Raw genomic sequence first — 56711 nt, forward strand, 5'->3', positions numbered from 1 at the left:
GGATGCAGGAAAATCCATTGCTACTCACCCTGAAAACAGCGATCAAATCATTAGTCAACTTACCGATAAATTGAAATCTCACACTGAGACAATCAGCAAGTCGGTTAATCGCGATGATGTTAAAAATGCGTTAGCGCAAAACACCTCGATGACGCAAGAACAGGCGGATCAAGCGGTCAATAACTTTATTCAAGCTCGTGATAAAGCGGTACAGCAAGCGAATGAAAGTATCGACCAACTACAAACCAAGGTGAACCAAGCTAAAGCGCAATATGCTCAATTTAAGCAAGAGGCCAAACAGAAAGCCGATGCAGCGGCAAAAGCGGCAGCAAAAATCTCTTTATGGTCTTTCGTAGCCCTACTGCTAGGCGCGATTGTTAGTTCAGTCGCCGGAATGTGGGGCGTGAATACCCTACCTAACGGTAAACGAATTAAAGCCTAAGCCAATAGCCCTAATCTTAAGATTAGGGCTTTTTTGTCTCAACAATCCCTTCACCTTTTATATTCCCTTGCTGAAAAGTTAAGCGTGAAAATATCTGCTACTCGTTCAATTGGATCTTTATTCTGTGAATCCAACTTTTCATTCGGTGCAGGTTCAAAACATATCTGATTCAGCAATACGGTTCTCCTGTGGCAAAGCTGACATTTAAATCACTCTACTGAACCACTTTATCAACCGATAGTCCATCATGTTGGAGTTATAAAGGGGCTTGGGGAAGGCCGCTCAATGCTATTCTGCCGCCCCGTCTTTGATACCAAGCGCGAATTCTATCAAGCCCTGTAATGGCTCAAGACTTGTTACTCTTTTAAAATGCTAGAGAAGCCCCCAGCTTTTAACGTAAGCATTGATTTCACGAGGTGAAACGAGTATCAGCTTAGGTATAGTTGCCTGCTCAAAAAACATTCTATGACGAACATGGTTTTTAGGTGAATGATATAGAATATGTTTAATCATTTCCCATGTCACCGCCTCCCTTTGGGTAGTGAGACCACCGATTCTCGGTTTTGACGAATAGCATCGAGTTATATAGCGCAGCAATGCTGTGGAGGCGGGTATATCAATGAGTAGCAGTCCCGTGGCTCGTTCTAATCGAGAGGGTATACATTTGGAGTAATTTCCTTCTATTACCCAGCGTTCTTTACGAATAGCCTCTTCATGTAACTGAAAGAAATCCTCCGGTTCACGCGGCACCCACTTTGTATCAGGGAGATGATGTAGTTGATCAAGATGGATGAGCGGTAACGAATTTTTAACGGCTATTGCTTTTGCCAGTGTGGATTTTCCGCTGTTTGATGGCCCTATGATACAAATACGTTGACCAAGATCATTTAATGATAAAGACATATTCACTCACCGCCCCTTCACAAACGTAGAATATTTAACTAAAAAATACTTTTCAAAATTGGTACGCGACCGCCTAGCATATTTTCCCCACTACATAACGACGGCCAATATCGCTACATTTTTGCCAATTCATGTTTTCTGCCGAGGAATGGACCGATTGTTTCCATAAAACGATGGCCCTTTCTCAGTCACTGCCATATTGAACGACACGGGTGGTTATGGGTTATCGTGCCGTGCAATGCTTGGATCATCCCAGTAGTGATAAAGGTTAAGGCTGTCAGTACATAACGATATGGCATGGTGAGAACTCCTTCCTCAACCCCTAGTTAGCTCACCGAAGAGACTCAAACAATCCTCGGCACAGAATCTTATCCGTCATTTATAGCGCAGCGAATTCACTAGCCTATCCCAGATGTCTATCATCTGCGCTTCGCTATAACGTGTTACTTTATACTCACTGGTGAGTCCAATACTAATTTTTGGCTTATCCGGTGTCGCATCACGCTCATTCGCGTTAAAATCAAAATCATAGAACGTGTTCTTTTCATCTTTTCCCGTCCCACTACAAAATATATAACTGATTAAACAATAATTTTTTTATTAACTTAAAGGAAAGATTATTTTACATTCCCACTTACTTCATGGATATTCTTAAATCAAATTTTGAGGCTTGCTAGAGCAAAATCACCTCAAAAAAGGGACATTCATACTAGATGACTTAAAAAGCGTAAACCTATATACATATTTGGATATGAAAGCGGATGAGCGAAAATGTAAAATTTATGTTGCTAGCACTTGAAACTTCACGTCTAGCCTTACCTCAATGCAGACCAAACCCACCTGTAGGTTGCGTGATAGTCCATAAGGGCAATATGGTTTCTAAAGGTTTTACACAATCCCCTGGCCACCATCATGCAGAAATAGATGCCATCTCAAAACTAACCGTTCCGATTAGTGAGTGCGAAATATATGTCACGCTTGAGCCCTGCTCTTTCCAAGGTAGAACCCCCTCCTGTGCTCAAACACTTGCTAAAATTAAACCGCAACATGTCTATATTGCTCTCCAGGACCCTCATCCTAGAAATAGGGGCGCAGGACTTAATATTTTAAAAAATGCAGGTGTTAGCTATACGTTAGGAATCGGAAGACAAGAAGTAGAAAATTTTCTCTCGCCTTATTTTGTAACATCTTGAATAGAAATTTAAAGGCTTAACATACTGATTTTATTTGAGACTTCCTATCCCAAAATTTAACCTGCTCTAACATATGCCTGTTTTGAATGGGTGTGAGTCTTTAGTTGAATAAATCAGACTCCGAACAACGCAGCTGAACGTAAAAACGATGTCCATGAAGTTCTGCGCAGCCCGCAGGGAAAACTTGAATAGACGCTCAATGTCCAGAATAGTCGTGATGGCGAAATCAGAATAGTGCTGAGGTCGTCTCCATGATAAAGATGCTGCGAACTCATACCAGGCTTTAATCGCGTTATCGTCAAGCCAGAAAGTGATAGCGCCGCGATGAACAAGAGCTTTGTTGTAGGTATGTCAGTGGGTAATTCTATATTTCTGTTTTGTCACGGGACGAGCATTGGTGCCGAATGATTCATGATCTGATCCTTTAACTCAGCAAAAGTTAGATTTATTCATCTAATCCTCACTGTATTGAAAAAGGCACGAGGAAAATCAGATCTAATCTGGCCAGAGAATGCAGCCCCGACGTTTCATGCACAACGATCACTATCGGAGCGACTCTATCGCGAGCAGGGTATCAATACTCAAAAATTATTGGGACATAAAACATCAAAAATGACTGACCGTTATAACGACGATCGCGGTGAAGACTGGGTCACACTTTCACTAAAATCGGGGGAGTTTTGGGGAAGAATTTTGTTATCTGAAAATGCAGAGGCTGCTTGAATCCGCCTAAGAGTTTGTTTATATTTTGAACTCAATTCATAAAATCAAGGAAGGATATATGGATACGGTTGAAGAGTTAAATGGAACTTATTTCTATGCAGGAAAATCAAATCTAACCGCAGAGAAACTTTTATTTATAATTTTCTGCGAGAATACTGCAAGTCAATTCGGGATTGGTGTAACTGATTTTAGTGCTGTCATCGCCATTGTCTCAGGGAGAAACAACTTAGGCACAAGAGGGAAATTCGCCAATGCCACCAAAGGTACATCTTATGCCTCTATTGGAGCAAGAGCCGTATTCAGGAAAACAAAATTCCCCCTTGGCATTTCATTACCAACCTGGCTTGGCGGTTACTCACCTTGGACGGCTCGCCGTGTTATGGTTCGTAACATTGCACCATTTGTTGGTCGCTCAATACCTTTGTTGGGTGTGATTATTCTTGCTTCTGATCTGACACAAATTACCTACCGCACCCTACGTGACTACAACACCATAGCACGAAGCAAGGATAAGTTATGGTAAACAATATTGAGCAGAGAGTTTATGAGCTTGTACGACCTTATGCTGGTACGTATCTGTTCAACATAAAGAAGGTGGCGTTAACACCTGAAACTGATCTTGATACTGATCTGAGTATTGATGAACTTGAAGTCGAAGATCTGATGAATGATTTCTTCGAAAAGTTCAAGGTTGAACGGGGTAATTACAAGCTTGAAACCTACTACCCTACCAAACCTTTCTCATGGAATCCTCTCAAAAAAGCACCACCCATACCTGTACCTGACTTCACCATTGGTATGCTGATCGAATCAGCTAAAGCTGGGCGTTGGCTATACGATTAACAATGCCGGGGGCTCCCCGGCACTTCATCCACACGCTCTCCACGTAGAAAACCCCAGCGGACTGCCGAATGCATATCGCCGATACTCGAGTGTAAAATTATAAGGCATATAACCCTGTCGACATCCGCCATCATCGACCCCTGTACTATAGACAACCAGTACCCCGGCCACAGCTTCTGGATAGTTAAGCAACATAGTCGCGTTGCTGGTCACGTTCTGGAAATATTGGCCAGATTCGGTTATGCCATTCAGATCGGTTCCTGCGGGTAGCGTCTTGTCAGCCATAGGTACCGCACCGGTTTCATTCACCGTTAGCGCATCCTTCGTCACAAGTTGCCCAACCCCAGATTCTTCTGAGATTCAGCCTGTGCCTCTTTTGGCAAGACGAGCTGGGATTGTCAAACCCAACACGATCAGCACCAGTTTTAAAAAAATTCGCGAGCGATTGGGATTATCCTAGGACAAAGATTCGCCCCCTACTTTTCACGAAATTAGATCGCTATCGGAGCGAATATATAGGGAGCAAAAATCAACACTAAGGATTTATTAGGGCATAAAAACCAGCGCCAAACTGACCGAGATCATGACGATCGCGGTGAGGATTGGACCACTGTAGCGGTATAAATTGGGAGGGGTTTTGATAACTTATTTTGATAATATTTTGATAACCCTTAGCAGGCGAACAAAAAACGGGCCCCTTTCGGCGCCCGCTTCTCTTACTCGCTACAACTCAATGCTTAAATGTTGCTGATGATCGCATCACTAAAATCTCAGCATTTCAGTAACTTAGCGCCTTCCATCAGACGTTCGAAATCGTAAGTCACGGTCTTATTGGCGATGGCACCTTCCATTCCCTTAACGATAAAGTCCGCGGCGTCGAAGCCGCCCATGTGACGGAGCAGTATCTTTAAAAACTAAAGTTAATTTTTTGAATTTCATAGAAATTAACAAGTAAAAACATTTATGAAACTCACGCTAATTTACACTCAATAACGGCAATAAATCCACATAGTAAGCTTTAGTTTTGGGAAAGCATTTTGTTATATGAAATTGCAACGACTATTTGAATCTGTCCAGGAATTTTTTTATATTTTAAACTGAATTCATAAAATCAAGGAAGGATATATGGATACGGTTGAAGAGCTAAATGGTACATACTTCTACAATGGATTAATTAATCTGACACCTGGCGAACTATTTTTTTTCATATTTCTTGAACAAGCACAGAAGCAGCTAGGTGCAAGTGATATTATGGCATTAGCTCTTATCATCCTAGGTCAACCCACCCAAACTACAAGAAGGAAGCCCGCAGGAGCAACACCGGGAACATCAATCCTTAGTGAAAATCTTAGGCGTTGGTTGAAGTTTCGGGTTAATCGTTGGCCCACTTTGACAAATGAAAGTATTAAGGACTTACGGTTTAGTTATGTGAATAACTTAGGCGCTTTTGCAGGGCGTTGGATACCAATTCTTGGCATTGCCTTTGTGATGAATGACGTCTTGCAAATAGGATTTCGCACCGTCAGTGCATACAATCGGATTGCAAGAAAGGATGACCGTATATGGTGAGAGATATCGAAACAGCCGTCCTTCGCTGGTATGAGACGACCTACAATACTAAGCCACTTTTTGCCAAAACATCCCCAATATTGACACCGGAAACTAGCATAAATACGGGCAAGTATCCGTGGGCAAGGGAGACAGGCCACGAAATTATGCAGAGCTATTTTCAGCAATTTACTGTTGATAGTACTGGATTCAACTTTATTACATACTGGCCTTACGAAAAAGGCATACTGCCTAACTGGCTCCGTCCAGAATCACAAAAGGTCCCTGAAATATCAGCCAAACCTTTAACACTCGGTATGCTGATAGAATCAGCTAAAGCTGGGCGTTGGCTATACGATTAACAATGCCGGGGCTACCCGGCACTTCATCAATACGCTTTCCGCGCAGAAAACCCCTGCGGATCGCCGATACTCGAGTGTCGAATTATAAGGCATATGACCCTGTCGACATCCGCCATCATCGACCCCCGTACTATGGACAACCAGCACACCGGCCACAGCCTCTGGATAGTTAAGCAACAAAGTCGCGTTGTTGGTCACGTTCTGGAAATATTGGCCAGATGTGGTTATACCATTCTGATCGGTTCCTGCTGGTAGCGTCTTGTCAGCCATAGGTACCGCACCGGTTTCATTCGCCGTTAGCGCATCCTTCGTCACAAGTTCGCCCAACCCCAGATTCTTCTAAGATTCAGCCTGTGCCTCTTTTAGCAAGACGAGCTGGGATTGTCAAACCCAACACGATCAGCACTAGTTTTAAAAAAATTCGCGAGCTATCTGGATTATCCTGGGACAAAGGTTCGCCCCCTACTTTTCACGAAATTAGATCGCTATTGGAGTGAATATATAGGGAGCAAAAATCAACACTAAGGATTTATTAGGGCATAAAAACCAGCGCCAAACTGACCGATATCATAACGATCGGGGTAAAGATTGGGTCACTATTTCACTAAAATCGGGGTAGTTTTGGGGAAGAGTTTTGGGGAAGAATTTTTAGCAGTAAAAACGGGCACTTTTCAGTACCCGCTCTTATCAATCACGCAGCGTGACTCATTACATATTGCTGATGATCGCATCACCAAACTCTGAACATTTCAGTAACTTAGCGCCTTCCATCAGACGTTCGAAATCGTAAGTCACGGTCTTATTGGCGATTGCGCCTTCAACACCTTTAACGATTAAGTCCGCGGCTTCGAACCAGCCGAGGTGACGGAGCATCATCTCGGCAGAGAGGATCACTGAACCTGGGTTCACTTTATCTTGGCCAGCATACTTCGGTGCAGTACCGTGAGTGGCTTCAAACAGTGCGCACTCATCGCCAATATTGGCACCCGGCGCAATACCGATACCGCCTACTTGCGCAGCCAGTGCATCGGAGATGTAGTCACCATTCAAGTTCATACAAGCAATTACGTCATACTCTGCAGGACGTAACAGGATTTGTTGCAGGAATGCGTCAGCGATCACATCTTTAATGATGATCTCTTTGCCGGTTTTCGGGTTTTTCGCCTTCATCCATGGGCCGCCATCTAATAATTCGGCACCAAACTCTTCCTTAACTAGCTGGTAACCCCAATCTTTGAAAGCACCCTCGGTGAATTTCATGATGTTACCTTTATGAACCAGAGTCAGTGAATCACGGTCATTATCGATAACATATTGGAAAGCAGCGCGAACCAGACGTTTCGTCCCTTCTTCAGAACACGGCTTCACACCAATACCACATTGCTCTGGGAAACGGATTTTTTTCACGCCCATTTCGTTGCGTAAAAAGTTAATCACTTTATCGGCTTCTGCGCTGCCGGCTTTCCATTCAATACCTGCGTAGATATCTTCTGAGTTCTCACGAAAGATGACCATATCGGTATCTTCAGGGCGTTTCACCGGGCTTGGTGTACCAGTATAATAGCGAACTGGACGCAAACAGACATAAAGGTCCAACTCTTGACGCAGGGCAACGTTTAACGAGCGAATGCCACCGCCGACGGGTGTGGTTAATGGGCCTTTAATCGCGACGCGGTATTCTTTGATCAGGTCGAGAGTTTCTTGCGGTAACCAAACGTCTTTGCCATACACTTCTGTCGATTTTTCTCCAGTGAAAATTTCCATCCAGGAAATCTTACGCTCACCGTTGTAGGCTTTATTAACCGCCGCATCGACCACTTTTAACATCACAGGAGAGACATCAACGCCAATCCCATCCCCTTCGATATAAGGGATCACCGGGTTGTTGGGAACAGTTAATTTGCCTTGATTTAGCGTGATTTTCTGGCCTGATGCAGGAACAACTACTTTGCTTTCCATCAACCTCTCCTTCGAGCGTTTTTGTTAATGACTTGTAATGTGTCGGGGTATGTTACGCGAAATCATCCCTAATTTCCTAGAAAAAAATCATACCGATGCGTCGCAAAATTCTTTTTGGTGAAAGATAACCTATTGGCATGCCTAAAGTAATTAGTATCGTTATTCGGTCTAGTGACTCTTTACAGCACCTTTTTAGCCTTACACAATTGCACAACAAAAGAGTAACGTTAAACCTCTCTCGCGATAAGACCCCTGAAAACTTACTGCAATCTCCGCTAGACATCAACTGAAAGCCTCACGTGACAAAGGTTAACTTCTCAAGCGTCTAAGGTATACTGGCCAAAATAATGCGCCGGATAACGTGAATATGAAGCCACTCACTCGCCCACCACGCCGTAGAAAACCGGCTGCCCCCCGACACCGTCAGGGTCCTACAACTACTATTCTGTTTAATAAACCTTTTGATGTGCTCCCGCAATTTTCCGACGAAGCGGGTCGTGCCACGCTGAAAGATTATATCGCGGTACCCGATGTCTATGCCGCGGGTCGCTTAGATCGCGACAGCGAAGGACTGCTTGTGCTGACCAATGATGGAAAATTACAGGCCGAATTGACGCAACCGGGTAAACGCACACAGAAAATTTATTATGTCCAAGTGGAAGGCAACCCCAGTGACGAGCAACTCGCCCCCCTCAGAACGGGTGTCACCTTAAAAGATGGGCCGACCCTCCCTGCTGGGGTTGAACGTTGCGAGCCGCCGCATTGGCTGTGGCCGCGTACGCCCCCTATTCGTGAGCGTAAAGCAATTCCCACACAATGGTTGAAGATAACTTTATTTGAAGGACGTAATCGACAAGTCCGCCGGATGACCGCTCATATCGGCTTTCCTACACTACGCTTAATTCGCTATGCCATTGGTCCTTATCGACTTGAGGGGCTGACAACAGGTGAATGGCGTAAAATCGATAATAACCAAGCTTAAGGAGTCGGCTATGTTTACCCCCCATATTACCGTTGCCTGCGTCGTACATGCTGAAGGAAAACTGTTAGTCGTTGAAGAACGTGTAGACGGAAAAGTGACTTGGAATCAACCTGCGGGTCATCTCGAAGCAGAGGAAAGCTTGATTGCTGCGATGGAACGTGAACTGGTGGAAGAGACCGGACTTGCCTTATCGCCCGAGCACTTACTCGGTGTGCATCAATGGACAGCCAATGACGGAACGCCTTTCATTCGTTTCCTATTTTGTTGCGAGATCGAGAAGTGCCTCGATACCGCTCCGCAAGATAACGACATTGATTGTTGCCACTGGTTATCTGCAGCACAGATTATGGAATCCTCACAGCTACGTTCGCCCTTAGTCGCGGAAAGCATCAAACTTTGGCAGTCTGGCAACCGTTTCCCTTTAACGGCATTACACTGGTTTGAGCAATAATTCTTAATCCAAACCCAATAAAGAAGAAATAATTTCTATAAAATTTCGATTCTATAAAAATACTTTCTCCCAGGATCGCTTTTTCTCCTATAACAAGAAAATTCTTTCTCCGATAATCTCGATATAGTTTATGCCTCTACTTGCCGAGGTTATCAAGATGAATTCTGCCATCAAAACATTACTCTTTGTCATCGTCTCACTGACGTGGGGCACCACTTGGCTAGCAATGAAAATCGCGGGAACATCGATTCCACCCCTCTTTGCCACGGGCTTACGCTTCCTTTGTGCCGCCCCCCTGTTATTGCTTGCCCTGAAATTAAGTCGTTCTCCCCTGCTTTTTCCTCAGGGGCAGCGTACCTTTCAAGCAATGATTAGCCTCTTTTACTTTGCCATCCCTTTCACCTTAATGATTTATGGCGAACGTTGGGTGAGCTCGGGATTGGCATCGGTTATTTTCGCTATGATGCCGGTAGCCGTACTCTGCGCCTCGATTGTTCTACTGCGTGAAAAAACCAATTCTGTGCAATTATTGGGATTGACGATTGCGCTGGTCGCGTTGATTTCCGTCTTACTGCGCGAGTCACAAGGTGCGGCGTCCGGTCAGTTGCTGGGCAGTATCATGTTAGTCGCCGCGGTCGTTATTCATGCAGTAATGTATGCCTTATGCAAAAAGCGTTGCTGTTCAGTCTCGGTGCTTACCTTTAATGCTTTACCCTGTTTAATAGCGGGCTTGCTATTAACTGTCGTCGGTTGGTTTACGGAGCATCCGGTGATCGCTGACTTTTCGTCGCACTCACTTTTCGCAGTGGTCTATTTAGGTGCCTTTGCCGGGGTGTTTGGCATTATGTGTTATTTTATGCTGCAGAAGCGTGCAACAGCGTTTCAGGCCTCCATCGTCTTCCTAATCTTTCCGATTATCGCGTTAAGTCTGGAGAATATCCTCTACGGTCGCTCACTCTCGTTCGGTTCACTTTGCTTGATCTGCCCTTTAGCACTGGGGATATTGCTAACCTTATTCGGCAACCAGCTAAATCAACGGTTAAAAAGTAAGAGTCAATCGGCGCCATTGTCCTCTCAACTGGACGTTATCAACCGCCAACATCGCACATAGCGTGTAATTGAGCGCTGTATTACAGGTGCGATCCGCCTCGGTGCATGGTACACTGAGGCGTTCGTATTGATTGCCAACTTCAGTGAGTATTTATGTTTGACCAGAGTGCAAAAAAAGTCATCGTCGGTATGTCCGGGGGTGTAGATTCTTCCGTTTCAGCTTGGTTACTGATGCAACAAGGTTACCACGTTGAAGGCTTGTTCATGAAGAACTGGGAGGAAGATGATGGCGAAGAGTATTGTACTGCTGCTGAGGATCTCGCCGACGCTCAAGCCGTCTGTGACAAGTTAGGGATCAAACTGCATAAAATTAACTTTGCTGCAGAGTATTGGGATAACGTTTTTGAACTTTTCTTAGAAGAGTACAAATCAGGGCGTACCCCTAACCCCGATATTCTCTGCAACAAAGAGATCAAATTTAAAGCCTTCTTAGAATTTGCTGCCGAAGATCTGGGTGCGGACTATATCGCCACCGGTCACTATGTGCGCCGCAAAGATGTCGACGGTAAAAGCCAATTGCTGCGTGGCCTAGACGCCAACAAAGACCAAAGCTATTTTCTCTATACCTTAAGTCATCAACAAGTGGCTCAAAGCCTCTTCCCTGTGGGCGAATTAGAGAAACCCGAAGTGCGCCGTATCGCTGAAGAGCTCGATTTGGTGACAGCCCGTAAAAAAGACTCTACCGGTATTTGCTTTATTGGTGAGCGCAAATTTAAAGATTTCCTTGCTCGCTACCTTCCAGCACAACCAGGCCCGATCTTCAGTGTGGATGGCCAGGAGTTAGGTACTCACCAAGGCTTGATGTATCACACCCTGGGTCAACGTAAAGGACTCGGTATCGGTGGGCTCAAAGAGAGCAATGATGACCCTTGGTATGTGGTTGATAAAGATGTTGCCAATAACCAGCTTATCGTAGCGCAAGGGGGTGAGCACCCCCGTCTGATGTCCGTGGGGTTAATTGCGCAACAACTGCACTGGGTCGACCGAGTGACGTTAACAGAGCCGCTGCGGTGCACGGTTAAAACACGTTATCGTCAAACCGATATTCCTTGTCTTATCACGCCACTCGATGCCGAGCGTATTGAAGTGCAATTCGATGAACCTGTCGCCGCCGTGACACCCGGTCAGTCTGCGGTCTTTTATCTCGGTGAGTGCTGCTTAGGCGGCGGTGTGATTGAACAGCGTATACCTCTCCTGGATTCGGAAAACGCGTAGTGGCAAAAAAAAATATCTATGAGATGACCCTCGCCTTTGCGGGTATCTGTCAAGCTGCGCATCTGGCGCAGCAATTAGCGCGCCATGGTCGTTGCCCTGAAGAAGCCTACCACTGCTCACTACGCAGTCTCACCCAGTCGTTAGAGACTACTGACGGTACACTCGCTTTTTTTGGTGGCAACGAAGCTCAATTACGGTTCGGGTTAGAAACAGTGATCGCCGTGCTCAACACCCCCTCACAGAAAGGGGCACTGGCTGAGATAACACGTTACAGCCTTGGGATGATAGGCTTAGAACGAAAAGTTGCGAAAAATCATCAGGCACTCAGTGACCTCGAACAACGTTTACGACAGCTTGATCGTCAGTTACAACATTTTGGGATTGATTCGTCGACCCTCGCCTCCGCCACAGCCAGTATTTATACTGACATCGTTAGCCCCCTCGGGCCCCGTATCCAAATAACGGGTGAGCAAGCCATTCTCCAGAACTCTTTAGTACAAAGCCGAGTGCGGGCAGTATTATTGACGGGTGTGAGATCAGCAATGTTATGGCAACAACTTGGTGGCGGACGACTACAGCTACTGTTTTCTCGCGGTAAGCTGGTCGATATGGCAAAATTAATTTTATCTGGCTTGCCACACGCTGACGCGTAGTGGCAGCAATTTTTATTTTTACTCAGGAGTTTACTGATGGAATTATCCTCACTCACCGCGGTCTCCCCTATCGACGGTCGCTACGGTGACAAAGTCAGCCCATTACGCGCTATCTTCAGCGAATTTGGATTATTAAAATTTCGCGTTGAAGTCGAAGTGCGTTGGCTACAAAAACTTTCATCAGTGACCCAAATCGCTGAAGTTCCTTCATTTAGCCCTGACGCAAACGCTTACCTTGATAAAATTGTCGCAGAATTCTCAGTTGAGGATGCGCAAACTATCAAAACTATTGAGCGGACTACTAATCACGATGTTAAAGCCGTCGAATACTTCCTAAAAGAGAAAGTCGCGGCGATCCCTGAATTACATGCCGTGACTGAATTCATTCACTTTGCCTGCACTTCAGAAGATATCAATAACCTGTCTCACGCATTAATGCTTGAGACCGCGCGCCAACACGTAATCTTACCTGAGTGGCGTAAAGTGCTTAGCGCGGTGGAAGCTCTGGCGGCAGAGTACCGCGACATTCCTTTACTCTCCCGTACCCATGGTCAACCGGCTACCCCATCGACCTTAGGGAAAGAGATGGCTAACGTCGCTTATCGTTTAGCCCGCCAAGTGACTCAGCTAGAACAGTGCGAGATCCTCGGTAAAATCAATGGTGCCGTCGGTAACTACAATGCGCACATCGCCGCCTATCCTGAAGTGGATTGGCATCAAGTCAGTGAAGAGTTTGTGACGGCATTAGGCATTCGTTGGAACCCCTATACCACGCAAATCGAGCCACACGATTATATTGCCGAGCTATTTGATTGTATCGCCCGCTTTAATACCATTATTATCGACTTTGACCGGGATATTTGGGGCTATATCGCGCTGAATCATTTCCGTCAGAAAACCATCGCGGGCGAAATCGGTTCGTCGACTATGCCACACAAAGTGAACCCAATCGATTTCGAAAACTCTGAAGGTAACTTAGGTCTGGCCAATGCCGTTCTGCAACACTTAGCCACTAAACTCCCTGTTTCACGTTGGCAGCGCGATCTGACTGACTCCACCGTATTGCGTAACTTAGGCGTAGGACTGGGATACGCGCTGATCGCTTATCAATCTACTCTGAAAGGGATCTCGAAATTAGAAGTCAATCAAGAGAAGCTGTTAGCAGAACTCGACCAGAACTGGGAAGTCTTGGCTGAACCTATTCAAACGGTGATGCGCCGCTACGGCATTGAGAAACCTTATGAAAAACTAAAAGAGCTGACGCGCGGTAAGCGTATCGATGCACAAGGTATGCAGCAATTTATCGATAACTTAGCCCTACCTGAAGCAGAAAAAGTTCGGCTAAAAGCGATGACCCCGGCTAACTATTTAGGCCGTGCGATCCAACTAACTGATGAATTAAAATAATCGGTCGGGGACTTAACCTGCCTCTATTCACTATGTTAAGTCCCCGTTTAGATCCTGAGTGGTACTCTAAGGCGTTATAGAATACAAAGAGGATGTGCAGATGCGCGTTTTAGTGGTCGAAGATAATCCGTTATTACGGCACCATTTATCAGTACAGCTTCGCGAAATGGGCCATCAAGTCGATGCGGCAGAAGATGCCAACGAAGCAGACTATTTCTTGAATGAATATGCCCCAGATGTTGCCCTCGTTGATCTCGGCCTCCCTGACGAAGACGGTATGGGCCTCATCCAGCGCTGGCGCGCGCAAGAAATCAAACAACCTATATTAGTGCTCACCGCACGTGAAGGCTGGCAATCGAAAGTGGCTGCGCTACAAGCCGGTGCCGATGATTACGTGACAAAACCTTTCCATATCGAAGAAGTTGCCGCACGACTGCAAGCCTTATTACGCCGCACTGCTGGCCACGCTTCACAAGTGATCCACTATGCGCCCTTCCTTATTGATCTCTCAAGGAAAGAGCTGACGATTGACCAACACGCCATCAAACTCACTACCTTCGAGTATACCATCGTCGAGACGCTGATCATTAACGCTGGCCGAGTGATCAGTAAAGAATCGTTGATGTTGCAGCTTTATCCCGATGCCGATCTGCGCGAAGGACACACGATTGATGTGCTGATGGGCCGCTTACGGAAAAAAATTCAACAACATTATCCTAATGAAGTGATCACCACCTTAAGAGGTCTGGGATACCGTTTCGATGCCCCATAGCACCATGGCTTCACCACGGCGCAAAAAGTTTACGATTTCGCCTCTCTCGTTACGAGGCCGCTTTTTACTCGCAGCCTCGGCGCTGATTCTGATCATCTCACTCTGTTACGGTGTGGTGGCAGTAGTGGGCTATGTAATCAGTTTCGATAAAAATACCTATCAAGTAATGCGTGGGGAAAGTAACCTTTTCTTCACCCTCGCCCAGTGGCGTGATAATAAAATCGTCATTGATCGCCCCGATAACTTAAAGCTTAACTTCCCGACGCTTGTCTATATCTATGATGAACATGGGCGTTTACTGTGGCAGTTACGTGATGTCCCTGAAATACGACGCAGCATCTCAAAAAGCTGGCTACAGACGAATAATTTCTACGAAATCGATGCCAGTAATAAGGTCAGTATTGCGGCAATCGGTAATAACCGTAAAGCACAGCAAAAAATTGCCGAACTGGGTAGTGATGACACCTTCACTCACTCGGTCGCCGTGAGCCGTTACGATGCCACCGCGACCCTACCGGCCCTGACCATTGTCGTCATTGACTCGATTCCTCAAGAACTGCAACACAGCGAATTGGTCTGGTCGTGGTTTAACTATGTTTTAGCCGCCAACTTTTTATTGGTGATCCCATTACTCTGGCTTGCCGCCCGTTGGAGCCTTAAACCCATTGGCCAACTGTCGGCAGAGTTAAAAGCTTTAGAATCAGGACAACGTGAATCGTTGGGTGACTCGCCTCCACAAGAGCTGAAAGGCTTGGTCAGCAACCTAAATCTATTGTTAAAAAGCGAACGTAAACGCAGTAGCCGTTATCACACCACGCTTTCTGACCTCACTCACAGCCTCAAGACACCCTTGGCGGTGCTGCAAAGTACTCTGCGTTCACTACGTGGGGCGAAGCCGATACAAATCGAAGAAGCTGAGCCTTTAATGCTCGAACAAATTAGTCGTATATCCCAACAGGTGGGTTACTACCTACACCGCGCCAGTTTACAAGCTGAAAATAATCTGCTGAATCGAGAGATACACGCTGTCGCCCCACTGATTGATGGACTTTGCTCCGCGCTAAATAAGGTTTATCAAAATAAAGGGGTCGATATTACCGTTGATCTTTCGCCGGAACTGACCTTCACCGGTAATCGTGACGACCTGATCGAGGTAATGGGTAATGTCCTCGATAATGCCTGTAAATACTGCTTAGAGTTTATCCATATCAGTGCGATTCAAAATGACACCACACTAACATTGTTTATCGATGATGACGGTCCCGGTATTCCTGCTACGCGGCGTGAGATGATTTTCCAGCGAGGGCATCGTGTCGATACGCTTCGCCCGGGTCAAGGCATTGGTCTCTCTTTAGCTCGTGAAATTGTCGATAACTACGCGGGTGAAATACGCGTATCACGCAGCCATTGGGGAGGCGCGCGCATGGAGATCGTTTTTGCCAATCAGATGATTTGATTTCCTGTCTCATTCTCCGTGCCACACTGATATACTCTCGCCAGTTTTCTCACTCTTTGAGGGTATTATGTCTTTCGAACTCGCCATTGACTGGCCTACGTTTCTTGCAACCTATTGGCAGAAAAAACCAGTCGTCATCCGCCAAGCGTTCCGCGATTTTCAGGATCCCATCAGTCCCGACGAATTAGCTGGGTTGGCGATGGAAAACGAAGTGGATAGCCGATTAGTCAGTCAAACTGCCGCTGGCTGGCAAGTTGCCCACGGACCCTTTACCGATTTCGACCATCTTACTGAAAGTCATTGGTCATTGCTGGTTCAAGCCGTCGATCACTGGCATCCCGCAGCGGCGGAATTGATGCAGCCGTTCCGCGCCCTTTCTGATTGGCGCATGGATGACTTGATGATCTCGTTTTCAGTCCCCGATGGTGGCGTGGGTCCACATTTAGACCAATATGATGTGTTTATCATCCAAGGCGCGGGCCGGCGTCGTTGGCGAGTCGGTAATAATGATGTGGTGGCTCAGCATTCGCCCCACCCCGATTTACTGCAAGTGGCACCTTTTGACGCTATTATCGATGAAGTGCTAGAACCGGGTGATCTGGTTTATATTCCACCGGGGTTCCCGCATGAAGGTTATTCGTTAGAAAATTCACTTAACTATTCGGTCGGCTTTCGCGCGCCCTCGGGTAAAGAGCTACTCAGTGGTTTTGCAGATTATGTGCTCGCGCAAGAACTAGGCAGTCGTCGCTATCAAGATCCCACGTTGCGCTTGCGGGACAATGCTGCATTGGTATTACCCGATGAAGCAGACAGCTTACGCGAAATGATGACTGGGCTGCTGAATTCAGAGGATTTCACCCCTTGGTTAGGCGAATTTCTTTCGCAGTCTCGCCACGAACTGGATATCGCGCCTCCACAGCCCGCTTATCAAGAAGATGAAGTACGCGATGCCCTAGAGGAAGGTACACCGTTACAGCGTATTGGTGGATTAAAGGTGTTGCAGTTAGCATCACACACCTTTATTAATGGCGAGCGTTTCAGTAGCCCCGATCCCCGCTTCTTAAGCGTGTTAGCGGGAACATCTGTCATTGAGGCAGCACAATTACACCCCCTCATTGAGGAGACTACTGTATTAACCCAGCTGACTGGATTGATTAATGCAGGCTATTGGCTTTTTGCCGAAGAAGAAGACGCGTAAACGTCACAGGGCAGTCGAGATTGACTGCCCTACTTTCCACTAGCGCTGGCTCAGAAACATTTCCACCCAGGCGGGGAGTGTTTGCGAGGCTGGACCATAATGGCCTTCGATAAACTCTTCTTTTGACGCGGTGGGTTCAAGATTAAACTCAATGGTTTCCGCGCATTGAAGTTTCGCTTCATGGACAAACCCGGCAGCAGGATAGACTTGGCCGGAAGTCCCGACTGCGATAAAAATATCGCACTCGGCAATCGCTTGATAAATTCCTTCCATCTGCAGCGGCATTTCACCAAACCATACTACATGGGGTCGCAACGGCGCAGGGAATTGACAACAGGTACAGCGATCGGTCGGTTGCAGATCATCAAGCCAAGTGATCACTTGTTGGCTTTGCGTGCAGCGTGCTTTGAGGAGCTCACCATGCATATGGATAACGTTTACACTGCTTGCTCGCTCATGCAGGTTATCAATATTCTGTGTGACAACCAGTAGATTATCACCCAATACAGTGCCCAATTTTGCTAACGCACGGTGTGCATTGTTAGGCAGTATATGTGCAGACTGCAGCTGGCGACGCCGTTCATTATAAAAGTCATGCACGCGTTGCGGATCACGGTGATACCCTTCTGGCGTCGCAATGTCTTCAATAGAGTGATTTTCCCATAAGCCATCCGCGGCACGGAACGTGGCGATACCCGATTCAGCTGAAATACCGGCCCCAGTTAATACCACGACTCTTGGCAACGGTTTTGTGACGAGTTTTGCTATGCGTGCATCTTCAAAATAAGATTGTCGAAAACGTTGGCGCATTTTTCGCTTGTTCTTTTTAAAACGGGCGACGCGAATGCGACGACGATTACTAGTACGCATGAGAACTCCTGCAGAACACGTTAAACATTGTGCTCGCCTTACCGCGAGCACATCATAAATTATTGCCCGCTCAATACTCGTGCAGGATCAATACGGCTTGCTCGACGAGCCGGATACCAACTGGCCAGCAAACTCAAGACTAGTGCACAGAATAGAACGATAATCACGTCACTCCAGTGCAACACTGAGGGAAGAAAGTCGATAAAGTAGATATCACCAGAAAGTAAATGATGCCCGGTCAACGATTCAATTCCCTTAATTACGCGCGTCAGATTCAACGCACCGAGAACGCCAAGCACCACACCAATCAGGCTCCCGGTAATTCCCGCCAATAATCCGTACCAAATAAATATGGCACGAATAAGGCGATCTTTCGCGCCTAAAGTACGAAGTACCGCAATATCACTGCTTTTATCCTTTACCGCCATCACTAAAGTCGACACAATATTAAAGCAGGCAACGCCAATCACTAAGATCATCGCTAAGTACATAATTGCCCGTATCATTTGGATATCACGATACATATATCCAAAATCTGTGGTCCAGTTGCGAATATAGACATAACCATGGGTGGCTTCACCGGCAGCCCGGACAATAGCAGGTGCCTGAAACGGATCACGCATTTTTAAGGCAATACCCGTGACCGAGTTGTTCATATCTAAATAATGCTGAGCATCCGCTAGCGGTACTAAGGCGAGACTATGATCGAGCATACCGCTCAACTGCAAGATACCGCTAACTTGTAGACGAAGACGTTTAGGCTGCAATAGTTTGTTTTGCTGATCGTTATTGGGGATGAGTACCGTCAGCCAATCACCGGTTTTTAAGCCCAGACTCTTCGCGATACCGCCGCCAATAATAATCTGTTGCTTCCCTGCCTGAAACTCGGACCATGCATTATTTTGTACAAATTGTGGCAAGCTACTCAACCGAGTCTCTTGCTGGGGATCGACCCCTTTAACTTGGATGGCTTGTAATTTTTGTGCGCTTTCGATTAACCCCGTAAAAGTAATGAAAGGGGCCGCAGCCGCCACGCCCTTCACCTGCTCAATCGGCCCCAGCAATGACTGCCACTGTTGAAAAGGTTGATGAACGGGAATAATCTCGCCATGCGGCACCACATCCAGAATCCGCTTATTTAGCTCGCGTTCAAAGCCATTCATCGCACTTAAGCCGATAATCAGCACTGCGACACCTAAGGCAATACCGGCCGTTGAGAGCACGGAGATCAAGGAGACCATACCTCCCCGACGACGTCCTCGACTGAAGCGTAATGCCAATAAGAAAGAGAGAGAGCCTCGCATTAACTCACCCCTTGTATGACCGGCTGAGCATATAACACCCCATCGCGCATTTCCATCTGACGGTCTAAACGCTTCGCTAATGCTAAGTCATGGGTTACCACCAAAAAGGCAGTACCCTGGCTCTGGTTTAATTCGCCCAGTAGCGCAAAAATCGCATCGGCATTGCGTGCATCGAGATTACCGGTCGGCTCATCTGCCATCACCAAACTCGGTTTGTTCACTAATGCCCGTGCAATCGCCACACGTTGGCGTTCACCGCCAGACAACTCGGAGGGACGATGCTTACCGCGTGGGCTCAGTCCCACCGCTTTTAGCATCTCGTCAGCGCGATGAGACGCTTCTTGGGCAGAACAACCACCGATCAACAGCGGCATCGCCACATTTTCTAATGCAGTGAAGTCCGGCAGTAAATGGTGGAATTGGTAGATAAACCCGAGCTGTTGGTTACGTAAATCGGCCTTAGCCGAGGCGCTCATCGTATTTAAGGATTTCCCCTGAAAGGAGACTTCACCCGAGGTCGGTTGGTCTAAGCCGCCGAGGAGGTGGAGTAGCGTACTTTTACCAGAACCCGAGCTGCCAATAATCGAGACAAGCTCCCGTTCAGCAATGCTAAAACTGACCTGCTTCAATACTTCAGTACTGACTGCGCCTTCACGATACGTTTTGCATAACTCTGTACACTGCAATAAAGGGGATTTATTCATAACGTAAGGCCTCAGCGGGTTGTACAGTGGCAGCACGCCACGATGGATAGAGAGTTGCCAATAAGGCCAAGATCATCGCACTCAGGGTGATTAATACCACTTGACCAACGTGAATATCGACCGGAAGTGCAGCACCATCTAATAATAAGCCGATGACAGGTAATAAATGATTTAATTGGCTGGCCAACAGACAGCCGAATAGTGCGCCGCATAATGAACCGATAATGCCGGCGCTAGCGCCTTGCACCATAAAGACCGTCATTATTTGTCGGCGAGTCAGACCTTGAGTCTGCAGTATCGCCACTTCCCCCTGCTTCTCCATAATCAAGAGGCCAAGCGACGTGATGATATTGAACGCTGCGACGGCCACAATAAGGCTCAGTAACAGACCCATCATATTTTTTTCCATTCTTACTGCTTGGAAGAGATCGCCTTTACGCTCACGCCAATCTTTCCAGACTGATTTCTCAGGTAGCGCATGCTGATCTATCTCATCCACCGCCAAAGGATGATCAAGCCATAAACGCCATCCGGTTATCTGCCCCGCAGGGTACAGCATTACTCGGGAGGCATCTTGCTGATTGACGAGAATTTGATAACTGTCGACTTCACTGTTGGCGGCATAGATACCGGCCACTGTAAATAATCGTTGGCTCGGCATCCGTCCCATCGGCGTGAATTGACTCACCGACGGCACCATCAGGCGCAGTTTATCGCCTAACTGAACACCAAGCTGATTGGCCAGTTGCGCACCTAAGATCACTTGATAGCTGCCAGGTGCCGGAATATGTGTAGGACCTTGTTCAATATAGGGCAGCAGCGGGTCTTGCTCTCCCGGTGCGAGTCCTAGCATTACCCCAACCGAAACATTATGAGCACTTTGTAAAACAACTTCAGCAGTGGTTAACGGCGCCACACGCTTGACGCCAGCGAGCTTCAGGGAGGAGGCAGGGAATTGTTGCGGATCAAGATGCCCAGCAGGTTGCGACACCACCGCTTGTGGCATCAAGCCCAAAATATTGCCTTCTAGCTCACGTTCGAAGCCATTCATCACCGAGAGTACCGTGACCAATGCCAGCACCCCTAAGGTAATCCCAATCGCGGAGAGCCAAGAGATAAACCGCCCGAATCGATCAGTAGCACGGCCACGCATGTAACGTAGACCAATAAATAAAGCGACAGGTTGATACATGTAGTCCATCCCGGACGGTAAAAAAGGTTAACGGGAATGATAATGGAGGTGCCGCCTTTATGAAACCTTTACCGCAGTGATCATCAAGGTAAACACTCGGAAAAACGGTTAGTTGTATAAAAATAAGCCAAACGCATCGGTTTACCTGCGAAAGCGAATACCGCTTCGCAGTACAGAGTGCTACTTTAAAGATAGAGAAAAAGTGGATGAGTAATTTTCTGCAACTTACGACAGAAACGTTAATACATCATTAAAATGAGATAATGTAAGTTTATGACGGATATCCAGCAATATTCACTGCCCAGCAAGGCAGGCGATGTACGGCAGTTAGGCGAATTAGTCGGCTCAGCTTTTGCGATTGAAGCAGCGCGTATCGCAGAGCAACATGACGGCCTGGTCGTGTTAATTGCCAGTGATATGCAAAATGCACTGCAGTTAACCAGCGAAATCGGTCAATTTACGTCTCTAAGCGTGAATACATTGCCTGATTGGGAGACGCTTCCCTACGATAGCTTTTCCCCTCACCAAGATATTATTTCGAGTCGTTTGTCGATGCTCTATCAACTGCCACTGATGGAGAAAGGGCTGTTAATCCTGCCGGTTAACACCCTTATGCAGCGCGTCTGTCCGCACAGTTTTTTGCACAGCCATGCGTTAGTCATGCAGCGAGGGGATAAACTTTCCCGCGATACGCTGATCCGTCAACTTGACCAAGCGGGTTATCGCCATGTTGAACAGGTGATGGTGCACGGTGAATATGCGACCCGTGGCGCGTTGCTTGACCTGTTCCCGATGGGAAGCGAAGCGCCCTTTCGTCTTGATTTCCTTGATGATGAAATTGATAGCTTACGCTCTTTTGATGCCGATACGCAGCGTACTCTCAATGAAGTTGAGGCCATTAGCCTTCTGCCCGCTCATGAATTCCCCACTGATAAGCCGTCGATTGAACGCTTTCGTACACAATGGCGTGAGAAATTTGATGTGCTGCGTGAGTCCGAGCATCTTTATCAGCAAGTCTCACGCGGGACATTGCCTGCGGGGATAGAGTATTGGCAACCGCTGTTCTTTGATGAAGCGCTACCTCCCCTCTTTAGCTACTTCCCGGCACAGACTTTACTGGTGAATACTGGGGATTTGGCCGGCAGTAGTGAGCGTTTTTGGCAAGATACGGCTCATCGTTATGAAAATCGTCGCGTCGATCCGATGCGTCCCTTGGTCGAACCCAATGAACTTTGGTTAGCCCCTGATGCCCTGTATGCCGAGCTAAAACGCTGGCCGCGTATCCAATTGCTGTCGCAAGCGCTACCGAAGAAAGCCGCCAATACGAATCTTGGCTATCAGGTTCTGCCAGCATTGCATCAACCGGATAATCAGCACCCACTGGAGCCACTTCGTCAGCTGCTCGATGCACACAGTAATCATCGCGTGATCTTCTCTGTCGAGAGTCAAGGCCGCCGCGAACGGTTACAAGAGATGCTGGCACGCATTAAGCTTAGACCCACTACAATCCCGGCGTTTACGGATGCACAGACGGCGGGGACTTACCTAATGCTGGGAGCTGCCGAGAAAGGCTTTATCGCCGAGCCGCAGCAGCTCATTTTTATCTGTGAAAACGATCTACTGGGCGAGCGTGTGGTACGCCGTCGTCAAGATACTCGTCGTGCCATCAATCCCGATGTACTGATTCGCAACTTGGCAGAACTGCATCCAGGCCAGCCAGTCGTTCACCTCGACCACGGTGTCGGACGCTATGTCGGCATGACAACCTTGGAGACCGGCGGTGTCACGGCTGAATATCTGGTTCTACATTACGCCAATGATGCAAAGCTTTATATTCCTATCTCTTCACTGCATCTGATCAGCCGTTATGCCGGCGGAGCCGACGAGAATGCCCCACTGCATAAACTTGGCAGTGATGCTTGGAACCGTGCACGGCAGAAAGCAGCAGAGAAAGTGCGTGATGTCGCGGCAGAGCTGCTGGATATTTATGCGCAACGCGCGGCAAAAACCGGATTTGCCTTTAGCCAAAACCGTGAAAATTATCAACAGTTCTGCGCCTCGTTCCCCTATGATACCACCCCGGATCAGAAACAAGCCATCAGTGCGGTGATCAGCGATATGTGTCAACCGCTGGCCATGGACCGTTTAGTGTGCGGGGATGTCGGTTTTGGTAAGACCGAAGTGGCGATGCGTGCCGCGTTCCTCGCCGTCGAAAATAACAAGCAAGTTGCGGTGCTGGTGCCGACCACCTTACTGGCGCAACAGCATTACGATAATTTCCGTGACCGCTTCGCCGACTGGCCGGTACGCGTCGAGATGTTATCTCGTTTTCGGAGCGCTAAAGAGCAGAGCAAAGTGCTACAAGAGGCAGCCGAAGGGAAAGTTGATATTCTGATCGGTACACATAAACTACTGATGAGTGATTTACAATGGTCTGACCTCGGACTATTGATTGTCGATGAAGAACATCGCTTCGGTGTGCGCCATAAAGAACGTATCAAAGCGATGCGTGCAGATGTCGACATCCTCACCTTAACGGCTACCCCTATCCCGCGGACCTTAAATATGGCGATGAGCGGCATGCGCGATCTGTCGATTATTGCGACGCCTCCGGCCCGCCGACTGGCGGTAAAAACCTTTGTCCGTGAGTATGATGCCTTAGTGGTACGCGAAGCTATCCTGCGGGAAGTGCTGCGGGGTGGGCAAGTTTATTACCTCTTTAACGATGTCGAAAATATCAATAAAGCGGCTGAAAAATTGGCCGAGCTAGTGCCGGAAGCCCGCATTGGTATCGGTCATGGACAGATGCGTGAGCGTGAACTGGAAAAAGTGATGAATGATTTCCATCATCAGCGCTTTAATGTGTTGGTCTGTACCACCATTATTGAGACAGGTATCGACATCCCAACCGCTAATACCATTATTATTGAGCGTGCCGACCACTTTGGTTTGGCACAGCTTCACCAGCTACGTGGGCGTGTCGGTCGCTCGCACCACCAAGCCTATGCGTGGTTATTGACGCCCCATCCGAAGGCAATGACGACAGATGCACGCAAACGCTTGGACGCTATTGCCTCGTTAGAAGATTTGGGTGCTGGGTTCGCTTTGGCGACCCATGACTTAGAAATTCGCGGGGCCGGTGAGCTGTTGGGTGATGATCAGAGTGGGCAGATGGAAACGCTCGGTTTTACCCTCTATATGGAACTGCTGGAGAATGCGGTGGAGTCATTGAAAGCTGGGAAAGAGCCGTCCTTAGAAGATCTGTCACAACGCCATACTGATGTAGAATTACGCATGCCGGCGTTAATTCCTGATGACTTTATCTCTGATATCAATACCCGCCTCTCGCTCTATAAACGTATTGCCAGTGCCAGCGAATCCGCTGAACTGAACGATATTAAAGTCGAGATGATTGACCGCTTCGGTCTTCTACCGGATGCGACCCGTAATCTGTTAATGCAGACTGAGATCCGTCTTCACGCAGAATCTTTGGGGATTGCTAAAATCGAGGCGGGAGAAAAAGGCGGCTATATTGAATTCGCTGAGCAGAATAACGTTGATCCAGGCTGGCTTATTGGTCTGTTGCAACAAGATCCTAAACAGTGGAAGCTTGAGGGACCGGTTAAACTGCGGTTTATGCGTGACTTAAGTGAACGCCAACAACGGATTAATTGGTTGGTCGAATTGTTGGCACAGATGGACCAACATCGTGTGAGCGCCAAATAGACCGCTTAGCAGCCACCCTAGGGTGGCTGCTCAACATCAGCTTTTCTGAACGGTCGGCTCGCTCAGTTTTAGATTTCCTTGTGCATCCAGCGGGATCACTGAGCCGGGCTTATGATCCATCATAATCGTTCCTTGTTTATCACCGACTTTATAGGTCACGTTATAGCCTTTAGTGCGCTGCGACTGCGTATACTGAGTCGTACAACGGCGATGAGAGGTTTGATAAGTATCGCTATTTTGTAAGCTTTGCTGTGCTTGGTTACCGGCATAGCCCCCCGCCAGTGCGCCAGCAACGGTAGCGATGTCTCGGCCATGACCGCCGCCAAACTGGTGACCTAATACTCCGCCCGCCACAGCTCCTAATACCGAGCCGGTAATACGGTTTTCATCTTGCACTGCCCGACGATGGACCACATTAACGTTTCGACATACCTCGTGTGGGGTGTTGATATTTTCAGTCAGCGGTTGTACCGCAACCACTTCAGCAAATTGCGGTGTTTGTTGCGCAAAATGACTGCCTGCCACCGCAGCAACACCTAAAGCGGCTAACGCTCCGATACCGACACCGGCAACTAATGATTTATTCATGACATCTCCTGCAATTTATTCTGATTGATGGATACAGGGTTAGAGCTTTACTCACTGCTCAACTCACCTGAGTGTGCCAAATCAATCTAGTATCAGCTATCGGAATTATGGACAAAATTAGGATAAGGCACTGTCTAAAATAGTTAGTCGCTATTTTATATGCCTAACAGCGGAGAGTTAGCGGAAAGAGTGATAAAAGAAAGGCCGCGAAAGCGGCCTTATCTGCTAGTGCAGTTTTAACTTTGGTCGGATCACTTTATTGATACTGCCTGAAAGCATCATTAATCCCGTACGGAAGTAACCATGTAACGCCACTTGGTGCATACGATATAGCGACAGATAGACTAAACGGGCAATACGCCCTTCGACCATCATCGAACCGTGCATCAGGTTGCCCATCAGGCTACCGACCGTACTAAAACGCGACAGTGACACTAACGACCCATGATCTTTATATTTATAGGCCGTTTGCGGCTTACCTTGACGTGCCGCTAAGATATTTTTTAGCACTTGCGAGGCCATTTGGTGTGCAGATTGTGCACGCGGCGGCACGAAACCACCTTCCGGTAAAGCACAGCTAGCGCAGTCACCGATCGCATAAATATTCTCATCCCGACTCGTTTGCAACGTCGGTTGTACGACCAGCTGATTGATACGGTTAGTTTCTAAGCCCGCGATCTCTTTCATAAAATCAGGGGCTTTGATACCTGCGGCCCAAACCATCAAGTCTGCCGCAATAAAAGTTCCCTCTTTGGTATTTAACCCATCCTTTTGTGCGCTGGTGACCATGGTACCCGTTTTGACTTGTACCCCTAATTTGGTCAATTCTTGGTGCGCCGCTGCAGAGATACGTGTCGGGAGTGCCGGGAGGATACGTTCCCCCGCTTCCACTAGCGTCACGTTTAGGGCTTCACGACCTAAGGTTTTGTAACCATAGCTATTCAGTTGTTTTACGGCATTATACAGCTCAGCTGAAAGCTCAACCCCGGTGGCTCCCCCTCCGACAATCGCGATATTGACTGGTTTATCATTCTGTTGTGAGGAAGAGTGCTTAAGAAATTGGTTCAGCATTTCATTACGAAAACGGTGCGCTTGCTGAGGGTTATCGAGGTAGATACAGTGGTCTTTAACGCCCTCTGTACCAAAGTCATTAGAGGTACTCCCTAACGCCATTACCAAGGTATCGTAGCTGATACTGCGTGTATCCACTAACATATTGCCTTGCGCATCCTGTATGGGGGCCAATTCGAGTTGCTTTGTTTCACGGTCAATATTGACTAAGCTACCCAATTGAAACTGGAAATGGTGATGATGGGCGTGAGCAAGATAACTCAACGCATCAATCCCTTCATCCATCGATCCTGTTGCGACTTCGTGTAATAACGGTTTCCATAGGTGTGTCGGGTTACGATCAATCAGTGTAATTTCTGCTTGTCCCTTACGTCCCAGTTTATTTCCTAGTTGCGTAGCAAGTTCTAAACCCCCTGCACCGCCGCCTACAATTACAATTTTTTGTTTCATCGTAGTCACATGACCCCCAAAGATTAACCTTACCTAGTTAAATAAATGTTAAAAATAAACTTAATAAACATAGGGTTATAAAGTAAAATCGTTCACTGATTTCAGCATAACACGCCCAGATTATTCAGCGTAATAAATTTGACCTGAATCAAGTTGATTGGCACGGATGTATACATTACGTTGGTAGGTAGGGGAAAAAACGGCGGAAAAAATAAGAAAGAGGGAACACTCAGGCTCCCCCTCTTGCTGTTAACGGTCGTGCGGCTTCTGTTTTTCTTCCAACCAGCGTTGTTGAAAGGTCGCCAGTTGATGATGATTCGTCAGCCAACGACGATGATCTTGTCGCGTTTTCCAGTCAAAACGCCCGTGATGATAAAGACGCTCAAGCCCAGCGGCCTGACTGACCGGTAGCTCATCTAAAATACTGATCACACCGGGACGATGGTTACAGACTAGAATCGCATCGCACCCTGCATTGAGCGACTGTCTCGCGCGTTCTGGATAACTGCCCATTACGGCAGCGCCTTCCATGTGCAAATCATCGGAGAAAATTACGCCCTTAAAACCCAATTCTTCGCGTAGCACCTCTTTTAACCAATACGAGGAACCGCTAGCAGGACGATCATCAATAGTAGGATAGATCACATGCGCGGGCATCATCGCATCAAGCTGATGCTTTTCGATAAAGTAGCGAAAGATTGCCATATCTTTCTGACGGATTTCATTGGCTTCGCGAAGATCGATCGGCGTTTCTTTATGAGAGTCCGCCACTACCGCGCCATGCCCCGGAAAGTGTTTACCTGTGGTTTTCATTCCCGCACTGTGCATCCCTTCCATAAAAGCTGCCGCCACGGGCAATACCTGTTCTTTATGATCACTAAAAGCGCGATCACCAATTGCTAAACTAATATGGCCGAGGTCCAGTACTGGGGCAAAGCTTAAATCAATATCCATTGCCGTCATTTCACTTGCCATCTGCCAACCCGTTTCCCGTGCAACGTGAATTGCGTCATCCAGGTTAGCACTGAGGGCGAGAAAGGACTGCATGGCAGGCAACTGAGTAAATCCCTCGCGAAAACGTTGAACTCGTCCGCCCTCTTGGTCGACGGCGACCACTAAACGGGTGTGAGAGGCTTGACGGATCTGTTTCACTAGGTGTGCGAGTTGCTCAGTGTCGTGATAGTTCCGGGCAAAGAGGATCACTCCCCCCGTCAGTGGGTGTTTGAGTAATTCGCGTTCTTCCGCGTCGAGCTCATACTGCTCGACATCTAACATTAGCGGGCCTGGGGTAGCATTCATGTAATTTCCTATCGTACTCAATTCAATAAAGTAAAAGGTGTCGCCAGCTCTCTGCCGCCTGCTGTTTCATCGTGGAGAGTTGAGTTTGTTCTGCTCTAAGCTGGTACCAACTGGCTTGCAGCAGTGTTAACCAAGGCTGCCAGCGCTTGACCTGTAACGACAAAAGCTCAGAATCCAGCTTCAGTGCTTGCGCATAAGCGCTAATCCACCCCTCTGACTGAGAGGCGTCCTGTAAACATAACGCCGCCAACTCAAGCGCAATATCGCCATCCGCACTGTATTCCCAATCGATCAGCATCAACCCTTGCTCTGTCTGGATTATATTACCGGGATGTAGGTCCATATGGAGTGGCACAAGCCGCAGTGGACGAGGTTCACCTTGACGCTGTAAGCGTTTTAATTGCCTTAACCACCGTGGATGACGCTGCTGACACAGTTGCCAATAACGCTGCAATAACGCTAAAAAAGGGATGCGATAACCCAATAAAGGTTGCTGATGTAAACGCATCAGTAGCGCAAGCAGCTCACTATTCTGCGGAATAAATGCTTGGGTCGCTAGAGGTTTTCCCTCTACCCACTCCACGGTGAGTCTCCCAGAGTCATAGCCTATAGGTTGTCCCGCAAGTTCGGTATGCCGTAATTTATGAAGAATGCGAAATTCACGCTGACGGTTCACAAATGGGAGTGGTTGTGCGGGTGTCAAACGGTGAATTTCATCACGCCGTTGAAGGTTTCGCCAGCTATTGCCAGAAAGACCTGGCAATAGCATCCAATCAGCGTTAGTAACTGGCTTTACCACTGCCTGTCCAGATAATTTCACCCGTATTGACTAGCATTAGCTGCATCTGGACGCGAGCCGCTTTAATATCGCCGCGGGTCGTAGTGTAAAGCACATATTGTGCATTAAGGTTACGCGCTAGCCCAATCGCCTTACCTCGAGAGTTCAGGCTATCATTAGGTGAAATGCCCAAGGTTTTCTTCGCTTGAGCCAGCTGTTGTGCAGTGACTAAGTTGAAGGAAGATCCTGATAAGGCTTGATTTAACGCGCTGTTAGCGTTGTCACTCTGGATAGAACCATTGGTACTGTTTTTAATGTGGTCAACTAACAGTACGCTGCCGGACGCAATACCTTGCGTATGCACCATTTTACTGACCAGCGGTTGTACTGTCGCCGGCCAATCGATGGAGGTCAGCTTCGGCGTTTCTGGTACGGGCTGCGGCTGAGTTACCGGTGGAGGGTTCTGTACTGGCGGCGTTTTCTGTTCTGGCTGAGTCGTTAAGGGTGGCTGGCTTGAACCCTTTCCCTGCTCCACAGGCGCGGGTTTTTGCGATTGATTAATAACACAACCACTGAGTAAACAAGCAAACAAAAGTGAGCTGCTATATCTTAAGTATTTAGTCACGTTAATGTCCTCAGAGAGAAATAGCGATACGAACCTGACGAGCATTCACGCTGCCAGAAGAAGAAAGTAATTGGGTCGAACTGTGCGCAGGGACACGCATGAATTGCTTTTTAGCACCGGGTGGGATATCCAATCCTTGCTCATCGTACCAAAAATATTGGTAATGGATAGTGATTGGCACATCGCGGTCGTTATAAACGCGTGTCGTGGCAGCAGGGGCTTGCTCACTGTTAATGACCGGCGCATCGGCGGTGATCCCTGCGGACAAGACCTCCGATCCCATAACCAGCGGCTGTGAAATAGTAATAGCAGGAGGTTTGCTGCTGCATGCAACAGCGCCAACAACAGACAGTACTAGCACACATAAAAGGCGCATAGTTCGACTCCGATTCATTAGCGTGAAAGCATCGGTCCGAGAGGTTTTCCACCTACCAGATGCATATGGATATGATAGACCTCTTGGCCCCCATGTTGATTACAGTTAATAATCAAACGATAACCGTCTTGCGCAATGGCCTCTTGTTTAGCTAACTTTGCCGCCACAGTGATCATGCGCCCTAACGCTAACTCATGTTCGGCCTCGACATCGTTGACGGTAGGAATAAGAATATTGGGGATAATTAAGATATGGCTAGGGGCTTGCGGTGAGATATCACGGAACGCCGTCACTAATTCGTCTTGATACAGTTTTTGCGCAGGAATTTCATCACGAATAATCTTACTAAAAATTGTCTCTTCTGCCATGGTCAATCATTCCTTTAGGTCATCTCGCCGCGTTACGGCGAGTTATCTTACGATAGCGTTAAATGCTCACGAGCAATATTAAATAATTTAGCAAAGTTTTCCGTAGTTTGCTCAGCGACTTGCTCAACAGTAAGGCCTTTAACCACCGCTAAGTACTCTGCCACATCGCGAGTATAAGCTGGCTGATTCGGTTTACCGCGATTGGGAACAGGTGCTAAGTATGGGGAATCGGTCTCAACTAATATCCGGTCGATTGGGACATAACGTGCCGCTTCGCGGATCTGTTCAGCATTCTTAAAGGTTAAGATGCCTGAAAATGAGATGTACATCCCAAGGTCTAGCAGTCTCTTAGCCGTGTCTCGATCCTCAGTGAAACAGTGCAATACGCCACCGCAGCGCTCAACATGACCTTCCGCAAGCAATTTAACGGTATCTTCACGCGCATCACGTGTATGGACGATCACCGGCTTGTTAAGCTGACAAGCAACCTGTAAATGATCACGGAAAGCCTGTTGCTGAATCGCCCAAAGCTCTGGGGTCTTATGGTAAAAGTAATCCAGTCCCGTTTCGCCTAATGCCACCACTTTTGGGTCACTCGCCAGTGTGTGGAGCCGCTCGACGTCCCAATCATCATCGAGGTTAAGGGGATGAACACCACAAGAGAGCGCTATTTGCTTATACTCTGCCGTAAGCTGTTGTAACGCAGGGAATGCGCTTAGCGTAGTGGATACCGCCAACATAAACCGTACATCTCGAGCCTGGGCTTTATCGATGACCTCAGCGAGGTTCTGGTGTTCTTTTTCGTAATCTAAGCCATCAACATGGCAGTGCGAGTCCACTAAAAACATAATTCTCTCTTTGACTAAACGTTAGTTATCTAACAGGGCTTCCCAAGCTAATAACACATCACTGATCACCAACTCTGTGTTGACTTGTGGTGTTTGCGTGAGCAACGTATGGCACTCACGCCACTGGGCAATTATCCGCTGCAAACGCTGTTCGTCCATCAGTGTGCCCAAATAGTGACTGGTCGCATGACCGTCTACATGGGTTAACCAAGTGTGGCTGCCACGCTGTAATTTCAGGGCATCCAACAGGTAAGCCATCAGCCAATAGATTTTTTCGCTGCTGGGTTCATCAATCAGTAAGGGTAACAGTTGCATCGGCTGTCGCGGTAACGCGGAGCGCAATGCCTCTGCCAATTGCGTTCTACTTTGCCAGCGCGGTGCGTTGATCAGGGCAAGGGCTTGGGCGGGTGCTCCGCCGGATAAGCGCAAAGCCGTCAGTAACATTTGCTCGGGTAACTGGCTTTCACGACCAAGCCAAGCCAAGCCATGCTGCTCATTGGGAGGGAGGATATTGGAGACAACACAACGACTGCGTAAAGTCGCGGGTAATTGACTTAACTGTGGCGTCGTGAAGAGAAACCAACAGTTTGTTGGCGGCTCTTCAACCGTTTTAAGCAATGCATTGACCGCCGATTCGGAGAGTCGCTGTGCACCATCTACCCAGATAACCCGCGCCCCTCCTTGCTGAGGGGAATGCCATACTTTCTCGCAGGTGTCACGTATCACATCGATACCGATCAGCTGTTTGCCTTTTTCTACTGCTATGTGATACCAATCGGGATGGTTATTCGCCAACATAAGCTGACAACCGTGGCAGTGACCACAGGCTTTTTGACCTTGGGGTGTTTCGCAGAGTAACCAGCGCGCAATACCCCACACCAACGCTTCGGCCCCCATTCCCTCATGAGCATGCAGTATCTGCGCAGGATGGGCCTGTTGAGCCTGATGCTGCTCAATAAGTTGCTTATAATAAGGCGTTAACCATGGGAACCACTGCATTACTGCTGTTCCTCAAGCCATTTACGCAGTGTGGCTTGTACCGCTTGCTGCACCTGCTGTTGTGGTTGAGTCGCGTCGATAGTTAAGATAGTGGCATCTTTCGCTGCAAGTTCTCGATAACGCTGATGGGCACGATGAAAAAAGTCTAATGACTCTTGCTCAATGCGATCCAACTGCCCCCGTGCACGCGCACGTGATAAACCGATTTCAGGCGTAACATCTAGATATAACGTCATATCCGGTGCAAAATCACCCAACACCGACTTTTTGATCGTACTCATCATCTCACTGTCTAGACCTCTTCCGCCGCCTTGATACGCTTGCGAGGAGAGGTCATGGCGGTCACCGATCACCCACGCCCCTCTGGCGAGGGCAGGCTTAATAACGGTTTCGACTAATTGCACCCGCGCCGCATAAAGTAGCAGTAGCTCAGCATTGGCCGTAATGCTCTCGCCGTCGATACCCTCTTTGACAAGATGTCGTAAGGCCTCCGCCAGCGGAGTTCCGCCCGGTTCACGCGTAAATATAATGTCGGTAATACCGTGTGCCTGTAACTCGGTAACCAATTTATCGCGTACCGTTGTTTTACCTGCACCCTCTAAACCTTCAATCACAATAAATTTACTTTTCACGGGTTTTACGCTCATTTTCAACTTGACGCCACGCTTTAACGGCTTGGTTATGATTGGCTAAGGTCGAGGTAAAGGTGTGTCCACCCTGACCGTTGGCAACAAAATAGAGTAAATCACTTTTTTCTGGATGTGCGGCAGCCTCAAGTGAGGCGCGACTCGGTATGGCAATCGGTCCAGGCGGGAGCCCAGGGATGACATACGTATTGTACGCGGAGGGCTTTTCTAAATCGCTACGCGTTAATACACCCTTATACTCATTGCCCAAACCGTAAATCACCGTTGGATCGGTTTGCAGACGCATTCCTTTACGTAGTCGATTGATAAAAACCGAGGCCACCTTTCCGCGCTCCGCGGGTGCCGCTGTCTCTTTCTCAATAATTGAGGCCATGGTCACCAGTTGATTGAGGTCTTGGTAAGGGAGATCCACCTCGCGCTGTTCCCACACCGACTGTTGTAACTGCACCATACGCTGACGTGCTTGTTTTAATAAACTGATATCTGTGCGTTTAGCGGTGTAGTAGTAGGTGTCTGGGTAAAACCCCCCTTCTAACGCAGAGGGCTGCATCCCCAGTGCCTGCGCCACAGTCGTTAATTGGTCGTCCGCTAACTGGTGCGTGACCCACGGGGCATTTCGTAGCGTCTTCAGCCAGTCCTCGATACGTTGTCCTTCCACAAAGCGGACTGGAAATTGCGCCTCTTTGCCGCTGGCCAATAGGGTGAGCAACTGACGCACCGTCATACCTGGCGTTAAACGATAGGTACCGGCTTTAAACTTCGCCAGCTGCGGTTCCACTTTTAACAGCCAACCAAACCAAGGGCCACACGGTACAATGTGCTGTGATTCAAGTTGCTGCGCTAGTGCTACACGCCCAGCCCCGGCCGGTAAGGTATAGATCGTCTCTTGCTGGATCAATAGAGGGCGCGCAGCGAAGCGCTTGACTTGCCACAAACCTGCTGTAGCCAATATTACACACAAGATTACGAGACCAATCAGGCCCTTACTTTTTTTCTGCATAACTTAACTCGCAGTAAATCCTAATTTAATCAGTGTTGCCATCGCTTCACCGGGTTGATACTGCCACTGGTCAATACCGGTGACGGGAAGCACTGGCATCAATGCATTACAGATGATCACTTCATCAGCCTGTTCAAGCGCCGCAGGCGCTTGGATGACGTGGCTGCAATGGTACCCTTCTGCCTGCAAGGCTTCAATCACTAAGCCTTTCATAATGCCCTCTACGCCACAATGAGTGAGCGCCGGGGTAAAAAGCTGTAGCCCCTTACGCCAAATAATATTGGCAGCACAACACTCCACAATATGTCCTTGCGAGTCTAGGACCAGGGCTTCTTGAGCTTGTTGGCTATCGAGGTGGTTTTTAATCAGCACTTGTTCTAAGCGATTCAAATGCTTGATCCCTGCCAAATAGGGGTTCCTCCCTAAAGGAATTGGGCTAGTGATCAAGGTGACCCCTTGCTGTTGCCACGCTGCATAGTGAGTAGGATAGGAGGTTAATGAAAGAATACGTTGCGTGTCAGTACAGCCTGCTGAACTGTAACCTCGTCCCCCCACGCCGCGCGTTAATAGAATCTTTACCACGCCTAAGGCACTGTGCTGCGCTAGCGCGACAATCTCTTGCTCAAGCTGAGTCCACGCGTCAAAGTGAATACCAAGACGTTGGCTGTCCCGTGCTAAGCGGGCAAGATGTTGTGCTAAATGGCACACTTTTCCCGCGTTGACTTTTGCCGTGGTAAAACAACCATCACCGAATTGTAAGCCGCGATCCAGACTTGAGAGTTGAGATGTTTTGACGCCATTGATCAACTGCATACTATAAGTCCTATCGTTGGCAAAAAAAAAGCCCGTTAGACGGGCTTCTTAGTAAAGTCAGCGTTTAGATCTTACGGAAGATCAGTGAACCATTCGTACCACCGAACCCGAATGAGTTACACAAAGAGTACTCGAGATCTGAAACCTGACGTGCAATGTGCGGAACGAAATCTAAATCACAGCCTACATCTGGATTATCCAGATTCAAGGTAGGAGGGATTGCTTGATCACGCAAGGCCAGAATAGAGTAAATCGATTCTACTGCCCCTGCCGCACCCAGCAGATGTCCAGTCATCGATTTTGTCGAACTGACCATAACCTTACTTTGTTGACCGAAGACTGATTTGACTGCTTGGCACTCGGCTAAATCACCCGCAGGCGTTGAAGTACCGTGTGCGTTAATGTAGCCAATATCATCAGCATTCAGCTGTGCATCGTTCAATGCATTACGCATCGCTTGCGCTGCCCCTTCGCCATTCTCTGGAGGGGAAGTCATGTGATAAGCATCGCTGCTCATCCCAAAACCGACTAATTCAGCATAAATTTTTGCACCACGTGCTTTTGCATGCTCGTACTCTTCGAGTACTAACACACCAGCACCATCACCCAGTACGAAACCGTCACGGTCTTTATCCCAAGGACGACTGGCCGCTTGTGGATTGTCGTTATGTGTTGAGAGCGCGCGGGCAGCACCGAAACCACCGACGCCAAGAGGAGTACTCCCCTTTTCTGCCCCACCGGCTAACATAACGTCAGCATCGTTGTAAGCAATCATACGTGCCGCATGACCGATATTATGAACACCCGACGTACAAGCCGTCGCAATACAGATGCTTGGACCTTTTAGGCCATACATAATGGTCAGGTGACCAGCCACCATGTTAACAATGGTACTGGGGACAAAAAATGGACTGATTTTACGCGGTCCACCTTTAGTCAAGGCTGCATGGTTTTCTTCAATCAGGCCAAGTCCACCAATTCCCGAACCAATTGCGGCACCGATACGGTGGGCATTTTGTTCGGTAACGATAATTCCAGAGTCTTGAAATGCTTGGACACCCGCAACAACACCGTATTGGATAAACATATCCATTTTACGTTGTTCTTTGCGCGAGATTATCTCATCACAATTAAAATCTTTTACTGTTCCAGCAAAACGCGTTGCATAAGAACTGGTATCAAAATGGTCAATCAGGTTGATGCCGCTCTGACCGGCTAGGAGAGAATTCCAAGTAGACTCTACTGTATTGCCGACAGGAGACAACATGCCAAGACCAGTCACAACTACACGACGCTTAGACACGTTCGTCCTCCAGGGAGGGGAATAATTATTCTTCGTGGGACGGAATAAAACTCAGGCGGTCGAGTGACCGCCTGAAGGTGTTCATTAGCCCTGATGGCTATTGATGTAGTCGATCGCTGCCTGTACGGTAGTGATTTTCTCAGCTTCTTCGTCTGGAATCTCAGTATCAAACTCTTCTTCCAGAGCCATTACCAGCTCAACGGTGTCAAGAGAATCAGCACCCAGGTCTTCTACGAAAGAAGCAGAGTTGATCACTTCATCTTCTTTAACACCCAGCTGCTCAGCAATGATTTTCTTAACGCGTTGTTCGATATCGCTCATACTATTTAATTTCCTATCAAAACTCGCTAATGCGACGGTTTTCGTAGTTTATAAAATGTTTAAAAAGATGCAACTACTTCCCTGCTTTTCTGACGACAAATTAGTATTTTTTGTACAATAAATCGCAAAAATAATAATTTGAAGCAGATCAGACCATGTACATCCCACCATTGACGTGCAAAGTTTCACCAGTGATGTAACTTGCTTCGTCAGAGGCTAAGAAGGCCACAGCGTTGGCAATTTCCTGAGGCTCCCCTAAACGGGCAGCAGGAACTTCTGCCAAAATACCAGATCGTTGCTCTTCATTCAGTGCTCGCGTCATGTCGGTTTCGATGAAACCAGGAGCCACAACGTTCACAGTAATACCACGTGACGCAACTTCTCGCGCCAGTGATTTGCTAAAGCCAATTAAACCCGCCTTTGCAGCAGCGTAGTTTACTTGGCCCGCATTACCCATTGTTCCGACGACCGAACCAATGGTAATGATTCTTCCCATGCGCTTTTTCATCATGGCACGCAATACTGCTTTTGATAGTCTAAAAACAGAAGTAAGGTTCGTGTCAAGGATATCCTGCCACTCATCATCCTTCATGCGCATTAATAGGTTATCACGAGTTACGCCTGCATTATTAACTAAAATATCAATTTCGCCAAATTCAGAACGTATTTGTTGCAATACTGCATCGATAGACGCCGCATCAGTCACATTGAGGACCAGTCCTTTGCCCTTATCCCCAAGGTAAGCACTGATTGCCTCAGCACCGTTGTCGCTGGTCGCTGTACCGATAACTGTCGCACCGCCGGCCACTAATTTTTCAGCAACTGCACGACCAATTCCACGACTTGCACCCGTAACGAGTGCGATTTTACCATTGAAGTTCATGTTTTTCCTCTTATTCTTTAATCAATGCTGCGGTCAATGCAGCTGGATCGTTAATCGCTGACGCCGTTAACGTATCAACAATTCTTTTTGTCAGTCCACTCAGTACCTTACCTGGTCCAACTTCGACTAGCTGTGTCACACCTTGTGCAGCAATATATTGCACGCTTTCGGTCCAGCGGACTGGGCTGTAAAGCTGGCGGACTAATGCCTCACGAATTGCTTGCGCATCCGTCTCGCATTTTACATCAACATTGTTGACCACAGAAATTTTAGGCTCACTGAAAGTCATTTCCCCTAAGGCTACCGCTAACTTATCTGCAGCGGGCTTCATTAACGCGCAATGCGAGGGTACGCTAACAGGAAGCGGCAAGGCTCTCTTCGCCCCGGCAGCTTTACAGGCTGCACCAGCACGCTCTACCGCCTCTTTGTTACCGGCGATCACCACTTGTCCTGGAGAGTTAAAGTTAACGGGTGAAACAACTTGACCCTGGGCACTCTCTTCACAAGCTTGGCGGATCGCGGCATCATCAAGACCAATGATCGCTTGCATCGCACCAGTGCCTTCAGGAACGGCTTCTTGCATCAGTTTCCCACGTAATTCGACTAGACGGATAGCATCGTCAAAAGCAATCACCCCAGCGCAAACTAATGCCGAGTATTCCCCTAAGCTATGCCCCGCGAGTAAAGCAGGCTGTGCGCCACCCTGTTGCTCCCAAAGACGAAATAACGCGACTGAGGCGGCGAGTAACGCTGGCTGAGTTTGCCAGGTTTTATTGAGTTCTTCCGCAGGGCCTTGCTGCACGAGTTGCCAAAGATCATAACCAAGTGCTTGCGAAGCTTCCGCATAAGTGGCTTCAATCACCGGATGTTCAGCGGCTAATTCTGCCAACATCCCTACAGTTTGCGAACCTTGACCGGGAAAAACAAAAGCAAAGTGTGTCATAAAGGATACCTGTCAATCAAAAACGAACCAGGGCAGAGCCCCAAGTAAAACCACCGCCAAAGGCTTCTAATAAAACCAGTTGCCCCCGTTGAATACGTCCATCTCGCACGGCTTCGTCGAGTGCCGTCGGGACGGATGCCGCTGACGTATTACCATGACGGTCAAGCGTCACCACGACTTTATCCATGCCCAGATGTAATTTTTTAGCCGTAGCACTAATAATGCGTAAATTGGCTTGGTGTGGGACTAACCAATCAAGCTCTGAACGCTCAATTCCATTCGCTTCCAATGTTTCTTCGACAATGTGGGCTAATTCAGTGACCGCAACCTTAAACACTTCATTCCCAGCCATGGTTAAATAAGCAGGCTGATCTTGATGCTCACGGTCTTGATAACCTAAGGTCAGTAATTGTCCAAAACTTCCATCGGCATGCAGATGGGTTGAGATAATTCCTGCACTCTCACTCTGTCCAAGCAACACTGCCCCCGCACCATCACCAAATAGGATCACGGTGCCACGATCGGTAGGATCGAGGGTACGCGTTAAGGCATCAGCCCCAATGACCAGCGCATGTTTCACTGCACCATTTTTAATATATTGATCGGCCACGCTCAGTGCGTAAGTAAATCCCGCACAGGCGGCGGCTAAGTCAAACGCAGGACAGTCGGTGATCGCCAGCATTTGTTGGATCATACAAGCCGAACTTGGGAAAGCATGACTTGATGAAGTGGTCGCGACGATGATTAATCCGATGTCATTTTTATCGACACCCGCCATCTCAATGGCTTTTTGTGCAGCATGGAAACCCATAGTCGCCACATTTTCATCGGGACCCGCAATACGACGTTCACGGATACCGGTACGAGTGACAATCCATTCGTCGGTCGTCTCAACCATCTTTTCTAAATCTGCATTAGTGCGGATTTGTTCAGGTAGATAACTACCCGTACCCATAATTTTGCTAAACATTTATGTTCTGTCACTCCTGGCTACTACAGTGGCTAATTGGCCGGCGACTCGCTGAGAGAGTTGCCGCTGCACCATCAATATTGACTGTTCAATTGCCGCTAAAAAAGCTTGCTGATTCGCTGCCCCATGGCTCTTAATGACCACGCCCGACAACCCTAATAAAAATGCACCATTATACTTATCTGGATCAATCTTACTGGTGTTTGGTGAAAGCAGTGTTCGGGTAAGCCGCCGCCAGATGGACTGGCTACGCCCTGCACGTTGAAGAAAATATCTTACAGCTCCTTCTAACGTCTTCAATGCCACATTGCCACTGAACCCATCACAGACCAAGACATCAGCTTGACCTGTCAGTAATTCACTTCCTTCTAAGAAGCCAGTATAGCGGATCACGCTCTGTTGCCGTAATAATTTCGCGGCTTGCCGGATAGATTCTTTCCCTTTGCTCTCTTCTTGACCAACATTGAGCAACGCCACCCGGGGTTCAGCGATGGCTAACATTTGTTGCGCCACTACCGTGCCCATCAAAGCAAACTGCAGCAACATTTCGCTATCAGCTTCGATATTCGCGCCAATATCCAAAATGACGGTCTGCCCTTCTGTCGCATTAGGAAGTAGCGTCATCAAAGCCGGACGGCGAATTTGTGGCAGCGGTTTAAGTAATAACAATGCTAAGCCCATCAGTGCACCGGTATCCCCAGCACTGAGACAAGCCTGCGCTTTGTGATCTTTCACTAACTCTAAGGCTAGGCGCATTGAACTGTTTTTACTTTGGCGAATAGCCAATGAGGGTTTTACATCACTGGTAATAACAGACTCAGCTTCGACGCAATGAAGGCGTTTTAGCACAGAGGAATCTGCTGTAACAAGTAATGGTTGGAGGGTGTCAGGAAGCCCGACAAGATAGATATCTAAGAAAGGATAAATGCCCAGTGCCTGCAGAACTGCAGGCACTGTCACGTGGGGACCGAAATCCCCGCCCATGGCGTCAACAGCCAGGGTCACACGTGTCAAAGTAATACCTAGCTTCGCGGCCAGAATTACTTAGCAATTACCTTGCGACCACGGTAGTAACCGTCAGCAGTCACATGGTGACGCAGATGAGTTTCGCCAGAAACTTTATCTACGGACAGAGCAGACGTAGTCAGTGCATCGTGTGAACGGCGCATGCCACGCTTGGAACGGGTTGGTTTATTCTGTTGTACGGCCATGGACCTTACTCCTATTACTTACGCTTTAAACTTGCTAATACGGCAAATGGATTTGGTTTTTCTACCTCAGCAGGTAAATCGCCAAATACCATATCCGCGTCGGACACTTCACAGTGTTCAGAATCATGTACCGGAACGACAGGTAATGCGAGGATAAGTTCATCTTCGATCACCGCAAGCAAATTGACTTCGCCAAATTCATCGACTTCAACAGGCTCATAATCTTCTGGTAACGCTTCCGCCTGCTCATCATTGCGAACAGGGCTGAAGAGGTATTTTACGTGGACAGGATGGGTGAACGTGTTATTACAACGCTGGCAGCATAACGTTACCGTTACCTCAGCACTGCCATCAAGGATGGCTAAGCGCTGGCTATCAATGCCGAAAGACATCGTACACGAAACATCGGTATCCACACTCACCACTGAATCGGCTAAACGTTGTAACGCATCCGCGACATAGACCCCCTGATAATCAAGGCGTTTTTGAGCAGTACGTTGCAGATCCAGAGTTAGAGGTAATTTTACTATTTGCATAGGGCGCGCATATTAACTTTGTAATGATGAAGAGTCAAAGAAAAAGGCCAGTGACCCGCATCTTTAACCGAGAAATTCGCAACCAGTGCGGCAGATAGTTTAAGATGAGTTGACCTAATTCGCTATAGATTATGAAAAAAATATGTCCTATAACCTTGTACTCGCCTCATCTTCCCCCTTTCGTCAGGCTGTTTTAGATAAATTGGGTCTGCCCTTTTTCTGTGCCGCCCCAGATATCGACGAAGCTGCAGCACCAAGTGAATCCATTGATGAGCAGGTACTGCGTCTGGCTCGTGAAAAAGCCTCAGCACTGATTGAGCGTTATCCAGACAGCGTCATTATCGGCTGTGATCAGTTAGGCAGTCTAGCTGAGCAAGTACTGGGCAAACCCCATACGCCAGAGCAGGCGTTTACACAGTTGCGTGCATCGTCGGGGCAATGCGTGACTTTCCATACGGGATTAGCAGTCTATGATGGCGTTAACGACTGCTGGCATCAAAGCCAAGAGACCTATCAGGTTTTTTTCAGAGAATTAACGGATAACGAGATTTGGGGCTACATCCGTAAAGAGCAGCCATTACAGTGTGCGGGAAGTTTTAAATCTGAAGGGTTGGGAATCACCTTGTTTGATAAAATGGCGGGTGATGACCCGAATACACTTGTCGGTTTACCGCTCATTGCACTCTCGCGGATCCTAAGAAAAATAGGCATTAATCCGTTAACCGATTAATGCCCTTTTTTTAAGCGTTCTTCTTTTGACGTAAGGTGTTTAAGCAGTATTTAAGCCCTGAATCCAGCGGGGCTTCTACTCTTAACGTTTCACCAGTGCCAGGGTGAGTAAAGGTCAGTGCCGCCGCATGAAGGAACAGACGCGAGAGTCCAGTTCCTGACAGTTGTTGGTCAAAACTGGCGACACCATAGCGATCATCAAAAGCAATGGGATGCCCAGCATGCAATGTATGCACACGAATTTGGTGAGTACGTCCCGTCACGGGACTCGCTTTCACCAAGGTAGCAAACCCGAAGCGCTCTTCAACCTTAAACCGTGTTTCAGAAGGCTTACCTTCGCTACTCACTTTCACTACCCGCTCACCACTTTGCAGAATATTCTTTAACAGAGGCGCTTTCACGGATTTGAGATGGGATGGCCATTCGCCGCGTACCAACGCCAGATAATCTTTCTGCATGGTTTTATCGCGAAGCTGCTCATGCAGTGAACGTAACGCTGAACGTTTTTTTGCGACTAATAAAATACCCGAGGTATCACGGTCTAATCGATGTACCAATTCCAGAAACCGCGCTTCTGGTCTCAACGCACGCAGCCCTTCGATCACGCCGAAACTGAGACCACTGCCACCGTGAACGGCGGTACCGGACGGCTTATTCAGCACCAGAATTGCCTCGTCCTCATAGAGGATAGCGTTATCTAACTCTGCAACGCGTTGCAGCTTCGGTGACACTTCTGGTGCGTCACTCTTGGAAGTGCGAATAGGCGGGATGCGTAGTTGATCGCCGTCAATAAGCTTATATTCTGGTTTCACTCTTTTTTTATTCACGCGAACCTCACCTTTACGCAAGATTCGATAAATCATGCTCTTTGGCACCCCTTTCAGAAAGGTCCGCAAAAAGTTATCAATTCGCTGTCCGTCGTGTTCCGACGTGATGGCAACCAGCTGTACGCCATTATGTTCTGTTTTCATGCTGATAAGTGTAAAGAGACTCAAGATTTATCGCTACTCTTTTATTAAGTCAACGCAAGGCAACACCACGCACCATGCTCTCTTTTTAACCAGCGATTTACTGGTTCTCCCTTCAAATTGCTTAAATAATAAATAAAGTGATCAACAACGCGAAAGTCACCTTGCTATATGAAGGGGAGCAATGGAATAATGCTTGGGCTGGACGACTGCAGAACTTTGCATCGTAAAGCAACTTAGTTGAATTTTTATCTGAAGAGACAACACGCTGCAATGGCATAAGACGTTTAGTCGATTCAGATAATTAGCGGGCTGCGGACTGCAGCCTGAACGAGATGGGATATTGCCCTCTCCCCTTCTTTTGGGAAGAGATGACCCCTATGGAATTGTGAAGCTAATTAGTAACATTTCCCCGACGTTATGCGCTTCTTAAGCGATCGACAGCCGTGAGGCTGACGTGATTGCCTACAGACACGAAGCCATCGGATAACTCGCTCATCGCAGTAATGCCCGCAGCTTTTCAAAAATGATAATGACGAGAACATGTAAATGAAAAGAATGCTCATTAACGCAACTCAGCAGGAGGAGTTGCGTGTCGCACTAGTAGATGGACAAAAACTCTATGACTTGGATATTGAAAGTCCGGGCCATGAACAAAAGAAAGCGAATATTTATAAAGGTAAAATCACCCGTATTGAACCCAGCTTAGAAGCCGCTTTTGTTGACTATGGTGCTGAACGCCATGGTTTTCTCCCGCTTAAAGAAATCTCTCGCGAATACTTTCCTGACAACTATTCCGGTCATGGCCGCCCAAACATCAAAGATGTTTTACGCGAAGGCCAAGAAGTTATTGTGCAGATCGATAAGGAAGAGCGCGGTAATAAAGGGGCAGCTCTGACCACCTTTATTAGTTTAGCTGGCAGTTATCTGGTGCTAATGCCCAATAACCCACGTGCTGGCGGTATCTCCCGTCGTATTGAAGGTGATGACCGCAGTGAATTAAAAGAAGCCCTCTCTTCCCTCGACATCCCTAATGGTATGGGCCTGATCGTTCGTACCGCGGGCGTAGGGAAATCTGCAGAATCGCTACAGTGGGACTTAAACTTTCGTCTGAAGCATTGGGAAGCAATTCAAAAAGCGGCCAATAGCCGTCCTGCGCCTTTTCTGATTCACCAAGAAAGTAACGTTATTGTGCGCGCTTTCCGTGACTATTTGCGTCAAGATATTGGTGAGATCCTCATCGATAACGCAAGTGTCCTTGAGTTAGCACGTCAACATATCGCTGCGTTAGGCCGCCCTGATTTCACCAGTAAAATCAAATTATACTCCGGTGAGATCCCACTGTTCAGTCACTACCAAATTGAATCTCAGATCGAATCCGCGTTTCAGCGTGAAGTTCGCCTCCCTTCTGGTGGCTCAATCGTTATTGATACCACTGAAGCCTTGACCGCTATCGATATTAACTCTGCTCGTTCAACGCGTGGCGGCGATATAGAAGAAACGGCCTTCAATACCAACCTTGAAGCAGCCGATGAAATTGCGCGTCAATTGCGTTTGCGTGACTTGGGTGGCCTGATCGTTATCGACTTTATCGATATGACGCCCGCTCGCCATCAACGTGCCGTCGAAAATAAATTACGTGATGCTGTACGCCAAGACCGTGCGCGTATCCAAATCAGCCACATTTCACGCTTTGGCCTGCTAGAGATGTCTCGTCAGCGTCTAAGTCCTTCCCTAGGCGAATCGAGCCACCATGTTTGTCCACGTTGTAGTGGCACCGGAACTATCCGTGATAACGAATCATTAGCCCTCTCTATCCTGCGCCTGATTGAAGAAGAAGCGCTGAAAGATAACACCAAAGAAGTGCATGCGATTGTGCCGGTACAAGTCGCCTCGTACCTATTAAACGAGAAGCGCTCGGCGGTTAATGCGATTGAGACCCGTCAAGGCGGTGTCAAAACCGTTATCGTCCCAGACGATAAAATGCAGACGCCACATTACTCAGTGCTGCGCGTTCGTAAAGGTGAAGAAACTAATACTCTCAGCTACCACTTGCCGAAACTGCACGAAACAGAGATGGCTCTGCCGTCAGAAGAGGAAACCGCTGAACGTCGTCGTCCAGAGCAACCTGCGCTTGCTGCGTTTGCAATGCCAGATGCGCCACCAGTCGTGGCAGAAACACCTGCTACGTCTGCAGCGGAAAAACCTGCTGGTTGTTTCTTTAGCCGTCTAGTTAAAGGCATCAAGGCGCTATTCTCAGGCTCTGACAGTGCAGAAAAACCAGACGCTGAAACAGTAGCAGCAACGCCTACCGCTCGTTCATCCTCTCAACAACAGGATAAACCACGCCAATCGGATCGTCGTAATAACCAACGTCGTAACAACAATCGTTATGATCGTAATGAAAAGAACGAGCGTTCCGAGCGTCTGAACCAAAAAGAGACGGCGTCATCTGGACAGCAAGACGACAATCGTCGTCAATCACCGCGTAGTCAACAGGCAGCCGCTGAGACCCATACCCGTCAAGAGCGTGCACCTCGCCAAGACAATGCGGTCAGCGATGAAGTCCGTCAGCAGCGCGAACAACAACGCCGTGAGCAACGTGCCGAGCGTCAACGTCGTCGCCAGGAAGAGCGTCGTCAGCAGCAGCAAGACGTGCGTAAGCAAGAAACCGCCGACGTGCAGCAGGACGAAATCGCCGCGAGCGAAGAACAACCTCGTGAAGTTAGCGTGACGCCACGTCGTCAACCTCGTACCCTGCAACAAAAAGTCCGCGTAACCGACAATGATGCGGCCACAGCTGTTGCTGCTCCACAGCTTGAACAAACTGTAGAAGCCGCTGCGCCAGCTGAACCTTCGACTGTGCGTCAGACCAGCGCGGAGAATCAGGAAAATGTTGCGCCGCGTCGCTCACGTCGTTCACCGCGTCACCTGCGCGTTAGCGGCCAACGTCGTCGTCGTTTTCGTGATGATCGTTACCCACAACAAACGCCAATGGCGGTAACCAGTGCAGCCGCTGCACCGGAAATGGCGTCAGGTAAAGTTTGGGTACGTTATGATCTTGCTGTCACGTCTGCGCAGCCGTTAGCAGAAACTCCGGTTGAATCCAACATCGAGCAAACCGCTGTGGCACCATTGACCGATTCCGCTATCGTCGCTACTCCGGTAACGCAGTCCGAACCGAGCGAAACGCAATCTTCTCAAGCCACTCAGTCTGCGCCTGTAAGGATTGACACTGAAACGGTTACCGAGCCAGCGTCTGTTAGCGAAGAGGCCCCAGCACCAGTGATTACGCCACACGCTGACGTGACTCAGTCCCCGGCGATGACGGCAGCACCGGTCACCCCGACCACGCCATCGGCTGTTACCGCTGGCCGTCTGGTCGCGACCTCACCGGTGACCAAAGCTGAGGCACCGGCTTGGGTTTCTGAGCCAATTAAACAGAGTGATTGGGTACGTCCAGTCTATCACTTCACCGGTAAAGGGGCAGCGGGCGGACATGCTGCTCGTCACCGTGCAACCGCTGAGGTGACCAAAGCGAGTTAAATGAGCTCAATGCAAAACACCCGCGATATCGCGGGTGTTTTTTATCTATCATTTATTCATTTGAAATAGTGAGAGTTTCGACATTCGTGAGAAGGCGGTATAGCTGGCTTGCAATGCAGTCTCTCTCATTTGATATTCAGAAATGGTTTGCGCCGCATCGGCATCCACTAACTGGCTTAATTGGCCCTGCGCAAGAATACTTTGGCTCGCACTGAGCGATTCTAAACCCTCTAATTCCTTTAACTGAGTACCATTTTCTGATTGTATCGTCAGGTTATTATTGAGACTATTATTCAACCCTCGGTTTGCCTTGTTCATCGCCTCCTGAAACCCTTTCATAGTCGCATCGTCGGCATCTTTAAGCGGTGTCTTTAAGGCAGAGATTGCTTTGTCTAAAATCGAAAATAGATCAGTATCACCCAAAGTACCGTCCGGTTCTAATTTTGGATTAGCAGCAACCGATAAAAATACCTGTTGTCCGGTATGCGTTATCGTCATGACACGTTGGGTATCGACCTGTTGCGTAATCGGCTGTTGCCCGCCTTGATACACGACCCCATTATCCCCCTCGATGAACGGGGGTTGAGCCGTGTTATAGCCCGCGAACAGATAGCGACCGCTACTGTCTTGACTATTCGCAAGGGTTAGAAGTTCATTACGAATCCCTTCCAATTTGACTGCGACAGATTGTCTGTCATCGTCATTTAAGCTACCGGTTCCGCCATAAATAATGTCGCTGATAGCGACTTCGATATTATCACTCACTGCTGAAAGCGTTTTAGCTTCGGTACTCATGGTCGTTTGAGCAAACTGCTGCGCCATACTGAAACGCTGGCCATTTCGCAAATTTTGCTGGATACCTAATGCTTGCGTGGCAGCGAGCGGATCGTCTGAGGGAGAGGTAACACGCTTACCCGATGATAAACGTTGTCCTGCGGCTAGCCAATCCTCTTGAGCCCTGCTAATCCCTTGCGTCTGCTGTTGAAAAATAAAGCTTGTACTCAGTCTCATCCCTTTTACTCCCGTTACATAAGCTAACCACGTACGCCCATCAACGCATCGAATAATGCACTGGCAGTATTCAATACTTTCGTATTCGCTACGTAGTACTGTTGATATTGGATTAAATTGTTATATTCTTCATCCAAATTAACCCCTGACACAGCCTGCTGCCGGGCAGTGAGCTGTGTGATAATCTTGGCCGATAGATCCACTGCATTGCCGTAAGACTGCGTTTGCGTCCCGACAAAACTGACGGCAGCACTCCACGTTTGGCGAAATGTTTGTTTACCACCCACTAATTTTTGCGACTGTAAATCCAACATTTTTTTAATATTACGATTATCGCTCTCGCCTGACAGATCCTCTGCTGCGGCTAACTTACTGGGATCGCTAAAGTTTAGCGAAAATTCATGTGTAATGTGGCTGACAGGCTGCAGTAAGAAGCTATCGCCCTCTGCCGCTGTTCCGCTGACCGATACATCAAGACCTTCGAAGCTCAATGTTGAACCATCATCTGATACCGTGGCGGCAATCGGTTTATTGTCACTTAACCGAGTCACCTGCCAACTGCCGCCTTTATACGCGATCTGATAATCAGAGGCTTGCACCTGTTGCGGGTCAGTATAGACCGCGCTAAGCGTCGCATCGCCACGGTTTAGTTGATTGCTTTTAGCCGAGGGTTGACCAACGCTGAAGAGCGGCTCCCCTTGCTGACCGTTCAAGTCATATCCTTGTTGTTGAACACTATTCATCGCCGTAGTAAAGGCCAAGGTAAGTTGCCCTAAACGATTTTGTAGTTGATTCAACTCATCGTGACGAAAGGCTAACAAGCCGCCTATTGTGCCGGTTCTCAAGAGTTTTTCCGGGAGTTCAACTTTACCGGCTATTTTGTCTTCATAACCGATGGTTAATTGATCAGTATTTTCATTAGAAGGCGTGGCTTCGAGGGGATAACTTTTTGAACCATTGACCAAGGTGAATCCATTAGCAATACTGACCACCATATTGCCATCCTGCATGGAGGCGGTAACACCCACTTGGTCATTCAATTCCCGTACAAGTTGATCGCGCTGATCGAGTAAATTATTCGGTGCATCCCCGTTTTGAGAAAGTTGCGCGATACGTTGGTTAAGTGTTGCGATTTGTTGAGTGTAACTGTTGATCGACGTGACACTGTTCTGTAACTGAGCGTTGATATCACTCTGTTGCTGATCCAGCATGGATTGTGTACTGGTGAACTGATTCGTTAACGCCGCAGCTTGAGTCATTACCGCTTGACGAGCAGCGGGATCGGCAGCATTGTTCACCACATTTTGTAGCGTATCAAAAAAGTGCTCAAGTCCATCATTTAGCGTTCCCCCCTCGAGGGTCATCTGTTTATCGATTGCTGAGAGCTGAGTGTAATGGCTGGACTGAGCGCTACTTTTAGCACTCGCATTACGAAGTTGACTATCAATTAACGCATCATATTGACGTTGAACACCGTTCACTATCACCCCATTCCCATACCAACCATTACCGTTATAGGTATTCTCTGCTTCAGAAATAACCGTAATCTGCCGGTTATACCCCGCGATGGTATAACCACTGATATTGTTCGCGGTACTATTCAAAAGCTGTTGGGCGGCGCTTAATCCACTCATCGCAGAATTAATGATACTCGACATATTTTTTCCTTACCCTATTAAACATACTGCTGCTTTGTCCTGACAACGCTCCAAACTGTTTATCGGCACAAGATAAGAGTAACTTTATAATGACAGTTAAAATAATGCGTCGAAACGTATTGCCGAGGTGTCGTGGTGCGAAGGGACGCTGTGACTCAATTGACGTATGATAGCCAAGAGTTTTTGCGCATAGTGGGGATCCGTTGCATAACCCGCTTGTTGCAAGGCATAGGCACCTTGTTCTGCACTGCGAGCAGTCGTAACCGCGTGATAACGAGGATTATTGACCAACAGTTGACCATAATCACGCAACGCTTCTTGCCAAGAACCATATACCCTAAAAGGTTCAGTCGTTTTTTCTGCGTTCCCTTGTCGATACTCAGTGGTGACACTCGTGGTAGTCAGGCCTTGCCAGCATCCTCCGGCCTTAATACCAAAAAGATTATGACTTGGCTGACCACGTTCAGTCACGATCTGTCGTTGCCCCCACCCTGATTCAAGGGCGGCCTGTGCGAGGATAAGCTTTTCTGGGATCCCCGTGGTTCGGCTAACGCTTTTCACATGCGGCAGCAAACGTTTAATAAATTGCTGCATCGGTAGTGCCAATTGCGCGACACTATCGACTTTTCGCTCCACCAACTGTGATACGCGTTGGAAAAACTGCCGCTCACCATCAAGAAGATAAGCTCGCTGCCCAACATCTTGCGAAGGTGGAGCGAGCGGCTTCATCTGCTTCTCGATAAGTTCCGCTAGCCCTAAATGAGTATTCGGTGCCATCTGGGTTATCTGCTGATCATATAAAGACGTAAACAGCCGTTGTTGGTCGCTACCCAGCAGGTCACTGCCGGGTAGACTTTGGCGCATACTCTTTAACATCATTTGCAGAAAAATCCCTTCGACTTGTCGCGCAACAGTGGCCGCATTCTGTTGAGGAGATTGCTTAGCAGCGCCACGCAGAGCATTCAGTTCGTTAACATCCCAACCTGTTGCCGATAGGGTATCCATTAGAGAATCTCCAACTCAGCATTGAGACAACCTGCGGTATCCATCGCCTGCAAAATGGACATCAGTTCGGTCGGTGTAGCACCTAACGTGTTAAGTGCCGCAACCACGTCATTAAGCGAAGCGCTGGTATTCACTTTCTGCAAGGCTCCCCCTTGTTCGCGCATAGCAATCTTGGTTTGTGGGGTAACCACCGTTTGCCCCCCCGCCAGCGGGGTATCAGGTTGATTCACCTCTGAGCGATTATCGACGGTAACCGATAAGTTGCCCTGCGCCACCGCGCAGCGTTCAATACTCACTTGCTGATTCATAATGACAGAACCGGTACGCGCATTAATAACAATCTTCGCCCGCGCGGTGGGTAGAGTGATGGGTAAGTCTAATACTTTGGCCAACAGCTGCACTTGTGAGACCTGCGTGGGAGACACTTTAACCGCAACACTGCCAGCATCAAGCGGCGCGGCAGCAGAATAGCCACTTTGTTTGTTAATTACGTCAGCCACCCGTTGTGCGAGTGAGAAGTCGTTGTGGGACAGTTGCAGAATCAGTTGGTTTTTATCGCCGAAATTATTTCTCAGTTCCCGCTCGACCGTGGCGCCGCCAGTGATACGCCCACCATTAAGTTGGTTGACCTGTACACTGCTGCCACCAGCTTGCGCCCCTGCACCACCAATTAAGACATTGCCTTGGGCAAGCGCATAAACCTGATTATCCACGCCTTTTAAGGGGGTCAAGAGTAGGGTGCCACCGCGTAAGCTTTTTGCATTACCCATGGAGGAGACCACCACATCGACCGTTTGACCTTGGCGCGCAAAGGCAGGTAGTTTTGCAGTCACCATCACGGCTGCCACATTCTTTAGCTGAATGTTCGTACCACTGGGCAATGTGATCCCCAATTGCGACAACATATTGCTCATCGATTGTGTGGTGAAGGGGGTTTGCGTAGTTTGATCCCCTGTACCGTCTAAACCGACAACGAGTCCATAACCAATCAAGGCATTGTCCCTCACCCCTTGAACCTGGGTAATATCCCTAATCCTTAACGTCTGCGCCATGGTGGTGAGGCTCATACATAGCAGTCCGAGGGTAATGATGATAATTCGCATCCTGAAACTCTCCCTTACATCGGTGCGATAGTTAAAAAGAAACGCTGTAGCCATCCCATTTGTTGCGCGTCGTTAATATAGCCGTTCCCCACATATTCAATTCTTGCATCCGCGACAGAGGTCGATAGCACCGCATTATCCGCATTAATAGTACGTGGGTTGACAACGCCGGAGAAACGGATGAATTCTGTGCCTTGATTAATTTCAATTTGCTTCTCCCCCACTACTTTCAAGTTTCCGTTCGCCAGCACTTCCGCAACCGACACCGTAATAGTACCCGTAAAGGTATTATTGGCTGAGGCGCCTCCTTTTCCAGTAAAGGCATTACTGCCTGCCCCATCGAAATTCACTTTATCGCCCCCTAATAAGCCATTGAGGGAGCTTGGCACGAGATTTAAACCCAATTGTCCACTGCCTTTTCGCGACGCATTGCTGCTGGAGCTTTTGCTGGCACTGACGTTCTCCCGCAAAATAATCGTTAGAGTATCGCCGATGGATCGTGGTCGCCGATCTTCAAATAGAGGCTGATAGCCAAAATTCATCGGGGCAACCGCTTGGAAAATTGACCCATTCATAACAGGTTGAGGCAGTGCTGTGGGTTTCGCTGAAGTATCCCCCTTCACTAATGACGTATGAGGAACAAGGGCGCATCCCGTAAGTGTGCTCAAGCATGACCACATCACCCCATAGTAAAACCTGCGCATTTTCACCATTACCTCCTGTCTTATTCTGGGCGTGGTCGCACGCCCAGACAGTATTAAAGTTGCGTTAGACGCTGTAGCATTTGGTCAGAAGTACTGATCGCCTTACTGTTGATTTCGTAAGCACGTTGGGTCTGGATCATGTTCACTAACTCTTCAGCTACATTAACGTTTGAAGTTTCAACGTAGCCTTGGTACAGCGAGCCAGCGCCATTTTGTCCGGGGGTACTCTCAGTTGCTGCACCAGAGGCCTGGGTCTCTTGATACACGTTCTCGCCCTTGCTTTCCAACCCAGCATCATTGATGAAGGTATTAAGCGTTAACTGCCCAACCTGTGCGGGCTGCGTCTGCCCCGCTTGTGTCACACTGACGATGCCATCTTTTGAAATAGTGATACTCACGGCATCAGCGGGGACGGTGATCCCAGGTTGCACTGGATAGCCCGCGTTATTCACTAATTGCCCATTCTGATCCACCTGAAAAGAGCCATCTCGGGTATAGGCAGAACTGCCATCCGGGAGCAAGACTTGAAAATACCCCTGCCCATTGATCGCAACATCTTTGGCATTATCCGTTTTGGACAGGTTCCCCTGTGAATGGAGTCGCTCAGTCGTAACGGGGCGCACACCGGTACCAATCTGTAAACCAGAGGGTAAAGTATTCTGCTCTGATGCCTGAGTCCCTGGCTGGCGTAACGTTTGATAAAGCAAATCTTCAAAGACCGCGCGTGAGCGCTTAAAGCCATTTGTCGAGACGTTGGCGAGGTTATTGGAAATCACATCCATATTCGTTTGTTGGGCATCAAGCCCGGTTTTCGCAATCCATAAAGAACGGATCATGGTATTTCCTTATCAACTGGTAATGGATAACAACTGATTAGCCTTCTGCTCATTTTGATCGGCATGACTAATTTCTTTCATTTGCATTTCGAAACGGCGTGCGTGGTTAATCATCTCTACCATCGATTGCACCGGGTTAACGTTGCTCTCTTCCAGTACGCCTGGCATCACTTTTCCGAGAGGGTCAACAGCAAGACGAGCTTCACCCAATTGCTGTATCGCCTTGGTGGTGGGGCGAAACAATCCATCATCACCCCGCACAACCATCGATGGCTCGCCGTGCGTAATTTTAAGCCGGCCGATCGCCACCGTCGCATTGGGCTGGTCCCCCGCATTTAACGCGGTAATGGTTCCATCCGTAGCCAGGGTTAACTGTGCGTGTTCGGGTATTGCAATGGCTCCTCCCTCACCCACCACTGGATGGCCATTCAGGGTCAGGATCCCGTCCGGCGAGATTTGCATATTCCCATTACGGGTATAGGCCTCGCTACCATCGGGCAGTCTGACCGCAAGCCAATTATTGGATTGCAAGGCGACGTCTAAGGTCCGTTCGGTATAATTAAAGCGACCGGGTGAAAAATCCGCTCCAGGCGTTGAGGCGGTCACAAAACTGCGTGTCGCCAGCGAGGCCCCTTCAACGGGTACAGCGCGAAAACTGGCCAGTTGTGCTTTGAACCCAGGGGTTGAGACATTCGCTAAATTACTTGAGGTAACGGCTTGTAACGCGAGTGTTTGGCTCGCTCCGCTCATCGCGGTATAGATCATCCTATCCATGAATGGCGCTATCCATTAACGTAAATTAACGAGGGTATTGAGAATTTGGTCTTGGGTTTTTATCGTCTGCGCATTAGATTGGTAATTACGCTGCGCGACGATCATATTCACCAACTCTTTGCTTAAGTCGACGTTCGACGCTTCGAGCGCCCCTGCGATCATTTTACCGAAATTGCCCGACCCGGGGGTACCGATGGCAGGCTGGCCGGACGCCGCACTTTCACTCCACAGGTTGTTACCCATAGGTTGTAAGCCTTCACTATTGGTGAAGCTCGATAACACTATTTGCCCCATCGGCTGCGTACGTTGGTTTGAATAACTGCCAATAATGGTGCCATCGTCATTAATCGTAAATCCGGTCAGATCCCCTGGTGCGTAACCATCTTGCTTTGGATTACCAAATCGACTTTCACCCGTATTTAGCTGGCTACTGCCTGTGAGATCGAGTGTCAGCGTTTGATTAGCCGCGGCGCCGTTTGCCCCCTGGATGGTGATAGGTTGCATTGCATCACTAGTCAATTGCCCATTTTCATCAAATTTCATGGTGAAATCTGCCGATGCCTCCCCGGTGCTGCTATCGATCGGATAGACTTGCCATTGATTATTCGCCGTTTTGACATAATAGAGATCGAGTTGGTGATCATTACCTTGACTGTCATAGACCGTCATGCTGCTTTTTGTGTTGTAACTTTTGACCTCTTTGGCATCAAAAGGCACAACGGTGGGTAAGGCATCTGAAGAGTTAAGATTGGCTTGCAGCGACCCTTCTGTGGTTGCACGGGCAGGTAACTGGGTGGTAGGAATGATAATAGGCGCCGGATTGGCACCAATTTGTACCGTTGCGGGCGATCCAGCCACCGGGTAACCTGTGACTTCTAAGCCTTCTGTATTCACTAAATATCCGTCTGCGTTCCGCTGCAGCTGACCATTGCGGGAGTAATAAATCGATCCATTGCTATCTTGTAAGCGTAAGAAACCATTGCCTGAGAGCGCTATATCCATATTGCGTCCCGTTGCGTTGATCGACCCATCGCCAAAATTTTGAATCACAGCGCTAACTTTAGTCCCCAGTCCGATTTGACTGCCGGCAAACATATCGGAAAATGCCGCTGTAGAGCCTTTAAAACCGCTGGTTGCCGAGTTTGCAATATTATTACCGATAATATCCAAGTTACTTGCTGCAGCATTCAATCCACTGACTGCTTGTGAAAAAGACATAATAATCTCCTACTGGTTAAAGGATTTGTTTGATTTGGTCGAGGGTAGCTGTGCCATAGGTCCCTAAATTGAGTACCACGCCGTTGGCGGTAGGGTTGATCCCATAAACTAAGGCGTAGGTTAATGGCGTCGTGTGTACCGCCCCGGTATCATTGGTGGCCTCTATGGTGACAGTGTATTTTCCTGCCGGGGCCGGAGTATTATCTTTCAGCGTTCCATCCCACTGGAAGGTATGGGTGCCTGCATTCATCGCACCTAAATCTAATTGATCCACGATGTTGCCACTGCTATCTTTAATCGTTGCCGTGACTGTTTTTGCCGCTGACTCCGCTTCAAAACCGAAAGGCGTAGTAGCCTTCTCTCCCACTAATACGCTATCCCCAGGGACCATCACACCGTGGCCAATTAACAAGGTATTTTGTACCGATTGGTTGGTGTTGATTTGCCCAGAAATGGATGCGAGCGTGGTGTTTAGGTTCTCAATACCGGCAAGGGTATTAATCTGTGTCAATTGGGTCGTCAATTGGCTGTTATCCATGGGATTGGTAGGATCTTGATTTTTTAATTGAGCAATTAATAAGGTGAGAAATTGGTTCTGTAGATCAGCACTTGAGTTTGCCGACGTTGTACTTGATATCGACGCACTTGCACCAAGGGTATCAGCGCGGGTAATTGCAGATAGCATTGCTCAACTCTCCTTTACTGGCCAAGTGTTAGGGTCTTAAGCATCAAGCTTTTCGCGGTATTGAGTACCTCTACATTCGCTTGATAACTGCGAGACGCTGAGATGCTATTTACCGTCTCGGCCACCACATTCACATTGGGCATTTTTATATAGCCCTTGTCATCGGCGAGTGGATTTTCCGGTTGATATACCGACTTCATGGGTGAGGGGTCATCAACAATGCCTGATACCCTTACGCCTCCTATACCCACGCCATTCATCGGTTCAGTTTTGAAGATCACCTGCTTGGCAACATAAGGTTGGCCATCGGGGCCGGTTATGCTATCCGCATTGGCTAAATTACTGGCGCTGACATTGAGGCGTTGTGACTGTGCCCGTAATGCCGAGCCGGATATATCGAAAATTGAGAGCATCCTAATGAGTTCCTTATCCTTGGATAGCACTACTCATCCACTTAAATTGATTGGAGAGGTAAGTTAAATCTGTCTGGTAATTCACACTATTTTCTGAAAAAGCGACCCTTTCTCTATCCATGTCAACGGTATTCCCATCCGCCGAAGGTTGGTCAGGGACGCGATACATCAAGGGTAGGGTATGGGTAGGAATTGCCTTACCGGCAATGTGTCCTGCTGCGGTGAGTCGTAAGCTCATCCCTTCAGCTATCAAAGGCTCACGATTCAACGCTTTCTTAAGCGACGCTGCAAAAGGGATATCTCGAGCTTGATAACCGGGTGTATCAGCATTGGCGATATTTGCGGCCAATACAGCTTGGCGTTGTGTGCGTAAGGCAAGCGCTTTGCTTGCGAAGTCGAGTGTTTGGTCTAAACGATCCATCATAACGTTATCCTTACTAACAGAATGTTTCGCAGAATACGTTAATCATTACTCTGTAAATCGTTAGAACAGTCGACAAAACAGACAGCAATTCCTCGCTTGACCCTCGATGACGAGGTTTACACTTTCTGTTTTCTTAGCGGGAGGAATAGAATGAAATTTCTCTGGATTGGACTAGGCTGGATGGTGGCAATGCAAGCCTCAGCTGATCCCCTATCGGCACAGGTGTTAGCTTTCTTTAAGCAGCGTGAACCGGATTATGCACAAACTCTGCAAGTCGAAATGTTATGGGAAACTCCCAAAACCCTGTCATGCTCTACACCGAGTTTCAGTTTACCCAGCAATAGCCGTCGCTGGGGAACCCTGACACTTAGCGCCCGTTGTCGCCAACAAGTCGCTATATTAAGAGTTTCGGTGAAAGTTAGCGGTAAGTATTACCGTAATAAACAACGGCTACAGCAAGGTTCCCTGTTGACTGTCGATAACATTGAAACCCGCTTCGGGCGACTTGATAAACTGCCTGTAAACAGTTGGCTAACGCCCTTGCCGCTCCCTTTACTCGCCTTGCAAACGCTGCCTGCCGGGACAATATTGACTA

Annotated in this window: 61 protein-coding genes and 2 pseudogenes (2 of these 63 cut by a window edge); 20 read left to right on the forward strand and 43 right to left on the reverse strand. The window is 48.1% G+C overall.

Going from position 1 to position 56711, the window contains the following annotated elements:
• Positions 1-442 carry the 3' end of a TIGR04086 family membrane protein gene (locus HH682_RS02285; RefSeq protein ID WP_214235840.1) on the forward strand. Its footprint begins 587 nt before the window's first position, so only the last 442 of its 1029 coding nucleotides appear in the window; the start codon falls outside the window, past its left edge; the stop codon is at positions 440-442.
• Positions 443-814: 372 nt separating this feature from the next.
• Here HH682_RS02285 and HH682_RS02290 read toward each other — a convergent pair whose 3' ends face one another.
• Together HH682_RS02290 and HH682_RS02295 are read right to left on the reverse strand one after the other, a co-directional pair.
• A complete protein-coding gene (locus HH682_RS02290; protein WP_250318521.1) occupies positions 815-1345 on the reverse strand; it encodes a P-loop NTPase family protein in 531 nt (176 codons plus the stop codon).
• A 375-nt stretch (positions 1346-1720) separates the two neighbouring features.
• Positions 1721-1927: a T6SS immunity protein Tli4 family protein gene (locus tag HH682_RS02295; RefSeq protein WP_214236044.1), complete on the reverse strand. Its 207-nt coding sequence runs from the start codon at positions 1925-1927 to the stop codon at positions 1721-1723.
• Positions 1928-2106: 179 nt separating this feature from the next.
• Here HH682_RS02295 and HH682_RS02300 point away from each other — a divergent pair, with 179 nt between their 5' ends.
• Positions 2107-2538, forward strand: coding sequence for a bifunctional diaminohydroxyphosphoribosylaminopyrimidine deaminase/5-amino-6-(5-phosphoribosylamino)uracil reductase RibD (locus tag HH682_RS02300; protein WP_214235843.1), 432 nt, complete (start codon positions 2107-2109; stop codon positions 2536-2538).
• A gap of 66 nt (positions 2539-2604) precedes the next feature.
• Here HH682_RS02300 and HH682_RS02305 read toward each other — a convergent pair whose 3' ends face one another.
• Positions 2605-2853: a transposase gene (locus HH682_RS02305; RefSeq protein ID WP_214236045.1), complete on the reverse strand. Its 249-nt coding sequence runs from the start codon at positions 2851-2853 to the stop codon at positions 2605-2607.
• Positions 2854-2994: 141 nt separating this feature from the next.
• Between HH682_RS02305 and HH682_RS15695 the strand changes: the two are divergent.
• The 3 genes and pseudogenes from HH682_RS15695 to HH682_RS02315 form a co-directional block, all read left to right on the forward strand.
• Positions 2995-3261: pseudogene (locus HH682_RS15695) on the forward strand (site-specific integrase); the annotation flags it as partial.
• 58 nt (positions 3262-3319) lie between these two features.
• Positions 3320-3784, forward strand: a complete 465-nt coding sequence (locus HH682_RS02310; RefSeq protein WP_214235845.1) for an STM2901 family protein — start codon at positions 3320-3322, stop codon at positions 3782-3784.
• Positions 3778-4104 (forward strand): DUF1493 family protein, encoded by a 327-nt coding sequence (locus HH682_RS02315; RefSeq protein WP_214235847.1) that lies wholly within the window; start codon positions 3778-3780, stop codon positions 4102-4104. The genes HH682_RS02310 and HH682_RS02315 overlap by 7 nt, the downstream gene beginning before the upstream one ends.
• Before the next feature lie 24 nt (positions 4105-4128).
• Here HH682_RS02315 and HH682_RS02320 read toward each other — a convergent pair whose 3' ends face one another.
• Together HH682_RS02320 and HH682_RS02325 are read right to left on the reverse strand one after the other, a co-directional pair.
• A complete protein-coding gene (locus tag HH682_RS02320; protein ID WP_214235850.1) occupies positions 4129-4434 on the reverse strand; it encodes a pyocin knob domain-containing protein in 306 nt (101 codons plus the stop codon).
• 440 nt (positions 4435-4874) lie between these two features.
• A pseudogene (locus tag HH682_RS02325) lies at positions 4875-5012 on the reverse strand (NADP-dependent isocitrate dehydrogenase); the annotation flags it as partial.
• A gap of 217 nt (positions 5013-5229) precedes the next feature.
• Here HH682_RS02325 and HH682_RS02330 point away from each other — a divergent pair.
• Positions 5230-5673, forward strand: a complete 444-nt coding sequence (locus tag HH682_RS02330) for an STM2901 family protein (RefSeq protein ID WP_214235852.1) — start codon at positions 5230-5232, stop codon at positions 5671-5673.
• A complete protein-coding gene (locus tag HH682_RS02335) occupies positions 5667-6014 on the forward strand; it encodes a DUF1493 family protein (protein ID WP_214235854.1) in 348 nt (115 codons plus the stop codon). Before HH682_RS02330 ends, HH682_RS02335 begins: the two co-directional genes overlap by 7 nt.
• Here HH682_RS02335 and HH682_RS02340 read toward each other — a convergent pair.
• Entirely contained in the window at positions 6003-6329 is a 327-nt protein-coding gene (locus HH682_RS02340) for a pyocin knob domain-containing protein (protein ID WP_214235856.1), read from the reverse strand. The genes HH682_RS02335 and HH682_RS02340 overlap by 12 nt on opposite strands.
• Before the next feature lie 393 nt (positions 6330-6722).
• Positions 6723-7973: an NADP-dependent isocitrate dehydrogenase gene (gene icd / locus HH682_RS02345; RefSeq protein WP_214235858.1), complete on the reverse strand. Its 1251-nt coding sequence runs from the start codon at positions 7971-7973 to the stop codon at positions 6723-6725.
• A 367-nt stretch (positions 7974-8340) separates the two neighbouring features.
• On the opposite strand from icd, the gene rluE reads away from it, so the two are divergent.
• The 9 genes from rluE (at position 8341) to HH682_RS02390 (ending at position 17217) form a co-directional block, all read left to right on the forward strand.
• Positions 8341-8955 carry a 23S rRNA pseudouridine(2457) synthase RluE gene (gene rluE / locus HH682_RS02350; protein ID WP_214235860.1) on the forward strand — a complete coding sequence of 205 codons (615 nt, stop codon included), beginning with the start codon at positions 8341-8343 and terminating at the stop codon, positions 8953-8955.
• Positions 8956-8965: 10 nt separating this feature from the next.
• Positions 8966-9406: an NUDIX domain-containing protein gene (locus HH682_RS02355; protein ID WP_214235862.1), complete on the forward strand. Its 441-nt coding sequence runs from the start codon at positions 8966-8968 to the stop codon at positions 9404-9406.
• A 157-nt stretch (positions 9407-9563) separates the two neighbouring features.
• Positions 9564-10517 (forward strand): DMT family transporter, encoded by a 954-nt coding sequence (locus HH682_RS02360; protein WP_214235864.1) that lies wholly within the window; start codon positions 9564-9566, stop codon positions 10515-10517.
• A 92-nt stretch (positions 10518-10609) separates the two neighbouring features.
• On the forward strand, positions 10610-11731 hold the full coding sequence (gene mnmA / locus HH682_RS02365) for a tRNA 2-thiouridine(34) synthase MnmA (RefSeq protein WP_214235866.1): 1122 nt from the start codon (positions 10610-10612) through the stop codon (positions 11729-11731).
• The gene (gene hflD / locus HH682_RS02370; protein WP_338049295.1) at positions 11731-12384 is read left to right on the forward strand and encodes a high frequency lysogenization protein HflD; all 654 of its coding nucleotides are present in this window, start codon (positions 11731-11733) and stop codon (positions 12382-12384) included. The genes mnmA and hflD overlap by 1 nt, the downstream gene beginning before the upstream one ends.
• Positions 12385-12420: 36 nt before the next feature.
• Positions 12421-13791 (forward strand): adenylosuccinate lyase, encoded by a 1371-nt coding sequence (gene purB / locus HH682_RS02375; RefSeq protein ID WP_214235868.1) that lies wholly within the window; start codon positions 12421-12423, stop codon positions 13789-13791.
• A 100-nt stretch (positions 13792-13891) separates the two neighbouring features.
• The gene (phoP, locus tag HH682_RS02380; RefSeq protein ID WP_214235870.1) at positions 13892-14563 is read left to right on the forward strand and encodes a two-component system response regulator PhoP; all 672 of its coding nucleotides are present in this window, start codon (positions 13892-13894) and stop codon (positions 14561-14563) included.
• Complete coding sequence (gene phoQ, locus HH682_RS02385; protein WP_420826173.1) at positions 14553-16019, forward strand: two-component system sensor histidine kinase PhoQ; 1467 nt, start codon at positions 14553-14555, stop codon at positions 16017-16019. Before phoP ends, phoQ begins: the two co-directional genes overlap by 11 nt.
• Positions 16020-16086: 67 nt before the next feature.
• The gene (locus tag HH682_RS02390) at positions 16087-17217 is read left to right on the forward strand and encodes a ribosomal protein uL16 3-hydroxylase (RefSeq protein ID WP_214235872.1); all 1131 of its coding nucleotides are present in this window, start codon (positions 16087-16089) and stop codon (positions 17215-17217) included.
• Positions 17218-17256: 39 nt separating this feature from the next.
• Here the strand turns inward: HH682_RS02390 and cobB are convergent, their stop codons facing one another.
• The 4 genes from cobB to lolC are packed head-to-tail and all read right to left on the reverse strand — an operon-like array spanning position 17257 to position 21287.
• Positions 17257-18087, reverse strand: coding sequence for a Sir2 family NAD+-dependent deacetylase (gene cobB / locus HH682_RS02395; RefSeq protein ID WP_214235874.1), 831 nt, complete (start codon positions 18085-18087; stop codon positions 17257-17259).
• A gap of 59 nt (positions 18088-18146) precedes the next feature.
• Positions 18147-19391, reverse strand: coding sequence for a lipoprotein-releasing ABC transporter permease subunit LolE (lolE, locus tag HH682_RS02400; protein WP_214235875.1), 1245 nt, complete (start codon positions 19389-19391; stop codon positions 18147-18149).
• Positions 19391-20095: a lipoprotein-releasing ABC transporter ATP-binding protein LolD gene (lolD, locus tag HH682_RS02405; protein WP_214235877.1), complete on the reverse strand. Its 705-nt coding sequence runs from the start codon at positions 20093-20095 to the stop codon at positions 19391-19393. The genes lolE and lolD overlap by 1 nt, the downstream gene beginning before the upstream one ends.
• Positions 20088-21287 (reverse strand): lipoprotein-releasing ABC transporter permease subunit LolC, encoded by a 1200-nt coding sequence (lolC, locus tag HH682_RS02410; protein ID WP_214235879.1) that lies wholly within the window; start codon positions 21285-21287, stop codon positions 20088-20090. The genes lolD and lolC overlap by 8 nt, the downstream gene beginning before the upstream one ends.
• A 273-nt stretch (positions 21288-21560) precedes the next feature.
• Here lolC and mfd point away from each other — a divergent pair, with 273 nt between their 5' ends.
• Positions 21561-25013, forward strand: a complete 3453-nt coding sequence (mfd, locus tag HH682_RS02415; RefSeq protein WP_214235881.1) for a transcription-repair coupling factor — start codon at positions 21561-21563, stop codon at positions 25011-25013.
• Positions 25014-25049: 36 nt separating this feature from the next.
• On the opposite strand, the gene HH682_RS02420 is transcribed toward mfd, so the two are convergent.
• The 20 genes from HH682_RS02420 to yceD form a co-directional block, all read right to left on the reverse strand.
• Positions 25050-25601 carry a glycine zipper 2TM domain-containing protein gene (locus HH682_RS02420; RefSeq protein ID WP_214235883.1) on the reverse strand — a complete coding sequence of 184 codons (552 nt, stop codon included), beginning with the start codon at positions 25599-25601 and terminating at the stop codon, positions 25050-25052.
• Positions 25602-25826: 225 nt separating this feature from the next.
• Entirely contained in the window at positions 25827-27131 is a 1305-nt protein-coding gene (locus tag HH682_RS02425; protein WP_214235885.1) for an NAD(P)/FAD-dependent oxidoreductase, read from the reverse strand.
• Between the two features lie 240 nt (positions 27132-27371).
• Complete coding sequence (nagZ, locus tag HH682_RS02430; protein ID WP_420826174.1) at positions 27372-28421, reverse strand: beta-N-acetylhexosaminidase; 1050 nt, start codon at positions 28419-28421, stop codon at positions 27372-27374.
• A gap of 22 nt (positions 28422-28443) precedes the next feature.
• Positions 28444-29220: a thiamine kinase gene (thiK, locus tag HH682_RS02435; protein ID WP_338049296.1), complete on the reverse strand. Its 777-nt coding sequence runs from the start codon at positions 29218-29220 to the stop codon at positions 28444-28446.
• Positions 29201-29824, reverse strand: a complete 624-nt coding sequence (gene lpoB / locus HH682_RS02440) for a penicillin-binding protein activator LpoB (RefSeq protein WP_338049297.1) — start codon at positions 29822-29824, stop codon at positions 29201-29203. Before lpoB ends, thiK begins: the two co-directional genes overlap by 20 nt.
• Positions 29825-29834: 10 nt before the next feature.
• Positions 29835-30200, reverse strand: a complete 366-nt coding sequence (locus tag HH682_RS02445) for a YcfL family putative periplasmic lipoprotein (protein WP_214235889.1) — start codon at positions 30198-30200, stop codon at positions 29835-29837.
• A gap of 17 nt (positions 30201-30217) precedes the next feature.
• Complete coding sequence (hinT, locus tag HH682_RS02450; RefSeq protein ID WP_214235891.1) at positions 30218-30568, reverse strand: purine nucleoside phosphoramidase; 351 nt, start codon at positions 30566-30568, stop codon at positions 30218-30220.
• 47 nt (positions 30569-30615) lie between these two features.
• Entirely contained in the window at positions 30616-31416 is an 801-nt protein-coding gene (locus HH682_RS02455) for a YchF/TatD family DNA exonuclease (RefSeq protein WP_214235893.1), read from the reverse strand.
• A gap of 21 nt (positions 31417-31437) precedes the next feature.
• Positions 31438-32415 (reverse strand): DNA polymerase III subunit delta', encoded by a 978-nt coding sequence (holB, locus tag HH682_RS02460; RefSeq protein ID WP_214235895.1) that lies wholly within the window; start codon positions 32413-32415, stop codon positions 31438-31440.
• A complete protein-coding gene (gene tmk / locus HH682_RS02465; protein ID WP_214235897.1) occupies positions 32415-33047 on the reverse strand; it encodes a dTMP kinase in 633 nt (210 codons plus the stop codon). The genes holB and tmk overlap by 1 nt, the downstream gene beginning before the upstream one ends.
• Positions 33037-34062 carry an endolytic transglycosylase MltG gene (mltG, locus tag HH682_RS02470; protein WP_214235899.1) on the reverse strand — a complete coding sequence of 342 codons (1026 nt, stop codon included), beginning with the start codon at positions 34060-34062 and terminating at the stop codon, positions 33037-33039. Before mltG ends, tmk begins: the two co-directional genes overlap by 11 nt.
• Positions 34063-34065: 3 nt before the next feature.
• A complete protein-coding gene (gene pabC, locus HH682_RS02475; protein ID WP_214235901.1) occupies positions 34066-34875 on the reverse strand; it encodes an aminodeoxychorismate lyase in 810 nt (269 codons plus the stop codon).
• A gap of 64 nt (positions 34876-34939) precedes the next feature.
• Entirely contained in the window at positions 34940-36178 is a 1239-nt protein-coding gene (gene fabF / locus HH682_RS02480; RefSeq protein WP_214235903.1) for a beta-ketoacyl-ACP synthase II, read from the reverse strand.
• An 84-nt stretch (positions 36179-36262) separates the two neighbouring features.
• Positions 36263-36499, reverse strand: a complete 237-nt coding sequence (acpP, locus tag HH682_RS02485) for an acyl carrier protein (RefSeq protein WP_028685983.1) — start codon at positions 36497-36499, stop codon at positions 36263-36265.
• A gap of 148 nt (positions 36500-36647) precedes the next feature.
• Complete coding sequence (gene fabG, locus HH682_RS02490; protein WP_214235905.1) at positions 36648-37382, reverse strand: 3-oxoacyl-ACP reductase FabG; 735 nt, start codon at positions 37380-37382, stop codon at positions 36648-36650.
• A 10-nt stretch (positions 37383-37392) separates the two neighbouring features.
• A complete protein-coding gene (fabD, locus tag HH682_RS02495) occupies positions 37393-38325 on the reverse strand; it encodes an ACP S-malonyltransferase (protein ID WP_214235907.1) in 933 nt (310 codons plus the stop codon).
• A 16-nt stretch (positions 38326-38341) separates the two neighbouring features.
• The gene (locus tag HH682_RS02500) at positions 38342-39295 is read right to left on the reverse strand and encodes a beta-ketoacyl-ACP synthase III (RefSeq protein WP_214235909.1); all 954 of its coding nucleotides are present in this window, start codon (positions 39293-39295) and stop codon (positions 38342-38344) included.
• Complete coding sequence (gene plsX / locus HH682_RS02505) at positions 39296-40309, reverse strand: phosphate acyltransferase PlsX (protein ID WP_214235911.1); 1014 nt, start codon at positions 40307-40309, stop codon at positions 39296-39298. It lies immediately after the preceding gene.
• 26 nt (positions 40310-40335) lie between these two features.
• Positions 40336-40506, reverse strand: coding sequence for a 50S ribosomal protein L32 (gene rpmF / locus HH682_RS02510; protein WP_048911991.1), 171 nt, complete (start codon positions 40504-40506; stop codon positions 40336-40338).
• A gap of 14 nt (positions 40507-40520) precedes the next feature.
• Complete coding sequence (gene yceD, locus HH682_RS02515; protein WP_214235914.1) at positions 40521-41042, reverse strand: 23S rRNA accumulation protein YceD; 522 nt, start codon at positions 41040-41042, stop codon at positions 40521-40523.
• Positions 41043-41184: 142 nt separating this feature from the next.
• On the opposite strand from yceD, the gene HH682_RS02520 reads away from it, so the two are divergent.
• Positions 41185-41772 carry a Maf family protein gene (locus HH682_RS02520; protein WP_214235916.1) on the forward strand — a complete coding sequence of 196 codons (588 nt, stop codon included), beginning with the start codon at positions 41185-41187 and terminating at the stop codon, positions 41770-41772.
• A 10-nt stretch (positions 41773-41782) separates the two neighbouring features.
• Here HH682_RS02520 and rluC read toward each other — a convergent pair whose 3' ends face one another.
• On the reverse strand, positions 41783-42742 hold the full coding sequence (gene rluC, locus HH682_RS02525) for a 23S rRNA pseudouridine(955/2504/2580) synthase RluC (protein WP_214235918.1): 960 nt from the start codon (positions 42740-42742) through the stop codon (positions 41783-41785).
• Positions 42743-43288: 546 nt separating this feature from the next.
• On the opposite strand from rluC, the gene rne reads away from it, so the two are divergent.
• Positions 43289-46285, forward strand: coding sequence for a ribonuclease E (gene rne, locus HH682_RS02530; RefSeq protein ID WP_214235920.1), 2997 nt, complete (start codon positions 43289-43291; stop codon positions 46283-46285).
• 48 nt (positions 46286-46333) lie between these two features.
• Here the strand turns inward: rne and flgL are convergent, their stop codons facing one another.
• From flgL to flgB, 11 genes are all read right to left on the reverse strand, one after another.
• On the reverse strand, positions 46334-47296 hold the full coding sequence (flgL, locus tag HH682_RS02535) for a flagellar hook-associated protein FlgL (protein WP_214235922.1): 963 nt from the start codon (positions 47294-47296) through the stop codon (positions 46334-46336).
• Positions 47297-47319: 23 nt separating this feature from the next.
• On the reverse strand, positions 47320-48954 hold the full coding sequence (flgK, locus tag HH682_RS02540) for a flagellar hook-associated protein FlgK (RefSeq protein ID WP_214235924.1): 1635 nt from the start codon (positions 48952-48954) through the stop codon (positions 47320-47322).
• Positions 48955-49050: 96 nt separating this feature from the next.
• The gene (gene flgJ, locus HH682_RS02545) at positions 49051-49959 is read right to left on the reverse strand and encodes a flagellar assembly peptidoglycan hydrolase FlgJ (RefSeq protein ID WP_214235926.1); all 909 of its coding nucleotides are present in this window, start codon (positions 49957-49959) and stop codon (positions 49051-49053) included.
• A complete protein-coding gene (locus tag HH682_RS02550) occupies positions 49959-51062 on the reverse strand; it encodes a flagellar basal body P-ring protein FlgI (RefSeq protein ID WP_214235928.1) in 1104 nt (367 codons plus the stop codon). Before HH682_RS02550 ends, flgJ begins: the two co-directional genes overlap by 1 nt.
• A 14-nt stretch (positions 51063-51076) precedes the next feature.
• The gene (locus HH682_RS02555; RefSeq protein WP_214235934.1) at positions 51077-51775 is read right to left on the reverse strand and encodes a flagellar basal body L-ring protein FlgH; all 699 of its coding nucleotides are present in this window, start codon (positions 51773-51775) and stop codon (positions 51077-51079) included.
• Positions 51776-51819: 44 nt separating this feature from the next.
• The gene (gene flgG / locus HH682_RS02560; protein WP_214235935.1) at positions 51820-52602 is read right to left on the reverse strand and encodes a flagellar basal-body rod protein FlgG; all 783 of its coding nucleotides are present in this window, start codon (positions 52600-52602) and stop codon (positions 51820-51822) included.
• Between the two features lie 12 nt (positions 52603-52614).
• Entirely contained in the window at positions 52615-53376 is a 762-nt protein-coding gene (locus HH682_RS02565) for a flagellar basal body rod protein FlgF (protein ID WP_214235937.1), read from the reverse strand.
• A 15-nt stretch (positions 53377-53391) separates the two neighbouring features.
• On the reverse strand, positions 53392-54594 hold the full coding sequence (gene flgE / locus HH682_RS02570; protein WP_214235939.1) for a flagellar hook protein FlgE: 1203 nt from the start codon (positions 54592-54594) through the stop codon (positions 53392-53394).
• A 16-nt stretch (positions 54595-54610) separates the two neighbouring features.
• Positions 54611-55279 carry a flagellar hook assembly protein FlgD gene (flgD, locus tag HH682_RS02575; protein ID WP_214235941.1) on the reverse strand — a complete coding sequence of 223 codons (669 nt, stop codon included), beginning with the start codon at positions 55277-55279 and terminating at the stop codon, positions 54611-54613.
• A 14-nt stretch (positions 55280-55293) separates the two neighbouring features.
• The gene (flgC, locus tag HH682_RS02580) at positions 55294-55698 is read right to left on the reverse strand and encodes a flagellar basal body rod protein FlgC (RefSeq protein WP_214236055.1); all 405 of its coding nucleotides are present in this window, start codon (positions 55696-55698) and stop codon (positions 55294-55296) included.
• Positions 55699-55705: 7 nt separating this feature from the next.
• Entirely contained in the window at positions 55706-56116 is a 411-nt protein-coding gene (gene flgB, locus HH682_RS02585; RefSeq protein WP_214235943.1) for a flagellar basal body rod protein FlgB, read from the reverse strand.
• 150 nt (positions 56117-56266) lie between these two features.
• Between flgB and flgA the strand changes: the two genes are divergently transcribed.
• Positions 56267-56711, forward strand: the 5' portion of a protein-coding gene (gene flgA, locus HH682_RS02590) for a flagellar basal body P-ring formation chaperone FlgA (protein WP_214235947.1). Its footprint extends 200 nt past the window's final position; only the first 445 of its 645 coding nucleotides appear in the window; the start codon lies at positions 56267-56269; its stop codon lies beyond the right edge, outside the window.

It is taken from the genome of Rosenbergiella gaditana (genome assembly GCF_018494065.1).
Taxonomy (GTDB): domain Bacteria; phylum Pseudomonadota; class Gammaproteobacteria; order Enterobacterales; family Enterobacteriaceae; genus Rosenbergiella; species Rosenbergiella gaditana.

What these genes read in the sequence shown, in the direction of transcription:
- HH682_RS02420 (WP_214235883.1), bottom strand. Translation starts at nt 25,601, where the DNA reads ATGAATAAATCATTAGTTGCCGGTGTCGGTATCGGAGCGTTAGCCGCT.
- HH682_RS02315 (WP_214235847.1), top strand. Translation starts at nt 3,778, where the DNA reads ATGGTAAACAATATTGAGCAGAGAGTTTATGAGCTTGTACGACCTTAT.
- HH682_RS02445 (WP_214235889.1), bottom strand. Translation starts at nt 30,200, where the DNA reads ATGCGCCTTTTATGTGTGCTAGTACTGTCTGTTGTTGGCGCTGTTGCA.
- HH682_RS02455 (WP_214235893.1), bottom strand. Translation starts at nt 31,416, where the DNA reads ATGTTTTTAGTGGACTCGCACTGCCATGTTGATGGCTTAGATTACGAA.
- rluE (WP_214235860.1), top strand. Translation starts at nt 8,341, where the DNA reads ATGAAGCCACTCACTCGCCCACCACGCCGTAGAAAACCGGCTGCCCCC.
- flgJ (WP_214235926.1), bottom strand. Translation starts at nt 49,959, where the DNA reads ATGGATACCCTATCGGCAACAGGTTGGGATGTTAACGAACTGAATGCT.
- rne (WP_214235920.1), top strand. Translation starts at nt 43,289, where the DNA reads ATGAAAAGAATGCTCATTAACGCAACTCAGCAGGAGGAGTTGCGTGTC.
- phoP (WP_214235870.1), top strand. Translation starts at nt 13,892, where the DNA reads ATGCGCGTTTTAGTGGTCGAAGATAATCCGTTATTACGGCACCATTTA.
- flgD (WP_214235941.1), bottom strand. Translation starts at nt 55,279, where the DNA reads ATGCTATCTGCAATTACCCGCGCTGATACCCTTGGTGCAAGTGCGTCG.
- phoQ (WP_420826173.1), top strand. Translation starts at nt 14,553, where the DNA reads ATGCCCCATAGCACCATGGCTTCACCACGGCGCAAAAAGTTTACGATT.
- HH682_RS02310 (WP_214235845.1), top strand. Translation starts at nt 3,320, where the DNA reads ATGGATACGGTTGAAGAGTTAAATGGAACTTATTTCTATGCAGGAAAA.
- purB (WP_214235868.1), top strand. Translation starts at nt 12,421, where the DNA reads ATGGAATTATCCTCACTCACCGCGGTCTCCCCTATCGACGGTCGCTAC.
- HH682_RS02335 (WP_214235854.1), top strand. Translation starts at nt 5,667, where the DNA reads ATGGTGAGAGATATCGAAACAGCCGTCCTTCGCTGGTATGAGACGACC.
- HH682_RS02565 (WP_214235937.1), bottom strand. Translation starts at nt 53,376, where the DNA reads ATGGATAGGATGATCTATACCGCGATGAGCGGAGCGAGCCAAACACTC.
- flgE (WP_214235939.1), bottom strand. Translation starts at nt 54,594, where the DNA reads ATGTCTTTTTCACAAGCAGTCAGTGGATTGAATGCTGCAGCAAGTAAC.
- yceD (WP_214235914.1), bottom strand. Translation starts at nt 41,042, where the DNA reads ATGCAAATAGTAAAATTACCTCTAACTCTGGATCTGCAACGTACTGCT.
- nagZ (WP_420826174.1), bottom strand. Translation starts at nt 28,421, where the DNA reads ATGAATGCTACCCCAGGCCCGCTAATGTTAGATGTCGAGCAGTATGAG.
- acpP (WP_028685983.1), bottom strand. Translation starts at nt 36,499, where the DNA reads ATGAGCGATATCGAACAACGCGTTAAGAAAATCATTGCTGAGCAGCTG.
- HH682_RS02520 (WP_214235916.1), top strand. Translation starts at nt 41,185, where the DNA reads ATGTCCTATAACCTTGTACTCGCCTCATCTTCCCCCTTTCGTCAGGCT.
- rpmF (WP_048911991.1), bottom strand. Translation starts at nt 40,506, where the DNA reads ATGGCCGTACAACAGAATAAACCAACCCGTTCCAAGCGTGGCATGCGC.
- mfd (WP_214235881.1), top strand. Translation starts at nt 21,561, where the DNA reads ATGACGGATATCCAGCAATATTCACTGCCCAGCAAGGCAGGCGATGTA.
- lolC (WP_214235879.1), bottom strand. Translation starts at nt 21,287, where the DNA reads ATGTATCAACCTGTCGCTTTATTTATTGGTCTACGTTACATGCGTGGC.
- lolE (WP_214235875.1), bottom strand. Translation starts at nt 19,391, where the DNA reads ATGCGAGGCTCTCTCTCTTTCTTATTGGCATTACGCTTCAGTCGAGGA.
- HH682_RS02500 (WP_214235909.1), bottom strand. Translation starts at nt 39,295, where the DNA reads ATGTTTAGCAAAATTATGGGTACGGGTAGTTATCTACCTGAACAAATC.
- pabC (WP_214235901.1), bottom strand. Translation starts at nt 34,875, where the DNA reads ATGCAGTTGATCAATGGCGTCAAAACATCTCAACTCTCAAGTCTGGAT.
- HH682_RS02330 (WP_214235852.1), top strand. Translation starts at nt 5,230, where the DNA reads ATGGATACGGTTGAAGAGCTAAATGGTACATACTTCTACAATGGATTA.
- HH682_RS02360 (WP_214235864.1), top strand. Translation starts at nt 9,564, where the DNA reads ATGAATTCTGCCATCAAAACATTACTCTTTGTCATCGTCTCACTGACG.
- hinT (WP_214235891.1), bottom strand. Translation starts at nt 30,568, where the DNA reads ATGGCAGAAGAGACAATTTTTAGTAAGATTATTCGTGATGAAATTCCT.
- flgB (WP_214235943.1), bottom strand. Translation starts at nt 56,116, where the DNA reads ATGATGGATCGTTTAGACCAAACACTCGACTTCGCAAGCAAAGCGCTT.
- flgL (WP_214235922.1), bottom strand. Translation starts at nt 47,296, where the DNA reads ATGAGACTGAGTACAAGCTTTATTTTTCAACAGCAGACGCAAGGGATT.
- holB (WP_214235895.1), bottom strand. Translation starts at nt 32,415, where the DNA reads ATGCAGTGGTTCCCATGGTTAACGCCTTATTATAAGCAACTTATTGAG.
- mltG (WP_214235899.1), bottom strand. Translation starts at nt 34,062, where the DNA reads ATGCAGAAAAAAAGTAAGGGCCTGATTGGTCTCGTAATCTTGTGTGTA.
- mnmA (WP_214235866.1), top strand. Translation starts at nt 10,610, where the DNA reads ATGTTTGACCAGAGTGCAAAAAAAGTCATCGTCGGTATGTCCGGGGGT.
- HH682_RS02550 (WP_214235928.1), bottom strand. Translation starts at nt 51,062, where the DNA reads ATGCGAATTATCATCATTACCCTCGGACTGCTATGTATGAGCCTCACC.
- HH682_RS02555 (WP_214235934.1), bottom strand. Translation starts at nt 51,775, where the DNA reads ATGGTGAAAATGCGCAGGTTTTACTATGGGGTGATGTGGTCATGCTTG.
- fabG (WP_214235905.1), bottom strand. Translation starts at nt 37,382, where the DNA reads ATGAACTTCAATGGTAAAATCGCACTCGTTACGGGTGCAAGTCGTGGA.
- fabD (WP_214235907.1), bottom strand. Translation starts at nt 38,325, where the DNA reads ATGACACACTTTGCTTTTGTTTTTCCCGGTCAAGGTTCGCAAACTGTA.
- HH682_RS02355 (WP_214235862.1), top strand. Translation starts at nt 8,966, where the DNA reads ATGTTTACCCCCCATATTACCGTTGCCTGCGTCGTACATGCTGAAGGA.
- rluC (WP_214235918.1), bottom strand. Translation starts at nt 42,742, where the DNA reads ATGAAAACAGAACATAATGGCGTACAGCTGGTTGCCATCACGTCGGAA.
- flgK (WP_214235924.1), bottom strand. Translation starts at nt 48,954, where the DNA reads ATGTCGAGTATCATTAATTCTGCGATGAGTGGATTAAGCGCCGCCCAA.
- HH682_RS02290 (WP_250318521.1), bottom strand. Translation starts at nt 1,345, where the DNA reads ATGTCTTTATCATTAAATGATCTTGGTCAACGTATTTGTATCATAGGG.
- HH682_RS02390 (WP_214235872.1), top strand. Translation starts at nt 16,087, where the DNA reads ATGTCTTTCGAACTCGCCATTGACTGGCCTACGTTTCTTGCAACCTAT.
- flgG (WP_214235935.1), bottom strand. Translation starts at nt 52,602, where the DNA reads ATGATCCGTTCTTTATGGATTGCGAAAACCGGGCTTGATGCCCAACAA.
- cobB (WP_214235874.1), bottom strand. Translation starts at nt 18,087, where the DNA reads ATGCGTACTAGTAATCGTCGTCGCATTCGCGTCGCCCGTTTTAAAAAG.
- icd (WP_214235858.1), bottom strand. Translation starts at nt 7,973, where the DNA reads ATGGAAAGCAAAGTAGTTGTTCCTGCATCAGGCCAGAAAATCACGCTA.
- HH682_RS02300 (WP_214235843.1), top strand. Translation starts at nt 2,107, where the DNA reads ATGAGCGAAAATGTAAAATTTATGTTGCTAGCACTTGAAACTTCACGT.
- lolD (WP_214235877.1), bottom strand. Translation starts at nt 20,095, where the DNA reads ATGAATAAATCCCCTTTATTGCAGTGTACAGAGTTATGCAAAACGTAT.